45 protein-coding genes (2 of these 45 cut by a window edge) are annotated in these 57,671 nt (G+C 68.3%); 25 read left to right on the top strand and 20 right to left on the bottom strand.

Annotated elements, in window-relative coordinates:
* From DDE23_RS20005 to DDE23_RS19975, 7 genes are all read right to left on the bottom strand, one after another.
* A protein-coding gene (locus tag DDE23_RS20005) for an IclR family transcriptional regulator (protein WP_107754289.1) crosses the window boundary here: on the bottom strand, positions 1 to 692 show its 5' portion. 64 nt of this gene lie to the left of the window's left edge; the window shows 692 of its 756 coding nt (coding positions 1–692); it begins with the start codon at positions 690 to 692; its stop codon lies off the left edge, out of view.
* Entirely contained in the window at positions 692 to 2,719 is a 2,028-nt protein-coding gene (locus DDE23_RS20000) for an alpha-ketoacid dehydrogenase subunit alpha/beta (protein WP_238150068.1), read from the bottom strand. Before DDE23_RS20000 ends, DDE23_RS20005 begins: the two co-directional genes overlap by 1 nt.
* A gap of 150 nt (positions 2,720 to 2,869) precedes the next feature.
* Positions 2,870 to 4,114: an MFS transporter gene (locus DDE23_RS19995; protein WP_107754288.1), complete on the bottom strand. Its 1,245-nt coding sequence runs from the start codon at positions 4,112 to 4,114 to the stop codon at positions 2,870 to 2,872.
* A 129-nt stretch (positions 4,115 to 4,243) separates the two neighbouring features.
* Positions 4,244 to 6,109 (bottom strand): acetyl-CoA hydrolase/transferase C-terminal domain-containing protein, encoded by a 1,866-nt coding sequence (locus tag DDE23_RS19990; RefSeq protein WP_238150067.1) that lies wholly within the window; start codon positions 6,107 to 6,109, stop codon positions 4,244 to 4,246.
* Positions 6,102 to 8,171 carry a 3-hydroxyacyl-CoA dehydrogenase NAD-binding domain-containing protein gene (locus tag DDE23_RS19985; RefSeq protein ID WP_107754284.1) on the bottom strand — a complete coding sequence of 690 codons (2,070 nt, stop codon included), beginning with the start codon at positions 8,169 to 8,171 and terminating at the stop codon, positions 6,102 to 6,104. Before DDE23_RS19985 ends, DDE23_RS19990 begins: the two co-directional genes overlap by 8 nt.
* Positions 8,168 to 9,451 carry an acetyl-CoA C-acetyltransferase gene (locus tag DDE23_RS19980; protein ID WP_107754282.1) on the bottom strand — a complete coding sequence of 428 codons (1,284 nt, stop codon included), beginning with the start codon at positions 9,449 to 9,451 and terminating at the stop codon, positions 8,168 to 8,170. Before DDE23_RS19980 ends, DDE23_RS19985 begins: the two co-directional genes overlap by 4 nt.
* Positions 9,448 to 11,694, bottom strand: coding sequence for an acyl-CoA dehydrogenase (locus tag DDE23_RS19975; protein ID WP_107754280.1), 2,247 nt, complete (start codon positions 11,692 to 11,694; stop codon positions 9,448 to 9,450). Before DDE23_RS19975 ends, DDE23_RS19980 begins: the two co-directional genes overlap by 4 nt.
* Before the next feature lie 407 nt (positions 11,695 to 12,101).
* On the opposite strand from DDE23_RS19975, the gene DDE23_RS19970 reads away from it, so the two are divergent.
* The 9 genes from DDE23_RS19970 to DDE23_RS19930 all read left to right on the top strand — a co-directional run bounded on the left by DDE23_RS19970 (position 12,102) and on the right by DDE23_RS19930 (position 23,853).
* Positions 12,102 to 13,064 carry a LacI family DNA-binding transcriptional regulator gene (locus DDE23_RS19970; RefSeq protein WP_170121896.1) on the top strand — a complete coding sequence of 321 codons (963 nt, stop codon included), beginning with the start codon at positions 12,102 to 12,104 and terminating at the stop codon, positions 13,062 to 13,064.
* Positions 13,065 to 13,267: 203 nt separating this feature from the next.
* Positions 13,268 to 13,825 (top strand): isochorismatase family protein, encoded by a 558-nt coding sequence (locus DDE23_RS19965; protein ID WP_157958092.1) that lies wholly within the window; start codon positions 13,268 to 13,270, stop codon positions 13,823 to 13,825.
* Positions 13,826 to 13,850: 25 nt separating this feature from the next.
* Entirely contained in the window at positions 13,851 to 15,395 is a 1,545-nt protein-coding gene (locus tag DDE23_RS19960; protein ID WP_107754274.1) for an ABC transporter substrate-binding protein, read from the top strand.
* Position 15,396: 1 nt separating this feature from the next.
* On the top strand, positions 15,397 to 16,329 hold the full coding sequence (locus DDE23_RS19955) for an ABC transporter permease (protein WP_107754272.1): 933 nt from the start codon (positions 15,397 to 15,399) through the stop codon (positions 16,327 to 16,329).
* 9 nt (positions 16,330 to 16,338) lie between these two features.
* Positions 16,339 to 17,217 carry an ABC transporter permease gene (locus tag DDE23_RS19950; RefSeq protein WP_107754270.1) on the top strand — a complete coding sequence of 293 codons (879 nt, stop codon included), beginning with the start codon at positions 16,339 to 16,341 and terminating at the stop codon, positions 17,215 to 17,217.
* Positions 17,217 to 18,827, top strand: coding sequence for a dipeptide ABC transporter ATP-binding protein (locus DDE23_RS19945; RefSeq protein ID WP_107754268.1), 1,611 nt, complete (start codon positions 17,217 to 17,219; stop codon positions 18,825 to 18,827). Before DDE23_RS19950 ends, DDE23_RS19945 begins: the two co-directional genes overlap by 1 nt.
* Before the next feature lie 16 nt (positions 18,828 to 18,843).
* Complete coding sequence (locus DDE23_RS19940) at positions 18,844 to 20,934, top strand: hydantoinase/oxoprolinase family protein (RefSeq protein ID WP_107754266.1); 2,091 nt, start codon at positions 18,844 to 18,846, stop codon at positions 20,932 to 20,934.
* A gap of 1 nt (position 20,935) precedes the next feature.
* Complete coding sequence (locus DDE23_RS19935; protein WP_107754264.1) at positions 20,936 to 22,780, top strand: hydantoinase B/oxoprolinase family protein; 1,845 nt, start codon at positions 20,936 to 20,938, stop codon at positions 22,778 to 22,780.
* Positions 22,777 to 23,853 carry an alanine racemase gene (locus DDE23_RS19930; protein ID WP_107754262.1) on the top strand — a complete coding sequence of 359 codons (1,077 nt, stop codon included), beginning with the start codon at positions 22,777 to 22,779 and terminating at the stop codon, positions 23,851 to 23,853. The genes DDE23_RS19935 and DDE23_RS19930 overlap by 4 nt, the downstream gene beginning before the upstream one ends.
* A 180-nt stretch (positions 23,854 to 24,033) precedes the next feature.
* On the opposite strand, the gene DDE23_RS19925 is transcribed toward DDE23_RS19930, so the two are convergent.
* From DDE23_RS19925 to DDE23_RS19905, 5 genes are read right to left on the bottom strand one after another with little or no spacing between them, the layout of a single operon-like run.
* Entirely contained in the window at positions 24,034 to 24,765 is a 732-nt protein-coding gene (locus tag DDE23_RS19925) for an amino acid ABC transporter ATP-binding protein (RefSeq protein ID WP_107754260.1), read from the bottom strand.
* Positions 24,762 to 25,841 (bottom strand): amino acid ABC transporter permease, encoded by a 1,080-nt coding sequence (locus DDE23_RS19920; RefSeq protein ID WP_238150066.1) that lies wholly within the window; start codon positions 25,839 to 25,841, stop codon positions 24,762 to 24,764. Before DDE23_RS19920 ends, DDE23_RS19925 begins: the two co-directional genes overlap by 4 nt.
* Before the next feature lie 5 nt (positions 25,842 to 25,846).
* Positions 25,847 to 26,983 (bottom strand): amino acid ABC transporter permease, encoded by a 1,137-nt coding sequence (locus DDE23_RS19915; protein ID WP_238150065.1) that lies wholly within the window; start codon positions 26,981 to 26,983, stop codon positions 25,847 to 25,849.
* 3 nt (positions 26,984 to 26,986) lie between these two features.
* Positions 26,987 to 28,009 (bottom strand): amino acid ABC transporter substrate-binding protein, encoded by a 1,023-nt coding sequence (locus DDE23_RS19910; protein WP_107754257.1) that lies wholly within the window; start codon positions 28,007 to 28,009, stop codon positions 26,987 to 26,989.
* Between the two features lie 3 nt (positions 28,010 to 28,012).
* The gene (locus DDE23_RS19905; protein WP_107754255.1) at positions 28,013 to 29,200 is read right to left on the bottom strand and encodes a trans-sulfuration enzyme family protein; all 1,188 of its coding nucleotides are present in this window, start codon (positions 29,198 to 29,200) and stop codon (positions 28,013 to 28,015) included.
* Positions 29,201 to 29,300: 100 nt separating this feature from the next.
* Here DDE23_RS19905 and DDE23_RS19900 point away from each other — a divergent pair, with 100 nt between their 5' ends.
* Positions 29,301 to 30,197 (top strand): LysR substrate-binding domain-containing protein, encoded by an 897-nt coding sequence (locus DDE23_RS19900; protein WP_107754253.1) that lies wholly within the window; start codon positions 29,301 to 29,303, stop codon positions 30,195 to 30,197.
* 67 nt (positions 30,198 to 30,264) lie between these two features.
* On the opposite strand, the gene DDE23_RS19895 is transcribed toward DDE23_RS19900, so the two are convergent.
* Positions 30,265 to 31,701 (bottom strand): sulfatase family protein, encoded by a 1,437-nt coding sequence (locus tag DDE23_RS19895; protein WP_107754251.1) that lies wholly within the window; start codon positions 31,699 to 31,701, stop codon positions 30,265 to 30,267.
* Entirely contained in the window at positions 31,698 to 32,183 is a 486-nt protein-coding gene (locus DDE23_RS19890) for a MarR family winged helix-turn-helix transcriptional regulator (protein WP_107754249.1), read from the bottom strand. The genes DDE23_RS19895 and DDE23_RS19890 overlap by 4 nt, the downstream gene beginning before the upstream one ends.
* 114 nt (positions 32,184 to 32,297) lie before the next feature.
* Between DDE23_RS19890 and DDE23_RS19885 the strand changes: the two genes are divergently transcribed.
* The 11 genes from DDE23_RS19885 to cysG all read left to right on the top strand — a co-directional run bounded on the left by DDE23_RS19885 (position 32,298) and on the right by cysG (position 47,046).
* Positions 32,298 to 33,257 carry a tripartite tricarboxylate transporter substrate-binding protein gene (locus tag DDE23_RS19885; RefSeq protein ID WP_107754248.1) on the top strand — a complete coding sequence of 320 codons (960 nt, stop codon included), beginning with the start codon at positions 32,298 to 32,300 and terminating at the stop codon, positions 33,255 to 33,257.
* Between the two features lie 30 nt (positions 33,258 to 33,287).
* Positions 33,288 to 33,848, top strand: a complete 561-nt coding sequence (locus tag DDE23_RS19880) for a hypothetical protein (protein ID WP_107754246.1) — start codon at positions 33,288 to 33,290, stop codon at positions 33,846 to 33,848.
* On the top strand, positions 33,848 to 35,428 hold the full coding sequence (locus tag DDE23_RS19875; protein ID WP_107754244.1) for a tripartite tricarboxylate transporter permease: 1,581 nt from the start codon (positions 33,848 to 33,850) through the stop codon (positions 35,426 to 35,428). Before DDE23_RS19880 ends, DDE23_RS19875 begins: the two co-directional genes overlap by 1 nt.
* A 20-nt stretch (positions 35,429 to 35,448) precedes the next feature.
* The gene (locus DDE23_RS19870; RefSeq protein WP_107754242.1) at positions 35,449 to 36,873 is read left to right on the top strand and encodes an FAD-binding oxidoreductase; all 1,425 of its coding nucleotides are present in this window, start codon (positions 35,449 to 35,451) and stop codon (positions 36,871 to 36,873) included.
* A 210-nt stretch (positions 36,874 to 37,083) separates the two neighbouring features.
* Positions 37,084 to 37,668: an ANTAR domain-containing response regulator gene (locus DDE23_RS19865; protein ID WP_107754239.1), complete on the top strand. Its 585-nt coding sequence runs from the start codon at positions 37,084 to 37,086 to the stop codon at positions 37,666 to 37,668.
* Positions 37,665 to 38,777: a CmpA/NrtA family ABC transporter substrate-binding protein gene (locus tag DDE23_RS19860; RefSeq protein ID WP_107754237.1), complete on the top strand. Its 1,113-nt coding sequence runs from the start codon at positions 37,665 to 37,667 to the stop codon at positions 38,775 to 38,777. Before DDE23_RS19865 ends, DDE23_RS19860 begins: the two co-directional genes overlap by 4 nt.
* A gap of 244 nt (positions 38,778 to 39,021) precedes the next feature.
* On the top strand, positions 39,022 to 40,230 hold the full coding sequence (locus DDE23_RS19855) for an MFS transporter (protein WP_107754235.1): 1,209 nt from the start codon (positions 39,022 to 39,024) through the stop codon (positions 40,228 to 40,230).
* Between the two features lie 20 nt (positions 40,231 to 40,250).
* Positions 40,251 to 42,686 carry a nitrite reductase large subunit NirB gene (gene nirB / locus DDE23_RS19850; protein ID WP_107754233.1) on the top strand — a complete coding sequence of 812 codons (2,436 nt, stop codon included), beginning with the start codon at positions 40,251 to 40,253 and terminating at the stop codon, positions 42,684 to 42,686.
* A complete protein-coding gene (gene nirD / locus DDE23_RS19845; protein ID WP_107754231.1) occupies positions 42,683 to 43,018 on the top strand; it encodes a nitrite reductase small subunit NirD in 336 nt (111 codons plus the stop codon). Before nirB ends, nirD begins: the two co-directional genes overlap by 4 nt.
* Positions 43,015 to 45,630 carry a nitrate reductase gene (locus tag DDE23_RS19840; protein WP_107754229.1) on the top strand — a complete coding sequence of 872 codons (2,616 nt, stop codon included), beginning with the start codon at positions 43,015 to 43,017 and terminating at the stop codon, positions 45,628 to 45,630. Before nirD ends, DDE23_RS19840 begins: the two co-directional genes overlap by 4 nt.
* 9 nt (positions 45,631 to 45,639) lie before the next feature.
* A complete protein-coding gene (cysG, locus tag DDE23_RS19835; RefSeq protein WP_107754227.1) occupies positions 45,640 to 47,046 on the top strand; it encodes a siroheme synthase CysG in 1,407 nt (468 codons plus the stop codon).
* Positions 47,047 to 47,157: 111 nt separating this feature from the next.
* Here the strand turns inward: cysG and DDE23_RS19830 are convergent, their stop codons facing one another.
* The gene (locus tag DDE23_RS19830; protein ID WP_157958091.1) at positions 47,158 to 48,231 is read right to left on the bottom strand and encodes an ABC transporter substrate-binding protein; all 1,074 of its coding nucleotides are present in this window, start codon (positions 48,229 to 48,231) and stop codon (positions 47,158 to 47,160) included.
* A 280-nt stretch (positions 48,232 to 48,511) separates the two neighbouring features.
* Here DDE23_RS19830 and DDE23_RS19825 point away from each other — a divergent pair, with 280 nt between their 5' ends.
* Complete coding sequence (locus tag DDE23_RS19825; protein ID WP_107754223.1) at positions 48,512 to 49,264, top strand: FadR/GntR family transcriptional regulator; 753 nt, start codon at positions 48,512 to 48,514, stop codon at positions 49,262 to 49,264.
* A gap of 23 nt (positions 49,265 to 49,287) precedes the next feature.
* Here the strand turns inward: DDE23_RS19825 and DDE23_RS19820 are convergent, their stop codons facing one another.
* The 4 genes from DDE23_RS19820 to DDE23_RS19805 are packed head-to-tail and all read right to left on the bottom strand — an operon-like array spanning position 49,288 to position 53,607.
* A complete protein-coding gene (locus DDE23_RS19820; protein ID WP_107754221.1) occupies positions 49,288 to 49,671 on the bottom strand; it encodes a nuclear transport factor 2 family protein in 384 nt (127 codons plus the stop codon).
* Positions 49,668 to 50,696 (bottom strand): aldo/keto reductase, encoded by a 1,029-nt coding sequence (locus tag DDE23_RS19815; RefSeq protein ID WP_107754219.1) that lies wholly within the window; start codon positions 50,694 to 50,696, stop codon positions 49,668 to 49,670. Before DDE23_RS19815 ends, DDE23_RS19820 begins: the two co-directional genes overlap by 4 nt.
* 16 nt (positions 50,697 to 50,712) lie before the next feature.
* A complete protein-coding gene (locus DDE23_RS19810; protein ID WP_107754217.1) occupies positions 50,713 to 52,491 on the bottom strand; it encodes an ABC transporter permease in 1,779 nt (592 codons plus the stop codon).
* A gap of 9 nt (positions 52,492 to 52,500) precedes the next feature.
* Positions 52,501 to 53,607, bottom strand: a complete 1,107-nt coding sequence (locus DDE23_RS19805; RefSeq protein ID WP_170121894.1) for an ABC transporter ATP-binding protein — start codon at positions 53,605 to 53,607, stop codon at positions 52,501 to 52,503.
* A 307-nt stretch (positions 53,608 to 53,914) separates the two neighbouring features.
* On the opposite strand from DDE23_RS19805, the gene DDE23_RS19800 reads away from it, so the two are divergent.
* The 3 genes from DDE23_RS19800 to DDE23_RS19790 are packed head-to-tail and all read left to right on the top strand — an operon-like array spanning position 53,915 to position 57,292.
* Entirely contained in the window at positions 53,915 to 55,084 is a 1,170-nt protein-coding gene (locus DDE23_RS19800; RefSeq protein WP_107754213.1) for a serine hydrolase domain-containing protein, read from the top strand.
* A complete protein-coding gene (locus tag DDE23_RS19795; protein WP_107754211.1) occupies positions 55,084 to 55,701 on the top strand; it encodes a flavin reductase family protein in 618 nt (205 codons plus the stop codon). Before DDE23_RS19800 ends, DDE23_RS19795 begins: the two co-directional genes overlap by 1 nt.
* Before the next feature lie 7 nt (positions 55,702 to 55,708).
* Positions 55,709 to 57,292 (top strand): GMC family oxidoreductase, encoded by a 1,584-nt coding sequence (locus DDE23_RS19790; protein WP_170121893.1) that lies wholly within the window; start codon positions 55,709 to 55,711, stop codon positions 57,290 to 57,292.
* 37 nt (positions 57,293 to 57,329) lie between these two features.
* On the opposite strand, the gene DDE23_RS19785 is transcribed toward DDE23_RS19790, so the two are convergent.
* Positions 57,330 to 57,671: the 3' portion of an MBL fold metallo-hydrolase gene (locus DDE23_RS19785; protein ID WP_107754208.1), read on the bottom strand. It continues 540 nt past the right edge of the window; only the last 342 of its 882 coding nucleotides appear in the window; the start codon falls outside the window, past its right edge; its stop codon occupies positions 57,330 to 57,332.

The following is a 57,671-nucleotide window of genomic DNA, read 5'->3' as shown; positions in this document are numbered from 1 at the left end:
TCGGAGGGCGCGGACAAGGCCAGGGCATAGGGGGCGGTGCCTGCTTCCAGCGGCATCGCCATGCAGGAAATGCCGGGGGCGAATTCCTCGTTGTCATAGCCGATACCCTCGGCCCGGATCCGGGCGAACTCGGCCTGCAGGGATTTGAAATCGGTGATCGTGTTCTCGGTCAGCTTCGCAAGGGGCTGATGGTTGAGCAGATATTCCGCCATGCGCGCCGTGGCCGCATAGGCCAGAAGCACCTTGCCCGCCGCCCGTGCATGGGCATGCTCATACTGGCCATGCGGCATTTCGGCCGCGCGGATCGCATTGGCCCCGGCGGCGACCTCGATAATCACGATCTCGCCCCGCCACCAACCGACGACGTAGCAGGTCTCTCCGGTCTCATGGGCAAAGCCCCGCACCAGGGGCAGCATGTAATCCGGCGCCGAGAACTGCCGGCCGAAGGCCTCGGCCAGCGCGCCGACCCGCAGGCCAAGGCGGTAATTGCGCTGATCGTCGCGGGCGATGAAGCCGGTGTCCTCAAGGGTGTGGACCAGATGATAGGCCGTCTGCCGCTCGACCCCGATCGCCTCGGCGATCTCGCGCACGCTCAGGCCCTGATCGCTGCGGGCGATGGCGGTCAGGATATTGACCCCGCGCACCACGGAATTGATCTGAAGGCGTCCGCTCTTCTCTTTGCTTCCGGTCATCAGACATATGCCTCGCTTCGGGGTTGGGCGTTTGACAGCAACAATTCACGCGCTGCCTCGACGATCTTTGCCGCATCCGGCAAGAGCGCCGCTTGCAGGACCGGAGAGGCCGGCATCCGGACATCCGGCGTGGCGACCCTGCGGAACGACAGTGCCGCAGGACCCAGCCGCTCTGCCAGGCCGGTCACGATTTCCGCTCCGAACCCGCCGGTCAGATTGGCCTCATGAACCACCACGACCCGGCCGCCGGTCGCCGCAACCGTGGCACACACCCGGTCCCAATCCACGGGTGACAGCCAGCGCAGGTCCAGGACCGACACATCGGTTCCCTCCTCGTCCAGCGCTTCGGCGGCCGCCTCCACGGCGGGCATGACCGCGCCCCAGCCGAGCAACGTCAGGCTGGTGCCGCTGCGGCGCAGGGCCGCCCCGGCGGTGACCTGCCGCGCCGCATCGGGCCAGACGGGGCCGGGGCGCTGGTACAGCGCGCGGGATTCGATGATAACCGCCGGATCGTCGCCATGCATCGCCGCGCGCAGCATGTGATAGGCGTCATCGGCGGTCGAGGGGAGGCCGACCCGCAGCCCCGGCACATGGGCCAGCATTGCCTCCAGCGATTGCGAGTGCTGCGCGGTCGAGCCGGGCGTCGCCCCCTGCTGGACGCGGACGACCATCGGCGCCGTGCGGGTGCCACGCGTCAGATAGCGGATGTTCGCCGCCTGGTTGATGATCTGATCCATGGCCACCAGCAGGAAGTCGGCCCACATGATCTCGACCACCGGGCGCTTGCCTTCCAGCGCCAGCCCGACCGCCGAACCCAGGATGGCGGCTTCGGCAATCGGGGTATCGAAGACCCTGTCGGCGCCGAAATCCCTTTGCAGATAACGGGTTGCGCCAAAGATGCCGCCCGCGTGACCGACATCCTCGCCAAAGATCAGCACGTCGGCACGCTCTGCCAGCTCGCGCTTGAGCGCCTCGTTCACCGCCTGGATATAGGTGATCTCCTTCTCCGCGCCCCGTGGTTCCGCCTGGGCCTTCGCGGCCGGAACCGGGGCGACGACATGCTCTGCGGCGCTATCGGGATCAGGAAGAGGCATGGCGCGCACGGCATCCAGAACGGCGCTCCAGTCTCGGTCAAGTCGGTCCCGCAGGATTGCGAGCTCATCCGGGCTGCTCACCCCGAGCGTGCAGAGCCGGGCCTCCATCAAGGCCAGCGGGTCGCGGGTCAGGCTCTCCTGACGGTCGGACTTCGGCCGGTAATGTTCGATATCGCGGTTGTAATGCCCCCACAGCCGCGGGACGCGGCATTCGATCAGGGCAGGCCCCTTGCCGGCAAGCACCGCAGCGCGCGCCAGGGCAAAACTGTCCCTGACCGCCAGCGGATCGGTGCCGTCGATCGTGGCGGATTGCATGCCGTAGCCATTCGCGCGCCGGGCCAGGCGCTCCAGTCCGGTGATCGACGGCGTCGGGGTCATTTCCGACCAGCCATTGTTCTCGCAGACGAATATCACCGGCAGCTTGTAGGCGGCGGCAAAGACAAAGGCCTCATGCAGGGCGCCCTGGCTGGTGGCTCCATCGCCGAATGTCACGACGCAGACCCTGTTCGCTCCCTCCATTCTGGCCGCCAGCGCGATGCCGCAGGCGATCGGTCCCCCTGCGCCGACGATGGAGTTTTCACCGACAAACCGCTCATTCGGCGCCGTAATCAGGGCAGAGCCGCTCCGCCCGCCGTTCACGCCCGGCTGGCGGTGGCAGAGTTCGGCGAAGAATTCCCGCGCCGGAACGCCCGTTTCCAGCGCCCAGCCATGGCCGCGATAGGTGGCAATCACGCGATCATCCGCGCCCAACGCCGCCATGGCACCGACCGGGACCGCCTCCTGACCGGCGCAGAGATGCACGGATCCGGCGATCAGCGCTTCCTTGCTGGTGCTGTGATCGAGCGCGGACTGCTCGAACTGACGAATACGGTACATCCGCTCGTAGGAATGAAGCAGGAAATCAATGTCGGTATCGGTGAGAGAGGCGGGCAATTCTTTTCCCCCTGCGCCTTGCATCGTGTCGGGGGGACGTTAGGAAGCTGGGCCGAATTGGTCAATATAATTATGTAGTTATAACTATCTTATAAAACACGGCCGGAAGTGTCCGCATGTTTGCCGTCCCGCAGCGCCGATACCCCGCCGTCATCGCGCCTCAGGCGCCTCGTCCGAAGCGAAGGCGGCCGTCTCGGGCGTCGACATCCGGGCCATGGGCGCGGCCTGGAACACGGTCTTCAGCGAGGGAGCGATGGAGGACCGCTGGCGCAGGCGCCAGAGCGTGAAGAGGATCACGCCCAGATGGCAGAGCCCGGTGACGAGGAACATGGCCGAGGGGTCGAAAGCGCCCATCGCCAGCCCGGCAACAGTCGGCCCGATCACCGATCCGATACCCGAGACCAACAGCAGGCCGCCGCTGACCTGGATGAAGGTGCCGGGCGCGGCGTGGTCATTGGCATGGGCGACGATCACGGGATACATCACGAAAACGGTCGCCCCGAAACAGGCCGAAAGCCCCAGCAGGAACGCCGGGTCAGTGCTGCCGGTGACGATGAAGGCCAGATCAGTCGCCAGTGCCAGCACCGAAGCCCCCAGCAGCACCAGCCGCCGGTCGAACCGGTCAGAGGCCGCGCCGACCGGGATCTGCGACAGCGCTCCCGCCAGGATCGGGATGCTGGCGAAGAGGGCGATATCGGTCAGCGAGAAGCCGGCCCAATCGGCATAGACCGCGGCCAGCGTGCCGAAGGCCGAATTGGAGATGCCGACCATCAGCACCGCAAAGACCGCCACCGGCGAATTGCGCCAGAGCGCCGGCACGTCCAGCTTGACCACCGTCAGCGGCGTCGGGCTGGTGGTGGCGCCGACCGCGGTCGGCAGCAGGGCCAGGCAATAGACGATGGCCGCCAGCACGAAGAAGAAGATCCCCGAAGCCTCGCCCAGGGTCAGGATCATCTGCCCCGCCGTGGTCGCAGCCAGGTTGACCATGGTGTAGATGCCAAAGATCCGCCCGCGCGAGCCTGCGTCGGCTTTCTCGTTCAGCCAGCTCTCGGCGATCATGGCCGAGCCCGCGAAGCAGAAGCCCGAAAGCGCCCGGACCGGGATCCAGACCGCGGGCGAGATGATCAGCAGCGAGACGAGGATGGCGACCGCAGCCAGCGCGCACATGGCGCCGAAGGACCGGATATGCCCGACCCGCGCCACCAGCCAGGGCGTGAGCAGACAACCGGCGATATAGCCCACCGCCCAGCCGGTGCCGAGAAGGCCGAGGGAGGTGGCGCTGAAGCCCTCGGCGGTGCCGCGCACCGGCAGGATCAACCCGTTGATGCCCCCAGCGAAAAGCAGAAGGGCGGTGCCCGCGAAGAGGGCGGTGAGGGGAAGGATGTTTCGTGACACTAAAGGCTTTGTCGCGCGATCTTCGACTGTGATTTCGGATCCGGGCTCAAGGCGGCGGGGCGCCCGCCCGCTGCAGGTCAACGGCCGGGTGCGGGATTGGTTCCCTGCGGGATGCGGGGCGCCCTGCGGTCAGGGCGGCGAAGGTCGCCTTTCGCTGGCCTCCAGCGCCCCCAGCAGCGCCCAGCCTTCCAGCCGCTCGCCCAGCGTCGCGGCCGCATCCAACCCCATGCGCTGCATCGCGGCGACATGCCGGGCCCGCGCCCCGGCCCCGCCGCGGATTCCCTGCCAGATCAGCCCGGCCAGCGCCCTCTTGTCGCCCTGCGCCTGCGACAGCCGGTCCAGCGCCGGCAGCAATTGTTGCTCGACCGGGGTGAAATCGGTGCCGAAGGGGAAATCCGGCAGCGCCTTGGGGCGCAGCCAGCCCTCCAGCGCCTCGGGCGTGTTGCGCCGCCATTCCGGGGGCAGGGTGAAATCGCGCGCCAGCTTCCCGGCCTTCTGCGCCTTTGCCATCAGGCCGAGCTGAAAACGGCTGTCGGCGATCCGCAGCATGGCCATGACCACCTCCTCGTCCCGCTTGCCGCGCAGATCGGCCACGCCGTATTCGGTGACGACCAGATCGCGATAAGCGCGCGGCACGCTTTCATGCGGATGCTCCCAGAGGATGTTCGAGCGCAGCCTGCCCTTGCTCTGCCGTGTCGCGGGCAGGGTGATGATGGCCCGGGCGCCCTCCAGCGCGAAGGCCTGTTCGATGAAGTTGAACTGCCCGCCGATGCCGCTGACCTCCTGCCCCTCGGCCGTGGCATCGCTGACGATTCCGCCCAGCAGCGTGGCCTTCATCGCCGAATTGACGAAGCGCGCGTCGCGCCGGGCCGCGCGCTTGGCGGCCTCGTCGCCATAAAGCTGGTTGGTGAAGGAGACGGGCACCATCTGGATACGGGCGCGCTGCTCGGGGGGCAGGGCGTGGAGCCTTTCGTAGAAATTTCGACAATCCACGAAAAATCCCGCGTGGATCGCGGCGCCCTCGACCTCGCGGGTGATGATCCCGGCCTCGAAGAGGTGCAGGAGCCCGTCCACCAGCATCTCGGTCGCGCAATAGAGGCCTTGGCGGAACGGCCCGTCGCTGGCCAGTTCGCGGGGCAGGGGGGCGGCGAAGGGGCGGTCTTGCTGCAACGCAGCAAGGCGCCCCTCGTGCCGGGCGATCAGCGCATGGGCCACCGCGTCGCCGATGGCGCCGATGCCGATCTGCAGCGTGCCGCCGTCGCGGATCATCCCCGCGACCTGCAGGGCGATGGCGTGTTCGACCGCGCCGACCGGGCGCTTGACGACCGAGAAAAGCTCGAAATTCGGCGGATCCTGCAACAGGAAGGCCAGCGCCTCGCGCGGCAGGGTGGCGTCGGGTCCGGGCAGGGCCGGGAGGTTCGCGTTGGTCTCGCCCGCCATCAGGAAATCGAGCCGACCGGCGTGGCGGTCGCGCAGCAGGTCGGCGGTGATGTCGGTGTTGCAAGACAGGGTGAGCGTGCCCTCCGCATCCTCGCCCAGCAGCTGCAGCACCAGATTGGGCCGCCAGCGCCGCACCACCTCCAGCGCATGGGTGTAATTCGCGGCGATGTAATGGCGTTGCGCGGCCTCGACCCCCAGCCAGCGCCCGGCCAGCATGAAGAATTCCGCCACCTCGATATTCGCGGGCAGGGTGCCGTCGCGCAGCCGCTTGGCATAGTCGGGCACCGGATAGGCGCCGAACAGCCGCTCGCGCGCCGGGCCGAGGAAGCGCTTGGCCATGCCGCTGTCCGCCTCGGGCGGCTCAAGCGTCAGCGCGGTCAGGATCGAGAGCCGCACCTCGGGCCGCCGGGCCACGGCGCGGGTCAGCGCGTCCAGCAGCGTGACCGGCTTGCCCAGACCCAGCGGCAAGGCGAGCCGGATCTCGGGCCCGCAGCGGGCGATGAGGGCTTCGGCGATGTCCTCGGCCGGGGCGATGATCGGCGAGGTCTCAGCCAAGGCTGTCCCACCCGGCATCGGGGGTAAAGCGGCGACCCAACTGCTGTTCCAGCGCGCGCAGCCGCGCGGGCACGTCGCCCCGGACCCTGGCGTAATGCATCGGCCCGCCCCGGAACGGCGCCCAGCCCGCGCCGAAGATCAGCGCCGCGTCCAGCGTGTCGGCATCGGCCACCACGCCCTGACGCAGGCATTCCATCCCGGCGTTGCACATCGGCAGGATCAGCCGGTCGATGATCGCCGGATCCTCGTCCGCCTCGCCGGCCGTCTCGGGCGGGGATTCCCGCGCGTAATCATAAAGCCCCTTGCCGGCCTTCTTGCCGGTCTTGCCCTTCGCGACCTTTTCCCGCAGCCAGGCGGGCGGCTCGGGCAGGGGTTGCGCCACGCCCGAGGCCAGCGAGCGCGCCACGTCGAGGCAGATGTCGAGCCCCACCTGATCGACAAGCGTCACCGGCCCCATGGGCATCCCGAAAGCCAGCGCGGCGCGGTCGATGCGGGCCTTGTCCAGCCCCTCGTCCAGCATCAGCATCGCTTCCAGCATATAGGGCGCGAGGACCCGGTTCACCACGAAGCCGGGGTACTCGCGGACCCGCACCGGCAGGCGATCCAGCTCGCCGGCAAAGGCGCAGAGCCTGTCGAGCACCCCGGGCGCGAGCCCCTCGTGCGCCACCACCTCGATCAGCGGCATGCGCGAGACGGGGTTGAAGAAATGCAGCCCGGCAAAGCGCGCGGGATCAGGCGCGGCATCGACCAGATCGGTCAGGCGCAGGCTGGAGGTATTGCTGGCCAGGATCGCGCCCGGTTTCAGCACATCGACCAGCCCGGCATAGATCTTTTCCTTCAGCGCGGCACGCTCCGGCGCGGCCTCGATCACCAGATCGGCGCGGGCGCGGCCCAGCCCCTCGGGGTCGGGCATCAGCCGGTCGAGGGCATCGCGCGCCTCGATCCCCGAGAGGTGGCGGCGTTCGTAAAGCGTTGCGGCGCGGCTGACGGCCTTGCCCAGCGGCGGCAGCGCCACATCCTCCAGCGTCACGCGCTTGGCGCGCAGCGCGGCCCAGGCGGCGATTTCGGCGCCCATGGTCCCGGCGCCGATGACATGCACATGGGTGATGCCCGAGTCCCCCTTCGCCCCCGCCTTCAACTGGCGGCGCAGGAAGAAGACGCGGATCAGGGCCTGCGCCGTGGCGCTTTCCAGCAGCGTCGCGAACGAGGCGATCTCGGCCCGCTGCATCGCCTCCGGGTCACCGCCGTGGTCGTGCCAGAGGTCGATCAGCGCATAGGGGGCGGGATAATGGCGGCGGGGTGCGGTTTTCTCGGCCTCCTGCCGCATGCGGGTCGCGGCGAGGCTGCGGGCCGGGGCCAGCCGCAGCGCGCCCGCCTTCAGCCCGTCCTCGGCCGCGGGCAGCTGGCCGGTGCAGGCGGCCTCGATGGCGGCGTCGACATGGCGGGCGGGGACCAGCGCGTCCAGCAGGCCCAGCCGCTTGGCCTTGCGGTCGTGGATGGTCTTGCCGGTCAGCATGGCCTGCATCGCCTCAATCGGGTCGATGCGCTGGGTGAGCCGGAAGGTGCCGCCCAGCCCGGGGTGCAGGCCCAGCTGGACCTCGGGGAAACCCGCCTTCACCCCGTCGAGGCCGATGCGCCGGTCGCAGGCCAGCGCCAGTTCCAGCCCGCCGCCCAGGGTATGGCCATGGATCACGGCCACGGTCGGGATCTCCAGCGCGGCCAGCCGGTCCAGCACCGCATGGCCCTGGTTCAGCAGGCTCAGCGCCGCGTCGCGGTCGAGGCCCGCGAAGCCGTCGATGTCGGCACCCGCGGCGAAACCCGAGGGCTTGGCGGAGCGGATCACCAGCGCCCTGGCCCCGGCCAGATCGCCCAGCAGCTGGTCCAGCTCGCGCAGCACGGTTTCCGAAATGACGTTGGTCCCGGTCCCGGGGCAATCGAGCCAGAGGGTCACGACGCCCGCAGAATCGCTCCGCCGCCAGCAGGTCAGCCCGGCGGGCCGCGGGGCATCGGCGCCCGCCTCGGCGGCGGGATCGGCGGTCAGAGTGTCGATGGGATCGGTCATGCGGCCTCCAGCAGCATCGCGCCGCCCAGCCCGCCGCCGATGCATTCGGTGGCGATGCCGCGGCGCAGGTTGCGGGCCTTCAGCGCATTGGCGAGGTGCAGCACGATGCGGTTGCCGCTGGTGCCGACCGGATGGCCGAGGCTGATCGCCCCGCCATCGACATTGAGCCGGTCGCGGTCGATCCGCCCGAAGGCGGCATCATAGCCCAGCACCTCGCGGCAGAACGCGTCATCCTGCCACGCGGCGAGGCAGGAAAGGACCTGCGCAGCGAAGGCCTCGTTCAATTCCCACAGGTCGATGTCGCCGACCGACAGCCCGTGCCGCTGGGCCAGCGGCGTCGAGGCCAGGACCGGCCCCAGCCCCATGATCGCGGGATCCAGCGCCGCCCATTCGCTGTCCACGATCCGGGCCAGCGGCGTCAGGCCATGCGCCTCGACCGCGGTTTCCGAGGCCAGCAGCACCCAGGAGGCGCCGTCGGTGATCTGGCTGGAATTGCCCGCCGTCACCTTGCCGAAAGGCGGCTCGAAGACCGGCGAGAGCTTGGCGAGCTTGTCGAGCGAACTGTCGGGCCGGACGCCATCATCGGCCTCATGCACGCCGCCCTCGCGGTCGAAGGCGGGCATCACCTCGCCCTTCAGGGCGCCGCTCACCTGCGCCGCGGCAAGCCGCTTGTGGCTGTCCACGGCATAGGCATCGGCGCTGGCGCGGTCGATGTGGAAGCGATGTGCCAGAACTTCGGCCGTCTGGCCCATGTTCAGCGCCGTTATCGGGTCGGTCAGCCCGCGTTCCAGCCCGATGACGGGCGAGAAGAAATTGGGCCGCACCTCGCTCAGCGCCTTCATCTTGGCGAGGGGCGACTTCGCCCGTGCCAGTTCGCCGAACCATTCCGTCGCCTCGTGGCGATAGACCAGCGGCGCGTGGCTCAGCGCCTCGGCGCCGCCGGCCAGGATCATCTGATGGCTGCCGTCGCGGATGTAGCGATAGGCGGTGTCGATGCTCTGCATGCCCGAGCCGCAGTTGATCTGCACGGTGAAGGCCACGGTCTGCTCGCCGAGCCCAAGGCGCAACGCGGCGACGCGGGCCGGGTTCATCTCGTCCTGGATGACATTGACGCAGCCCAGGATCACCAGCTCGATGGCCTGCGGCGCGAAGGGCTGGCGCGCCAGCAGCGGGCGACCGCATTGCACGGCCAGATCCACGGGCGTGAAGGGCCCGGGCTTGCCGCGCGCCTTCAGGAAGGGGGTGCGGGCGCCGTCGACGATATAGACCGGGCGGCTCATTCCGCGGCCTCGCGATGCTGCGGCGGCTGCGGCGGGGTGAGGCCCGGATAGAGCCGCGCCAGCGTCTCGGGCGAGAAATCGTCCACCGCCACGACGCGGCGCACGGCCTCGTCGGCCTCGGTCAGGCGGGCGAGGTCGGCATCGGACAGCACCCCGGCATTGCGCGCGGCATCGGGGGTTTTCTTCAGGTCGCGCAGGCGCTTGCGCAGCGGCTCGGTATCCAGCACCAACCGATAGGCGTGTTCCAGCAGGCCCAGCCCGCTGTCGGCCGCGCCGGGATGCAGCCGGCCGACCAGCCGGTCGCGGGTCTCGGAGGGGTGATAGACCAGCATCGCCACCTTCTCGATCAGCGCATGCGAGGGGCCGCGGGCATGGGCCCGGGGCCGGGTGACGATCCGCAACAGCCAGCGCGCCCAGGGGGCGGGGAAATTGGCGATCACCGCATCCAGCGCCTCGCCGATGGCCTGGAACGAGGTCTCGGCCACATGGCGGAGCAGCGGCAGATCGGCCTCGGGGCGGCCGTCATCCTCCCAGCGCTTCAGCGCCGCGGCGACGAGGAACATCTGGGACAGCGCATCGCCCAGCCGGGCCGAGATCATCTCCTTGCGCTTCAGCGCGCCGCCCAGCGTGAGGAACGCGAGGTCAGCGGTGAGGGCGAAAGCCGCCGACCAGCGCGACAGCCGGCCATAGAGGTCGCGCGCCTTGCCCGCCTCGCGCGGGGCCGGGCCCTTGCCGGTCAGCGATCGGCCGAAGGCGCGGAAGGCGGTCTTGGTGGCATGGCCGGCATGGGCCCAGAAGAGCCGGTCGAAATCATCGAGCGCCTTCTCGCGGTCGGGCTCCTGCAGCGCATTCATTTCGTCCAGCAGATAGGGATGGGCGCGGATCGCCCCCTGACCGAAGATAATCAGGTTGCGGGTGACGATATTGGCGCCTTCGACGGTGATGCCGATGGGAATGGCGCGATAGGCGGGTTGCAGATAGTTCAGCGGCCCGTCGATCACCGCCTTGCCGGAATGCACGTCCATCGCATCGTTGACGCTGTGGCGCATCCGCTCGGTTGCGTGGTACTTCATGATCGCCGAGATCACCGCCAGCTTCTTGCCCTGATCGAGGATCGCGGTGGTCAGCCGTCGCCCGGCGTCGATGGCATAGGCGTTCGAGGCGATGCGCGCCAAGGGCTCCTGCACCCCGCCGAACAGGCCGATGGGCAGGTTGAACTGGGTGCGGATCCGGGCATAGGCGCCGGTGGTATGGGCCGAGAGCGCGGTCGCGGCGGCAGAGAGGGAGGGCAGCGAGATGCCCCGCCCGGCGGCCAGCGCGCTCATCAGCATCATCCAGCCGCGCCCGGCATAATCGGGGCCGCCGATGATGTTCTCCAGCGGGATGAAGACGTCATGCCCCTCGGTCGGGCCGTTCATGAACATGGTCCCCGAGGGCATGTGCCGCCGCCCCGTCTCGACCCCCGGCAGGTCGGTCGGAACCAGTGCGCAGGTGATGCCGGGTTCGGGATCGTCGCCCAGCAACCCCTCGGGGTCGCGCAGTTTGAAGGCGAGGCCCAGCACGGTGCAGACCGGCGCCAGGGTGATGTAGCGCTTGGCCCAGTTGAGGCGGATGCCCAGCACCTCCTCGCCCTGCCACGGACCACGGCAGACCACGCCCTCATCGACCATGGCCGAAGCGTCCGAGCCCGCCTGTTCGCTGGTCAGGCCGAAGGCGGGCAGCTCCTCGCCACTGGCGAGGCGCGGCAGCCAGTGCGCTTTCTGCGCCTCGGTGCCGAATTGCAGGATCAGCTCGCCCGGGCCCAGGGAATTGGGCACCATGACCGTCACCGCGCCGACCACCGAATGGCTGGAGATGTAGCGCACCACCTCGGAATGGGCATAGGCCGAAAAGCCGAGGCCGCCGTGCTCCTTGGGGATAATCATCCCGAAGAACCCGTGCCGACGCAGGAAGGCCCAGGCCTCGGGCGGCAGGTCGGCGTCAACGCGGTCGATCTGCCAGGTGTCGATGAGGTTGCAGAACTGCCGGCAGGGGCCGTCGACAAAGGCCTGTTCCTCGGGCGTGAGGCGGGGCGCGGGGACGCCGCGCAGCACCGACCAATCGGGATTGCCGGTGAAAAGCTCGGCCTCGAAATGCACCTCACCCGCCGCAATGGCTTCGGATTCGGTCTTGGACAGGCTGGGAAGCGCGGTCTGCGCCCAGTCAAAGATGCGTCGGCTGAGATGGTCGCGGCGAAAGCTCATGCGGAAGTCCTCCCGCTAAGGGAACCCGACCGTTTCCGTATGGTTCCACACCACCCGGCCCGACGTCGCCGCCCGGCGCCGGTCGGAAGGGGCTCTGTCAGATCGTCCATGCCTCGTTGTGGCGGCATCCCCGACGCGACCGGGGATCAGGGCCACAGATGAGTTATGGCGATGCCAAGGACCGACGGTGCCAAACGGACATGAGCAGCGTCTTGACGACGCCCGCCGCAGGTGGCTTCTCGTCCGGGGGCGATACAAGACTGGAAATCGACGGAGTCCCGAGCACTTAGGGGCCCTAAGTCACAGGCCGACGCACGAGGCCCCTCGATCCGTCGCAAGTCGGCGGCTATCATCCGGCAGGTACATAGGCGAGCTTGTTCACCATGAGGTCTGATCGAACACCGACGATGAAGGACGTTGCGCGGCGCGCCAATGTCTCGCTCGGCACCGTCTCGCGCATCGTCAACAGCAATGCCACCGTCGCGCCAGAGCTGCGCCGCCATGTCGAGGCGGTGATCCGAGAGCTGGGCTATCGCCCGAATGTCTCGGCCCGGACCATGCGCACGCGGCGCACCCATGCCATCGGCATCATCGTCACCGACCTGCGGCAGCCGGTCGCCGCGACGCTGGTGGCGCAGGCCTCGGAAATCGCCCGCCGCCATGGTTTCGCGCCCATCGTCGGGGATTTCCAGAACGACGCCGCGGCCGAGGAACGCCTGCTGAGCTTCATGGCCGAGCGCAGCGTGGACGGCCTCGTGCTGACCATCAGCTCGGACGAGGATGCGGCACTGCTCGACCGGCTCGAAGCGATGGGGATTCCCGTGGTGCTGTGGGAGCGCGACACCGGCGGGCGTTTCCCCTCGGTGCGCACCGATCATCGCGCCGGCGCGCGGATGGCGGCCGAGGCGTTGCGGCGGCGCGGGCGGAAGCGGGTGCTGCTGATTGCCGGACATGAACACACCTGGACCGGGCGCGAGCAGGTGGCCGGGATGCGCGACGGCCTTGGTTCCGGGGCGAGGCTCGAGGTCGTGCATACCGGGCGCTTCGACCCCGCCACCTTCCGCGCCGCGCTACAGGCCGAGGATCCGGTCGATGCGGTCGTGGCCAATGTCCATGACATTCCCGCGGTGCTGGGTGCGGTGGAGGAAGCCGGACTCGCCTGCCCGGGGGATCTTTCGGTGATCTCCATCGGGGACGATCCGTTCCTGTCCATCTGCCGGCCGGCCGTCTCGGCGGTGGTGCTGCCAAGCCGGCGCGTCGCGTCCGAAGCGGCCGAGCTTTTGCTGCAACGCCTTGATCCCAAAGCCCGTTCCGCCCCGGCCCCGGCATTCCCGCTGGCGCCCGGGTTCATTGATCGCAAATCCGTGTAAGAAAACACTGGACGGCTGATGAATCGTTTCATTAGAGTTGATGAAACGATTCATCGGGTGATTCCAACATGAGAGACGCGGGCGACAGGAGGGGCGAGGGGACAGGGCCGACACGGCGTGCGATGATCGCCGGCGCCTTGTCGCTGGGTTTCATTCACAGCCTTCCCCAAAGCGCGCGCAGTCAGCCCATCGAGGAGAGCCCCATGCCGATCGACCCCCGCCGCAGCGCGCTTGTCCTGCTGCATTACCAGACCGACATCCTCGCCCTCTTTGCCGAGGCGGGTATCGACGCCTATGTCCAGCGCATGGCCCGGCTTGCCGGGGCTGCGCGAGGGGCCGGGGTGCCGGTCTATCTGGTGCGGATCGGTTTCAGCCCCGATTACCGCGAGATCAGCGCGAACAACCAGAACGGCCAGATGATCCGCAGTTTCGGTCTGTTCACCAACGACGCGATCCCCGATGCCCTCCGGGGGAGCGGCGATACCGAGATCACCGCCCATCGCGTCAGCGCCTTCAAGGGCACCGATCTTGACCTCTCGCTCCGGGCGCGGGGCATCGACACGCTGATGATGGCCGGGATCACCACCTCGGGGGTAGTGTTCTCGACCCTGGCCGAGGCCAGCGACCTCGACTACCGGATCCTGCTGATCGCCGACGGCTGTTTCGAGCCGGACGCCGCGGCGCAGGAAGCCCTGCTGCGCGTGCCTTTTGCCACGCGGGCCGAGGTCACCACCACCGACGCACTGCTTGCCCAGCTCTGACCCCTTCGTCCGAAAGGAAACTGCCATGCTGTCCCGCCGACATTTCCTCGCTACAGCCGCCAGCCTGACCGCCAGCCTCGCCGGGGGCTTCGCCACCCGCGTCGATGCGCAGGGGCGCAAGGTTCTGGTGGCGACGATCCCGTCGAACCCCTCGACACTGGATCCGCTGAACCAGAGCAACCATGACGCGATGGCGGTCAGCCAGCTGATCTACCAGAACCTGCTGGAGGTGGATGTGGACGGCAATCTGGTGCCCCAGCTGGCCGTCGACCTGCCCGAGATCTCCGAGGATCGACTGACCTATACCTTCCGTCTGCGAGAGGGGGTGCGGTTCCACAACGGCGCGCCCTTCACCGCGGCGGATGTGAAATACTCCTATGATTACATGCTCGATCCGGCCAACGAGGCCCTGCGCCGGTCCTACTGGACGGCGATCGAGCGCGTCGAGGTCCTGTCCGATTACGAGGTCCGCTTCCACCTCTCGCGGCCCTACCGCCCGCTTCTTTCGTCGATGACCAAATACATGGGCATCTTCCCCCAGGGCTCGCGCGAGGCGGCGGCGGACGCGTTCCAGAGCGCCCCCGCGGGTCTGGGCACCGGGCCTGCGATCTTCTCCGAGGCACAGACCGGCGCCTATGTCGAACTGCTGCGCAATCCCGATTACTGGGGTGAGGCGCCCGATTGGGATGTCGTCCGCTTCGAGATCGCGGGCGAGGCGAACGCCCGTCTCGCCGCGCTGATGAGCGGCACGGCAGATGTGGTCGGCGGCCCTGCGGCGCGCGATTTCCTGCGCCTGACGGCCGAGGGCGGCGGCTTTTCGGGGGCGTCGAAGCCGGCGCTCGGGGCGGCGATGATGCTCATGCACAACTGCGCCAAAGCCCCGTTCGACGACCGGAACTTCCGCATCGCCGTGGCCCGCGCCTTTGACCGCGCCGCGATTGCCGAGCGGATCTATGGCGGATTGCTCGAGGAGACCTCGGTCCTTGTGCCGACGGCCTCGGCGCTGCATTCCGCCGAGGCCGATGCCCGGCTGTCGATGGATCTGGAGGCGGCCCGTGCCGCGCTCGCCGACAGCGCCCATGCCGGGAACGCCGCCTTCGAACTGACCTATCCGACCGACGCCTACCTGCTCGATGTGCGCGACACCGCGCTCTATATCCAGGCGGCCCTGGCCGAGGTGGGGATCACCGTCACACTGAAGCCGCTGGAGACAGGGCAGATGTTCGGCGACATCTTCGGCGGCAACCACCAGTCGGTGCTCTGGGCCGTGGTGGGGACGACCGATCCGACCTTCATCATGAACGCCCTGTTCATGCCGGGCCAGTCGCTCAATGTCGGCACCGGTTTCAGCTCGGAGGCGCTGACCGCGGCCATCGAAGAGAGTTTCGCGGCCCGCGACGAGGATCTTGCGCCGATCCTGGCCCGCGCACAGGCAATCCTTGCCGACGAGGCCCCGGCGGCCTTCATCGGTACGCCCAAGGCCTTCAATCTCTGGGGCGCCGACGTGACCGAGATGCCGGTGAACACCGGCATCACCCTGCGGCTTCGCGACGTGAAGCTCGCGGCCTGAGATGCCGGTTCTGACCCGCCTCGCCAGCGCCCTGATGGTGCTCTTCGTGGTCAGCGCGATGATCTTCGCGCTGACCCGGCTGGGCGGCGTTTCGCCCGCGCGGCTGGTGCTGGGCGCCGACGCGCCCGCCGAGAGCCTCGCCGCCTTCGAGGCCGAGCACGGCCTGGACCGGCCCATCGCCGTGCAATACCTGGCATGGCTGCGCGCGCTGCCGGCCGAGGGCTTCGCCCGCTCCTATGTCACCGGCCAATCGGTGAACCAGCGGCTGGCCGAGACGCTGCCGCTGACGCTGGAACTGGTGACGCTGGCCTTCGTGCTGGCGGTGGTGGGGTCGGTCGCGCTGGGATCGGCCTCGGCCTATGGCGAGAACCGCTGGCCCGATCATGCCGTGCGCATCCTCGCCATGGCGGCGCTGTCGGTGCCGGGGTTCTGGCTGGGCCTCCTGTTGATGCGGCTGGTGGGTGTGCAACTGGGCTGGCTGCCACCGGTGGGCGTGATCCCCTGGGCGCGCGGGGTCTGGCCGCATCTGTCCTCGCTCCTGCTGCCGGCGCTGGCGATTGCGATCTATTACATCGGCGCCATGTCCCGGCTGATGCGCGCCAGCCTGATTGACGTGCTGGGGCAGGATTACACCCGTACCGGCGTGGCGCTGGGACTGCCGGCGCGCACCCGCTATGTCTATACGCTGCGCAACGCCCTGCCGCCCTTCGTCTCGATGGCGGCCATGTCCTATGGCTACATGTTCGGCTGGGCCGTCATTGTCGAAATGGTGTTCAACCTGCCCGGCCTTGCCAATGCGCTGCTGACCGCGATCTTCCAGCGCGATTACCCGATGATCCAGGCCATCGTGCTGCTGATTACCCTCGTGTTCGTGCTGGCCTCGACCGCTGCCGATCTGATCCAGCGCGCGCTGAACCCGCGCCTCGCGACCTGAGGAGGGATCATGTCCGCGCTCTCCCGCTCTCCTGTCGCCCTTCTGGGCCTGGCGCTGGTCCTGGCCATGGGGCTGATCGCGCTGCTGGCTCCGGTACTGCCGCTGCCCTCGCCGACCGCGACCAGCATCCTCGACACCTATCTGCCGCCCTCGGCCGAGCATTGGTTCGGCACCGATGCGCTGGGGCGCGACGTGCTGGCGCGCACATTCTGGGGCGCGCGCTCGTCCCTGGCGATCGGCCTGGGGATCGTGGTGATCGGCATGGTGCTGGGCGTTTCGCTGGGCCTAGCCGCCGCCGAAGCCGCCGGCAGCCTGTTCGAGGAGCTGGCCATGCGTCTTGTCGATATCTTCGCCGCGATCCCGGTGCTGATCTGGGCCATCGCCGTGGTCGGCATCGTCGGCACCGGCGCCACGCAGATCGGCCCGGTGAGCCTGTCGAACGAGGCAAAACTGGTGCTGCTGGTGGGCGTCCTGTTCTTCCCCGGCATCGCGCGCATCACCTATGGCCTGGCACTGGCCGAGCTGAAGCAGGAATATGTCGATGCCCGCCGCCTGCCGGGTACCGGCAGCGCGGCGATCCTGTTCGGCGACGTGCTGCCCAACATCCTGTCGCCGCTTCTGGTGCAGGCCAGCGTGCTGGTGGGCATCGGCATCATCATCGAAGCCTCGCTGTCCTTCGTCGGCCTCGGTGTGCAACCACCGATGCCCAGCTGGGGCTCGATGCTGGCGGACAGCAAGCAGACGGTGTTCAGCGGCGAATACTGGCTGTCGCTGTTCCCGGGTCTGGCGATTTTCCTGTCCGTGATCGGCTTCAACCTCTTGGGCGACGGCCTGCGCGACCTGTTCGACCCGCGCCGCCGCACCCGCCTGCCGAAGGAAACCGCCTGATGGATGCGCTGTTGCAGATCGAGGATCTGGATGTCCGCTTTGGCACCTTTCACGCGGTGCGCGGCGTCTCGCTGCATCTGGCGCGCGGCGAGAAGCTGGCGATCATCGGCGAAAGCGGCTCGGGCAAGAGCGTGACCGCCCTGTCGGTGATGCGGTTGCTGGACGGCGCGGCGCGGACTGCGGGGCGGATCCTGCTGCAGGGCGAGGACGTGCTGTCGCTGTCCGCCTCGGCGCTGCGACAGATGCGCGGGCGGCGGGTGGCGATGGTTTTCCAGGATCCGATGACCTCGCTCAACCCGGTGTTTCCGGTCGGGCGGCAGATCGGCGATGTGCTGGCCGCGCATACCGACCTGTCCGGCGCGGCGCGGCGCGGTCGGGCCATCGATCTGCTGGCCCAGGTCGGCATCCGCGAGGCCGAGCGTTGCCTCACCCTCTATCCGCATGAACTGTCCGGGGGGATGCGGCAGCGGGTGATGATCGCGCTGGCGATCGCCTGCGATCCCGCCTTGCTTATCGCGGACGAGCCGACCACGGCGCTGGATGTGACCGTGCAGGAGCAGATCACGCGGTTGCTGGTCGATCTGTGCCGGGCGCGCGGCATCGGGCTGCTGTTCATCTCGCACAACCTTGATCTGGTCGGGGAATTCGCCGACCGCATCGCGGTGATGCACGAGGGCCGGATTGTCGAGATGGGCGAGGCGGCGCAGGTCATGGGGGCGCCGCGGGCCGAGTATACGCGGAAGCTCTTGGCGGCGATCCCCCGGATCGGCCTGCCGGGCGAGGGCCGGATACCCGACACGCCCGTGGTGCTTGAGACCCGCGCGGTCAGCCGCGCCTATCCGCGCGCGCGCTCGGCCGTGGCAAGGCTCTGGGACCGGCGGCAGGTGCAGGCGCTTCGTCCCTCGGACCTGCAGGTCCATGCCGGGCAGGTGCTGGGCATCGTCGGCGAGAGCGGCTCGGGCAAGTCGACGCTGGCGCGGCTGCTGATCGGGCTCGACCTGCCAACCAGCGGCACCGTGCTGTTGCAAGGCGCTCCGCTGAAGCCCCGCGACCGGGCCGGGCGCCGCGCGCTGTCGCGCCGGATCCAGCTGGTGTTTCAGGGCAGTCAGGCCTCGCTCAACCCGCGCAAGACCATCCGGCGGGCCCTGTCCGAGGCGATGCAGGCATTGCCCCGCGCCGAGCGGCGCAGCCCCGGGGCGCTGATGGAGCTTGTACGCCTCGATCCCGCGCTGCTGGATCGCTATCCGCACCAATTGTCGGGCGGCCAGCGTCAGCGCGTCGGCATCGCCCGGGCGCTGGCGACCAGCCCCGACATCCTGATCGCCGACGAGCCCACCTCCGCGCTGGACGTTTCGGTGCAGAAAGAGATCATCGAGCTTCTGCAAGCGCTGCAGCGCGATCTCGGCATGACGCTGATCGTCATCAGCCACGACCTCGGGCTGATCGGCACGATCTGCGACCGGGTCCTCGTGATGCGCGCGGGCGCCATCGTCGAGACCGGCGAGGCGCGGCAGGTCCTGACCCATCCCGCCACCGATTACACCCGCGCGCTGCTGGCTTCGCTGCCCAAGGGGCTGGCCGGCCGCGCCCGTTTCGCAAGCCCCGCCTGATCCACAGGAGAGACCCGTGACCATTACCTACCGACTGGGTGCCGACATCGGCGGCACCTTCACCGATGTTGTTCTGCGCGGTAACGATGAAACGATTCATCAGTGCAAGGTCTCGTCCACGCCGGCGGATTATTCGCTGGGCATCCTGAATGGCGCGCAGGAATTGCTGAGCCGCGTGGGTGCCGATCCGGCGCAGGTGTCCGAGATCATCCATGCCACGACCGTCGCCACCAACACCGTGCTGGAAGGCAAAGGCGCGAAAACGGCGCTGGTAACGACGCGCGGCTTTCGCGACGTGGTCGAGATCGGGCGGCTGCGCGTGCCGCAGCTTTATGACCTGAACTACGTCAAGCCGGTGCCGCTGGCCCTTCGACGTCACCGCTATGAGGTCAGCGAGCGCATGCTGGCCGACGGCTCGGTCCTGGTGCCGCTGGCCGAGGCGGAGCTGACGACAATCGCGGCCGAGATCCGCGCCGCCGGGATCGAGGCGGTGGCGATCAGCTTCCTGCATTCCTACGCCAACCCCGATCACGAAGCCCGCGCCTTCGCCCTGCTGGCCGAGGCGCTGGGGCCGGACATCTACCTCACCCGCTCGACCGAAGTCCTGCCCGAGATCCGCGAATACGAACGCACCAGCACTGTCGTGGTGAACGCCTATCTGGGGCCGGTGGTGAAGCGCTACCTGCTGTCGCTGGAACGCCGTCTGGCCAGCGCGGGGCTGGCGGCGCCCCTGTCCATCGTCCAATCCTCGGGCGGGGCGATGAGCGCGCGCGCTGCGGCCGAGATCCCGGCGGCGATCATCGAAAGCGGTCCGGCGGCCGGGGTGATCGCGGCGGCGAATCTCGGGCGCGCCGCGGGCTATGGCGAGATCATCACCTTTGACATGGGCGGGACCACGGCGAAGGCCGCGATGATCGAAGGCGGCGAGCCAACGCGCACCACAGAATACGAGGTGGGGGCGGGGATCAACCTCAGCTCCAAGCTGGTCAAGGGTGGCGGGCATTCGGTCAAGATGCCTTTCATCGACGTCTCCGAAATCGGCGCGGGCGGCGGCTCGATCGTGCGGCTCGACGCGGGCGGGGCGCTGCGGGTGGGCCCGGACAGTGCCGGATCCTCGCCGGGGCCCGCCTGCTATGACCTCGGCGGCGAGGATCCGACCTTCACCGACGCAGCGGTGGTGCTGGGGTATCTGAACCCCGAGCATCTGGCAGGCGGCGCCGTGGCGCTGAATGCCGCGAAGGCGCGCGACGCCTTGCAGGCGCGCGTGGCAGGTCCGGCCGGGCTGACGCTCGATCAGGCTGCGAGCGGCGTCTATGCCATTGCCGCGGCGACGATGATGCGGGCGGTCAAGGCGGTCTCGACCTATCGCGGCCGCGACCCGCGCGACTTTGCGCTCTTTGCCTTCGGCGGCAACGGTCCGCTGGTCGCGGTCCAGGTGGCGGAACTGCTGGACATGGGCCGCGTGGTGGTGCCCCCCAGCCCGGGCGTCTTTTCGGCCCTGGGCCTGCTGCATTCGCAGACCAGGCGCGAACTGACGCGCACTGTCTATCGGCCCTTGGCCGCGCTGACGCCCGAGGCGCTTCAGCACGGCCTCGACGCCCTGCGCGAGGGTGTCGCGCGGGCGCTGGCCGACGAGGGCTGCGCACCCGACGCCATGCGGTTCCAGATCGAGGCCGACCTGCGCTACGTCGGTCAGGCCTATGAGCTGACGGTTCCCGTCGCCGCCGAGCTGCCGGAGGGGATTCTGGACGCCCTCGGCGCGGCTTTCCATGGCGAACACGCCCGCACCTACGGCCATGCCTCGGACGAGGACGCGGTCGAACTGGTGAACCTGCGGCTGATCGGCCTGCGCGCCGACAGCGGCGACCGGACCTTCCGCGCCCCGCCGCTGGGCACGCCCGCGCGCGGCACGCATCATCGCAAGGTCCATTTCGCGGCGCTCGGTGCCCGCGTCGCCACACCGGTCCTGACCCGCGCCGATCTGGCCGGAGGCCGCCGTGCCGGGCCGCTCATCGTCGAGGAATACGACAGCACCACCGTCGTGCCGCCCGGCTGGGGCGCCGAACTCGACGCCTTTACCAACATCGTCATCACCAAGGAGGCCTGAGATGCCGCTCGCCCCCCGACCCGAGATCACCGCCACGCGCTCGGACCCCGTGACACTGGAAATCCTGAAGAACGCGCTGGAATCACTGGCCGACGAGATGGCGCTGATCATCCTGCGTTCGGCCTACAGCCCGATCGTGCGCGACTCGATGGATTACTCGACCGCGATCTTCGATGCCGAGGGGCGGCTGGTGGCGCAGGGTCTGACGAACCCGATTCACCTGGGGTCCTTCCCGCGCGTGATGACGCGGCTGCTGGAAACCTTCGGCGCGACGATTGCCGAGGGCGATGGCTTCCTCGTCAACGATCCCTATGCCGCAGGGGGCATGCATCTGCCGGACATCTTCTTCATCCGCCCGGTGTTTCAGGCCGGGCAGCGCGTGGGTTTCACCGCCTCGCTGGTGCATCACACCGATATCGGCGGCCTCGCCCCCGGTTCGATGGCGCTGAATGCCGAGGAGATCCATCAGGAGGGTTTGCGCATCCCGCTGGTGCGGCTGTTCGAGGCCGGGCGGCCCAACGCCGCGGTATTCGACATGCTGCGCGCCAATTCCCGGATGCCGGGCGAGGTGATGGGCGATCTGCGCGCGCAGATCTCGGCCTGCGATACCGTCGCGCGGTCCTTCGCGGCGCTGGTGGCCAAGCACGGCGCGGCCTTTCCGGCGCTGATCGACGAGTTGCACGATTACGCCGAGCGGCTGGTGCGCCAGCGCATCGCCGAGATCCCGGACGGGGTGATGCGCGCGGTCGACTACATCGACGGGCTCGGCGAATCCGGCGCGCGGATCGACTTTCATGTCGCGATCACAGTCAAGGGCAGCGAGATCACCTTCGACTGGGAGGGGACCTCGGATCAGGTTGCCGGTGCGATCAACTGTCCGATCACGACCACCTGGTCGCTCGCCTATGCCGCCTTGCGCAATGCCCTGGGTCCGGGGATCCCGAATTGCGAGGGCTACATGCGGCCGATCCATCTGCGTGCCCCCGAGGGATCGATCGTCAACCCGCGCGACGGCGCGGCCTGCGCGGCGCGCGGCGTGATCGCCTATCGGATGCTCGACACCTGTTTCGCCGCCTTCGGCCCGCTGATGCCGGGGCTGGTGCCCGCCGGCGGCGAGGGCGGGCCGACGGCGATCACCTTCTCGGGGCGGCAGGGCCCGCGTCAGGTGCAATGGCTGGTCACGGACGGCATCCTCGGCAGTTGGGGCGGGCGGCGCGACCATGACGGGGTCGAGGGCATCTCCAGCCCCGGCGCCAACCTCTCGAACCAACCGATCGAGTTGATGGAGGCCCGTCTGCCGCTGCGCGTGGAAAGCTATGGCTTCGCGCCGAATTCCGGTGGGGCCGGGCGCCGGCGCGGCGGGCTGGCGATGCAGCGCACCTATGTGATCGAGGCCGAGACTGCCTCCATGACCCTGCGTTCGGATCGGCGGCGCAATCTGCCGCTGGCGATGGACGGCGGATTGCCGGGTTCGCCCTCGGTGACGACGCTGCAGCATGCCGATGGCCGTTGCAGCCTGCTGCCGACCATGAACATGGGACCGCGCCCGCTGCAACGCGGCGACCGCGTGATGCATATCGCCGCGGGCGGCGCCGGTTATGGCGACCCGCTGACCCGTCCACCCGAGGCGGTGGCCGAGGATTGCCGCGATGGCCTTCTGGACGCCGGGCACGCCCGCACGGTCTATGGCGTGGTGCTGGCGGCCGATGGGGCGCCGGATCCGCTCGCGACCGACGCGCTGCGCCGGGACCTGTCGCGGCTGGAACCGGGAGAACTCGCGATGAGGCAGCAGGCCCATTTCCTGGAGACGATCGGCGCCGGTCCGGGGATCGGCGACCGCCCATGATCTCGCGCCCCAATCATGTCGAGCTCGACCCGGACGCGCTGCGCCACAACCTCGCGCTGCTGCGCGGGATGCTGCCCGGCGATCCGGTGATCTGGCAGGTCTGCAAGGGCGACGGCTACGGGCTGGGCACGGTCCGTGCGGCGCGGATGGGGGCGGCCTGCGGGCTCGGCCGGTTTTGCGTCGGTACGCCAGACGAGGCGCTGGAGCTGCGCGCCGCCTTGCCTGACGCCCGGATCCTGATGTTCCCCTCGGCGTTGCCGGCCGATCTGCCAGCGCTGGCCGCGGCAGGGATCCTGGTTTCCGTGCACAATCGGGCCAGTCTGGAGGCGATCCTGATGGCCGCCCCTGAGGCGGGTTTCTGGCTGAAGCTCGATTGCGGCCTGCATCGCTACGGCTTTGCCGAGCCTGAACTGGCGCCGGTCCTGTCGGCGCTCGACAAGGGGCACCTGCAGGGCATCGCCGGGGTCTATACCCATTTCAGTCAATCCTCGGCGCGCGGTTCGACCGAGGCCGCGCTGGCCGCCTTTGACCGGCAACTGACCTCGATCCGCGCGGCCTGCAGGCGGGCGATACCAGGCATGCTTGCGGCCAGCCCCCTGCTGCTGGCACGGCCCGATTTGCGCCATGAACAGGTCGATCCCGGCCGGGCGCTTTATGGCATGATGCAGCCGCCGGGCAGCGCCGCTTTCAGGCCCGTGGTCCGCGCGATCCGGTCCGTGCTGCTCGACAGCCGCGCTGTTCGGCGGGCGGGCGCGCTCGGCTACGGCGCCGTGGCGGGGCGCGCGCCATCGCGGGTCGGGACCATTCCCATCGGCCATTTCGACGGGCTCCCGGCTCGACCGCCGTTCGGACAGGTGCTGATCCGGGGGCAAGCGGCGCCGGTTGTCGCGCGAACGCTCTTGGCATCGATGGTCGATCTCAGTGACATTGCGGATGCCGGCGACGGTGATCCCGTGACGCTCGTCGGTCAGGACGGCGGGAGGGAGATCACGCTGCAGGACCTCGCCGGGGCGCTTGGCCTGTCGGTCACGGACCTGCATTTCGGCCTGGTGAGAGCCCTGCGGAAGGAGTGATCTCGGCCCTTGCAAGACGGGTCGGCCGCTCTCTCGCATCCGGCGCTGTTCCCTGTGCGCCGGATCGAGCGGAGATCGGAACCGGACGCTTCTGGTGACCGGCCTGTCCGCAGGGATGCCGCAGGCGGCGACCGTTCCCGCTTGTGGCGCGGACCCCGTGCCGGGCCGATGAAAACCCGGTCAGTGGACGATCTGTTCCAGAAACTCGCGGGTGCGCGCGTGGTGGGGATTGCCGAAGAAATCCTCGGGCGGGGCCTGTTCCACGATCTGCCCGGCGTCCATGAAGATCACCCGGTCCGCCACCCGGCGCGCAAACCCCATCTCGTGCGTGACGACGATCATGGTCATCCCGTCATCGGCAAGCGCGATCATGGTTTCCAGCACCTCCTTTATCATCTCGGGATCCAGCGCGCTGGTCGGCTCGTCGAACAGCATCACCTTGGGCTCCATGCACAGGGCGCGGGCGATGGCGACGCGCTGCTGCTGCCCGCCCGACAACTGCCCGGGGAACTTGGCCGATTGCTCGGGGATGCGGACCCGTTCCAGATAGCGGCGCGCGCGGGCCTCCGCCTCGGCCCGGCGGGTGCCGCGGGCCAGGATCTGCGGCAGGGCGCAATTCTCCAGCACGGTCAGGTGCGGGAACAGGTTGAAGTGCTGGAACACCATCCCCACCTCGCGCCGCACGGCGCTGAGGTTCTTCAGGTCATCGGTCAGCGGGGTGCCGTTCACCACGATGCTGCCCGACTGATGGTCCTCCAGCCGGTTGAGGCAGCGGATCAGCGTCGACTTGCCGGACCCCGAGGGCCCGCAGACCACGATCCGCTCGCCGGGCTCGACCGTCAGGTCGATGTCGCGCAGCGCGTGATAGCTGCCGTACCATTTGTTCAGTCCGGATACGGAGATGGCGGTCATGAATGGCTCCGGTTCTTGACGGTCTGTTCCAGCCAGCGCGAATAGAGCGAGATCGCGATGCAGATGAGGAAATACATCAGGGCGACGAACAGATAGGTTTCGGTATAGGGCGCCGGCCAGGCGGGATCGGCAGCCGCGGCGCGGCCCGCCCCCAGCATGTCGAAGACGCCGACGATCATCACCAGCGAGGTGTTCTTGACCATGATGATCGCGGTGTTGGTCAGGGGCGGGATCACCTTCTGGATCGCCTGCGGCAGGATGATGTGCCAGATCGTCTTCCAGAACGGGATGCCCAGGGCCTGCGCCGCCTCGCCCTGTCCTTTGTCCACGCCCTGCAGGCCGCCGCGGATCACCTCGGCCAGATAGACCGCGGCAAAGACGGTCAGCGCGGCCAGCGTCCGGCCCAGCTTGTCGATGGTCCAGCCCTCGGGCAGCAGGAGCGGCAGCAGGATCGAGGCCACGAAGAGCACGCCGACCAGCGGCAGGCCGCGCACCAGCTCGATCAGGCCGACCGAGACCAGCCGCGGCACCGGCAGGGCCGAGCGTCGCCCCAGCGCCAGCGCGACGGCGAAGGGAAAGCCGATCCCCAAAGACAGCACCGCAAGCAGCAGCGTGACGGGCAAGCCGCCCCATTGCGAGGTCGGCACCAGCGGCAGGCCGAGGAAGCCGCCCTGCATCAGCCCCAGCATGGCCAGCAGCGACAGGCCCCAGATCGCCAGCAATCGCGCGCCCCACAGCCGGGGCGAAAGCGAGGCCAGCACCATGGCCAGGATCAGCCCGATGACCAAGAGGGGGCGCCAGTGTTGGTCTGGCGGGTAGATGCCGAACAGGATCAGCCGCGCCTTGTCATGGACATAGGCCCAGCAGGCGCCGCCCTGACGGCAGGCATCGGGATCCTCGGTGCGCCAGACGGCATCGAGGATCGCCCAGTCCAGCGCCGGCAGCAGGGCAAGGATCAGGCCGAGGGCCAGGAGGGTCAGCAGGGCCGACAGCGCATCGCCGAACAGCAGCCGGACCAGCGGGGTCCGGGCCTTTGCCGGCGGGGTCTGGGCGGCAAGCGGGGGGTGTTCGGTCACGCTGGTCACCGGACCACCAGCGCCACGCGGGCGTTGTACCAGTTCATGAACAGCGACACCGAGACCGAGATCGACAGGAAGACAGCCAGCATGATGAGAATGCTTTCGATGGCCTGACCGCTCTGGTTGATGACCGTGCCGACCACCAGCCCCAGTTCGGGATAGCCGACGGCCAGCGCCAGCGTGGTATTCTTGACGGTCGACAGATATTGCGAGGTCAGGGGCGGGATGATGATGCGCAGCGCCTGCGGCACGATGACATGGCGCAGGATCTGGCGGCGGGTCAGGCCCAGGGCGCGCCCGGCCTCCCATTGCCCGCGCGAGATGGCTTCGATCCCGCCGCGGATGATCTCGCTGATGAAGGCGGCGGTATAAAGGACCAGACCGATCATCAGCGCGGCGAATTCCGGCGTCAGATGCAACCCGCCGCGAAAGTTGAGCCCGACCAGCAGCGGCATGTCCAGCGATGGCGCCGATCCGCGCAGGAGGCTCAGCGCCAGCCCCGCGGCCAGCGCCGCCCCCAGCGGCCAGAGGAGCCCGCCGCGGCCCAGAAACCGGCGACGGCCCAGGGCCGCGGCCACCCCGGCGGCCAGCGCCACCAGGACCAGAACCGCGATCCCTTCGAAGGCGAGCGCCGGCAGATGGATGCCGCGCTGCGAGAGATAGACGCCGGGCAGGGGGTTCAGCGCCTGCCGTGCCGGCGGAAAGGCCGTGGTGGCCAGCGCGTACCAGAACAGCAATTGCACGATCAGCGGCATGTTGCGCATCAGCGTGACATAGGCCCCCGCCAGCGCCGAGAGCAGCGGATTGCCCATGCCCCGGGCCAGCGCCACGGCAAAGCCCAGCAGGCTGGCCAGCAGGATGGTCAGCGCCGAGACGAAGACCGTGTTGCCGATGCCCACGACAAAGGCCCAGCCGTAGGTATCCGCCGAGTCATAGGCCAGCACGCTTTCCGAGATCGGGAACCGCGCCGGACGGCTTAGGAACTCGAACCCGGTCCTTATGCCCCGCGCCGCCAGATTGGTGAGCGTGTTGCCGACGATCCAGGCGACCAGCGCCGCCAGACCGCCCAGAAGGGCGATCTGGAACAGCCAGTTCCTGACCCGGGTGCTGTACCAGAGGGTGCGGAGCATCCGGTCCATGCCTCACTGGAAGGCCAGCGGGAACATCAACCCGCCGTCGCTGTAGAGCCGGTTCGAGCCCCGCTCCAGCCGCAGCGGGCTGTCCATGCCCAGATTGCGCTCGAACATCTCGCCGTAATTGCCCATCGCCCGGATGATCTGATAGGCGAAATCCTCGCCCAGCCCCAAGGCCTGCCCGTTGCCCGGATCGAGGCCCAGGAACCGGCGGATCCGCGGGTCGGTGGTCTCGGCGAAGCTGTCGATGTTGTCCTGGGTGATGCCGAATTGCTCGGCGGCGATCAGCGCCTGGATCGACCAGGTGACGATATCCAGCCATTGATCGTCCCCATGCCGCACCGCCGGGGTCAGCGCGTCCATGTAGCGCGTGGCGGGGAAGATCACGTAATCGTCCGGGTTCGGCGCCTCGGTCGCGCGGATCGAGGCCAGCCCGGCGGCGTCGGTGATGAGCGCATCGCAGCGCCCCGAGAAAAACGCCTGCCGCGTGGCCGCCGTGTTGTCGAAGACCACCACGTTCAGGCCCAGGTCGTGCTCGGTCGACACGTCGTTGACCACGACTTCGGTGGTCGAGCCGGTCTGCACGCAGACCGAGGCGCCGGCCATGTCCTGGACCCGCTCGATGCCCAGTTCACGCGGCATCATGAAGCCGGTGTATTCGTAGTAATTGGGCGTGGTGAAATTGAGCCCGTTGCCGTCGCGTTGCAGCGTCCATGTCAGGGTGCGGGGCAGGATGTCGATCTCGCCGGTCTGCAGCGCGGGGATACGCTGCTGGCCGGTCAGCGGCACGAATTCCACCGCGTCACGGTCGCCCAGCACGGCCACGGCGACCGCCCGGCAGGTCTCGACATCGAGGCCGCGCCAATAGCCGTTGCTGTCGGGCGCGCCGAAGCCGACCGCGCCCTGGCTGGAGCCGCAGATCAGCCGCCCCCGCTCGCGCACGGTTTCCAGCGTGGATTGCGCCTGTCCGGCGACCGGCAGCAGCGTCAGGGCCGCCGCGAGAAGGGGGAGGGAACGAAGTCCGGGATGCATGTCTTATCCTTCCTGTTGTACCGCTTGGGGATGGGGCTGAAGCGCCGCGAACAGCGCCTCGAGGTCGGCCCACAGATCGGCCGGGTCTTCGAGCCCGATGCAGATCCGCAGGATGGTCCGGTCGTTCCGGGGATGCGGGAAGATGCGGTTCGACTTCACGCTCATCGGCGCGATCAGGCTGCGCGTGCCACCCCAGCTCGATCCGATGCGGAATGTCTTCAGCCGGTTCAGCGCTGCCTCCAGACGGGGCTCGGCCGCCTCGTCCAGCACCACGCTGAAGAGCCCGCTCGCGCCCTTGAAATCGCGCTGCCACAGGGCGTGGCCGGGCGCGCCGGGCAGGGCCGGGTGCAGGATCTCGCCGGTGCCGGGCATCCCCTGCAGCCGCCGCGCGAAATCCAGTCCCACCCGGCCCACATGCGCCAGACGTACCGCCATCGTCTCCAGCCCGCGCAGCGCCAGCGCCGCGTCGTCGGGCGAGACCCCCAGACCCAGCATCCGCATCGTGTCGCGCAGGCGGCGGCGCAGGTCCAGATCCGACACGGTGATCGACCCCAGAAGCAGGTCGGAATGCCCGCCGACATATTTGCTCAGCGCCTGCATCGAGAAATCGACGCCATGCGCCAGCGGCTTGAACAGCAGCGGCGTGGCCCAGGTGTTGTCGATGCCGGTCAGCACGCCATGCCGCCGCGCCAGCGCCACGATGGCGGGCACGTCCTGCACCTCCATCGTGGTCGAGCCGGGGCTCTCCATCCAGATCAGCTTGACCGAGGGGTCGATCATCGCCTCCAGCCCCGCGCCATCGGCCGGATAGATCCGCCAGGCGACGCCGCGCGGCTCAAGGTAGTGGCGGCAGAGGCCGGTCAGCGGCGGATAGGCGGTGTCGGGGATCAGCACGCAATCGCCCGGCATCAGCACGGTCAGCAGCACCATCGCCAGCGCCGCCTGACCCGAGGGCACCAGAACCGTGCGCAGCCCGCCCTCCAGCGCGGTCAGCTGCGCCTCCAGCGTGCGGGTGGTCGGCGTGCCGTGCAGGCCATAGGAATAGCCGTCCAGATCGCGCTGGGTCCGGGCGGCATAGGCGGCCGCATCCTTGAAGAGGATGGTCGAGGCCCGATGCACCGGGACCGCGAGACTGTCGAAACCCTCGGTCGAGACCGCGGGGTGGATGATGCATCGCGTGGCGTCTTTCATGGGATGTCCTGTTCTGAATGGCTTGATCAAAGCGCGTTCAGACTAGTAATACTACTGATTGGACCGCATAGCTCTATGCGCAAACCTTATAGGATGGGCGATGAACTTCCGGCAGCTGGAGGCATTCCGCTCGGTGATGATCTCGGGTTCGACCGTGCGCGCGGCGGAATTGCTGCAGGTCACCCAGCCAGCGGTCAGCCGCACCATCGCCGAGCTGGAGGCGTCGCTGGGCTTTGCCCTGTTCGACCGGGTGCGCGGCCGGCTGGTGCCGACGCCCGAGGGGCAGCTGTTCTTTCGCGAGGTGAATGAAAGCTACAAGGGGCTGGACCGGCTGCGGTCCGCGGCGGCCTCGATCCGCGAATACGGCTCGGGCCTGCTGCGCGTCGCCAGCCTGTCGGTTCTGGGGCCGACGCTGGTGGCGCGCGCCATCCAGCATTTCCGCACGGAGCATCCCAAGATCCGCATCCTGCTGCAGGTCACCTCGTCGGCGCAGGTGCGCAATCTGGTAGCGGATGGTCAGATTGATGTCGGGCTGGCCGCGGACGAGATCGACCAGTCCGGCGTCGACACCCAGACCTTCCTCAGCGTGGCCGGGGTGATCGCTATGGCGCCGGATCATCCCCTGACGCGGAAGGAGGTGGTGACCCCTGCGGATCTGGTGGCCTGGCCGCTGATCGGTCTCTCGCCCGAGGACCGGGCCCGCCACCGGCTGGATGCCGCGCTGAGGGAGGCGGGGCACCGGGCCGATTACATCCTCGAGACGCCGTCATCGGCGACGATCTGCGCGCTGGCCCTGTCCGGCGACGCGGTGGGGTTCGTGAACCCGATCTCGGCCGAGGGGTACAGCGAGCGCGGGCTCGTCCTCAGGCCCTTCGCGCCCAAGGTGACCTTTCGCTCGCTGCTGGTGTTCCGCCCGGACACCCAGCGCGCCGGGCTGGTGCGGGATTTCACCGCCATCCTGTTCCGGCTGCGCAATCAGATGCAGCTGCCGCGCTGACGGGCGCCAAGGTGCCGATCAGTTCGCGGTCAGGCCGACACAGCGGCGGGCACCGCCGTCCGGGGCCTCAGTGCTTCGGCGGCGGGGTCGACGAAGGCGCGCCGATCGAGGCGGCAATGGCCGTCCCGCCGTAGCTTTCGATCATCGCATCCTGATCGGCGAAGGCCTGGGCATCGACCGCCTCGGGGTCGCAGATCGCGCGCAGGGCGGCCTGCATCGCGGCCAGCGCCCCGGCGCAGGCGGGATCGGCGGCGCGGTTCACCGCTTCTTCGGGATCGGCCGCAAGGTCGAAAAGCTCGGGCGGGAAGCCGACGTAATGGATCAGCTTCCACCGGCCCCTACGCAGCATGAAGGCGCCCGAGACCGCGCCGACTGCATGGTATTCGCTGAACACGGCGCGCTCGGGATCCGCTGGCCGCGCCGCAAGGTCATAGAGGGACTGGCCGGGCCGCTCGCCCTCCAAGGGAGCCTTGAAATGGTCGAGGATCGTCTCGGACACGTCAAGCAGACTGGCGGGTGTCGCACAGAGCGCGGGAACCGAGGCCCCCAGCGACGGTGCGGGGGCGACGATCAGCGGGATCTTCGCGCTTTCCTCGTACATCGTCATCTTGCCCCAGAGGTTGCGGGTGCCGAGGCTCTCGCCATGGTCGCTGGAATAGATGATCGTCGTGTTCTCGAACTGGCCGCTCGCCTTCAGCGCGGCGACGATGCGGCCCACGTTGTCGTCCATGTAGCTGGTCAGCCCGTAATAGGCGGCGATGGCGACGCGGCGCTCTTCCTCGTCCGTCCAGCCTTCCTCGCCGACCATCGCGGCGGCGGTCTTGTCGACCCACGGATGCCGCGGCAAGCCGCGCATCTTGTCGGCGGGCAGCTCGTCTGTCGGGTACATGTCATAGAATTCGGGCGGGGCGATCAGCGGGTGATGCGGCGCGACGAGGCCGACATAGAGGCACCAGGGCGCCTCGGCCCCCGCGGCCTCGGCCAGCCAGTCGCAGCTGCGCTGGGTCACGGCGGCATCGTATTTGGTGTAGCTGCTCTCGCCGGGGCCGACCACATCGCCCATCATGCGGACCTCGCGCTTGTAGACGCGCTGATCCTCGCGGCGGATCGAGCCCCAGACCATGCCCTTGCCGTCCACCACATGCATCGGGATGTGCTGCACGTCAAAGCCGGTGTCGTCGCCGGTCTGCCGGTAATGCAGCTTGCCGATGCTTTCCACGCGGATGCCCTTGTCCTGCAGCGCGTGCCCCCAGCCGCGCGGCTGGCCGGTATAGGGCATGGCATTGTCCCAGCGGCGGATCTGATGGACATAGCGGCCGGTGGCGAAGGCGGCCCGGGCGGGGACGCAGATCGGCGAGGGGGTATAGGCCTCGGTGAACCGTGTGCCGCGGTCGGCCAGCGCATCGAGGTTCGGGGTCCGCACGACAGGATGGCCGGCGCAGGACAGGGCCTGTGCCTGATGCTGGTCGGACAGGATCACCAGCAGGTTGGGGGTGCGGCTCATGCGTTGTCTTCCTCGTCAGTGTCGAAATCGTGCCGCTGCGCGGCCTCGGCCAGCGCCTTGATCGCCTCGAACATCACGTTGCGTTGGGTGTCGGTCAGGGCGCCCATCAGATGCGCCTGCCGCGCATCCAGCGCCGGGGCGATGCGGGCATAGGCGGCGTGGCCCTTGTCGGTCATGGCAAGAAGCTGCTGGCGGCGATCCGCCTCGTAGGGCGCGCTGGTGACATAGCCGTCGGCGATCAGCTGGCTGATCTCCTTGGAGAACTGGCTCTTGTCGATGCCCATCAGCTTGCGCAGCGCCGTGCTTGTGTGCGCCACATCGAGGCTTATCAGCCGCAGGACCCGCCATTGCGCGAGGCTCAGGTTCCCGCGTTTCGAGATCAGCGCCCGCGCCTGCGCGTTGAGCAGGCTGTGCAGCTGGAACACCAGCAGCGGCAGCGGCAGGCGCAGTTCGATCGCCGATTCTATGTCACTCTTGGCCATGACAATTCCTCTTCCCTTGGCTGACCTTCCCGGAATAAGGTGGACAAGTCAACAATATTAAGTTGACTTTTCTACCTTCATTTCGGACGGTGGACGCATCAGAGGAGGAGACTGATGATTCGTGCCATCCCGACCTGCGCGGCAGCCTTGCTGGCCGGCGCCTGCTTCACCCTTCCCGCCTTCGCCCAATCGGCGGGCTGGACTCCGCCGGGTCCGATCACGCTGATGATCGGCTTCGCTGCCGGCGGCGGCGCGGATACCCAGGCGCGGCTCGTCGCGCAGGGGATCGAGGATGCGACCGGCTGGACCGTCCTGCCGCAGCAGGTCACCGGCAACAGCGGCCTGACACTGGCCCAGCAGCTGCGCGACGCGCCCGCCGATGGCAGCGTGATCGGCATGATCGTCTCGGAAACGCTGGCCTATAACGCGGTCCGCGTCGGCAACCCGGACCTGCAGGCCTCGAACTTCACGCCCCTCGCCACCACGGCGGCGTTCCAGCTGGGCCTCGTCGCCATGGCGAACGGCGATTTCGCCAGCTGGGAAGCGGTCGAGGCCGCGCACGAGGCCGGCCGGCCGATCCGCCTTGGCACCGCGACCGAGCGGCAGGCGGACATGGCCTATCACCTTGGCCTCGGCTCGGGGATCGAGTTCAACATCGTGCAGGTGCAGGGCGGGTCCGAGATCATGAACGGGCTGCGCGCGGGCGATCTGGACCTCGGCTGGGTGGCCGGGGCACAGGCCAGCGCCGTTGCGGGCGGCGAGATGGTCAACGTCGCCAGCGGCATCCCGACTCCGCTGGCCGAAAGCCCCGATGCGCCGACGATCCGCGAGCTGGGCAGCAACTTCTATCTCGACGGCTATTTCATGTTCGTGGCGCCCGCCGGCATTCCCGACGAGGCCCGCGAGGCTCTGTCCGGGGCGATTGCCTCGGTCGTCCAGAACCCCCAAACCGAGGCCGGTGCGCTGATCGCGCGCAATTTCGGCGGCGCCTCGGTTCTGACCGGCGAGGCGCTTGACGCCTATCTGCAGGCAGCGGTCGAGGATTCCGTGCGGCTCATCGACACCGTGCGCTGACCGGTGCCGGTGGCGAGGGAGGAAGACGCCATGCCACGCCTGACCGCTGACCTTGTGCTGGGGCTCGCCGCCCTGGCCCTGGCGCTGGCTGCGCTGCTGTTCTGGGTGCCCGCCGATACCGGCAGCGGCATCGTGGAACGGATCCGCGGGCAGTACCGGATCGGGGATGCCATGGGACCGGCCGTCGCCTTCGGCATTCTCATTCTGGCGGGGATCGTGCTGGCCATCGAGGCCTGGCTCAAACCAGCCTCGGGGCCGGGGCCCAGCGGCTTGGGTTCTGCGCAGCTGGGCTTCCTCCTGCTCTTGTTCGTGATCTTCATGATCAGCCTGCTGGCCATGCGCTGGACGGGCCCGGCCCTGGCATCGCTGCTGACCGAGGGCGGCTACCGGTCTCTCAGGGCAAGCCTGCCGTGGAAATACCTCGGCTATGTCACCGGCGGCACGATCCTGGTCGGCAGCCTGATCGCCCTCGCGGAGCGACGGATCAGCGTCAGGGCCTTCGTCATCGGCTTTTTCGCCGCCCTGCTGCTGGCGATGTTCTACGACCTGCCGTTCAGGGACTTCCTGCTGCCGCCCAACGGGGACCTGTGATGGACTATATCCTGATGGGGATCGGCGCGGTGTTCGGCGGGCCCGAGCTGTTCGCGCTCGGGGGCATCGGCATCCCCGCCGCCCCGGCCATGCTGTTCCTCGGCCTGCTCACCGGCATCGCGGTCGGTGCCACGCCGGGGCTGGCGGGGCCGATGGCCATGGCGGTGTCGCTGCCGATCCTGATCTCGATCTTCGGGGTGCGCCCCGATGCGCTGCTGCCGGTCTTCGGCTTCCTGATCGGCATCATGAAGGGCGCGACGGTGGGCGGGGCGGTCCCAGCGGTGCTGTTCAACATCCCCGGCACGCCGGACGCCTTCATGACCACGCTTGACGGCTATCCGATGACCCGGCGCGGGATGCCGAAACGCGCGCTGAAGATCGCCCATCTGTCCTCGGTCAGCGGCGACACACTGTCGGACATCGCGCTCTTCGTCTGCGCGCCCTTCCTCGCCGTTCTGGTCGAGCGGTTCCTCGACCTGCCCGAAAAGACCGCGCTGATCCTGCTGTCGCTGACGTTCATCGCCGCTGTCATGGGCAGTTCGGTCGGCAAGGGGCTGATCGCCATCGGCCTGGGGATGCTGGCGGCGATGGTGGCGACGGGGCAGGACTTCCATCCCCGGCTGGCCCTGGGCGTCGATGCGTTGAGCCACGGCTTTCCGATGGTCTCGGCGGTCCTCGGCATCCTGATCCTGGGCGAGATCTTCTGGACGCTCGATGACCATTGGCGCGGGCGGGTGAGCCGGGACGCGACCGAGGCGACCGACGCCGGCCCTGACGGGCTGCGCAAGGGCGACGTGCGGCGGATCCTGCCGCATATCCTGCGCTCGTCGCTGATCGGCACCGTGATCGGCGCCTTGCCGGGCGTGGGGTCCACGCTGGCCGCGACGCTGGGCTACACCTGGGGCCGCCGGGTCCATGCCAAGCGCAAGACCCCCGAGCAGGCCGCGTTCGGCGAGGGCGCGCCCGAGGGCATCGCCGCGACCGAGGCCGCCAACAGCGCGGTCAGCGGCGCGAACCTGATCCCGGTGTTGTCGCTGGGCATTCCCGGCAACGCGGCGGCGGTGTTCCTGATCCTCGCCGCCGACAGCATCGGCGGCTTCAACCCGGGGCCGGGCGTCTTCACCTTCAGCCACCCGCAGATCAACCCGGAGCTGGTGGTGGCTTTCGGCATCTTCACCCTGATGGCGCTGGGGAACCTGCTGAACTGGACCATCGGCGGTGTGTTCATGCGGGCGATGGGCATCATGTCGCGCGTGCCGATCCGCTACCTGCTGCCGGTCGTGCTGTTGGTCACGCTGACCGCGATCTATGTGCAGGACCCGCGCCTCGGCGCGCTGTGGACCGCCTTCGGCTTCGGCGTGCTGGGCTATCTGTTCCGCTGCCTGCGCATCCCGCACCTGCCCTTTGTCATCGCCTTCATCCTCGCCGGCAGCCTCGAGAATGCCGCGCGGCAGGCGTTTTCTGCCACCGGTGGCGATCCGTTCTTCCTGTTCTCGTCCTGGGTCTCGACCGCCTTCATGCTGATGGCGATCGCCACGGTCTTCCTCGCTGGCCGTGCGCCGGGTGAGCGGCGCGGCTGACCCCCGATCCGGAGTTTCCGATGCACACGACCATCCTCGACGACCTGCGCCGCGCCCTCGGCCCTGAGGCCCTGCTGACCGATCCCGCGGATTGCGCGCGCTATCTTACGGATTGGACCGGCCAATTCAGAGGCACCGCCCTGGCCGTGGTCCGACCCGCCTCGACCGAGGCCGTGGCGGCGGTGGTGAAGCTCTGCGCGGCGTCGGGCGTGGCGATCACGCCGCAGGGGGGCAATACCGGCGTGGCGGGCGGCGGTGTGCCGCTGGGCAACCGGCCGCATATCCTGCTCTCGCTCGACCGGATGAAGGCGATCCGCCGGATCGACGCCGCCGCGCGCTCGGTCACGGTCGAAGCCGGCTGCGTGCTGCAACAGCTGCAAGAGGCCATCGCGCCCGAGGGCCTGATCTTCCCGCTGATGTTCGGCGCGCGCGGCTCCTGCACCATCGGCGGGAACCTGTCGACCAATGCCGGGGGCTCGAATGTCCTGCGCTACGGCAATACCCGCGCGCTCTGTCTGGGGATCGAGGCGGTGATGGCCGACGGCAGCGTGGTCAGTGACCTGTCCGGCCTGCGCAAGGACAACACCGGCTACGACCTGCGCGACCTGATGATCGGCGCCGAGGGGACTTTGGGTATCATCACGGCGGCCTGCCTGCGGCTTTACCCGGCCCCGGTCATCCGCGCCACTGCCTTTCTGGCGCTGCCCGACGTGGCCTCGGCCCTGAGCGTGCTGAACCGGTTGCAGGACGCGTCAGGCGGGTTGGTGGAGGCATTCGAATACATGCCGGCGCCGATGATGCGCCAGATCTGCGCCCATCACGGCAAGCGCCCCCCGATGGCCGAGCCGCCCGAAACCGGGATCCTGCTGGAACTCGCCTCGACCCGGGGCGACGATGCCGCGCCCGATCCCGAAGGCACGCCGAGGCTGCAGGCGCTGGTGACCGAGGTGCTGGCCGGTCTGATGGAGGAGGGGCTGGTCGCGGACGCGGTGATCTGCGCCTCCGAGGCGCAGCGCAATGCGCTCTGGCAGCTGCGCGAGGGTGCCGCCGAGGCGATCTATGCGCTGAAGGGCAGCTACATGTTCGACCTCTCGCTGCCGCTGGCCGCAGTGGCGGACTTCGTCGCCCAGACCGATGCCGAATCCCGCGCCCTGGGGTTCGAGGTCTATACCGTCGCGCATCTGGGCGACGGCAACCTGCATTACACGCTGGCGGCGGGGGCCGGTCGGGACTGGGCCGCGCTGCCCCACACGGCGCAGATCGACCGCATCCTGGATCGCGTCGCCGCTCTTGGCGGGTCGTTCAGCGCCGAACACGGCATCGGCCAGGCGAAACTGCCCTACATGCCGCGCTACCGCAGCAAGGCGCGGCTCGCGGCGATGCGGGCGATCAAGGGGGCGCTCGATCCTGACGATCTGTTCAACCCCGGCAAGACCATCCCCTGAAACCCTGCCCGCCAGCACACATGAACCGCCGCGCTGCCGTTGATAGCCCCGCGCCGCAACCCGGGTCTGGTGGAGGTGAAAGTCGATCCGCCCCAGACCTACGCCCGTCGGCCGCACAAATTTTCAGCACTTTCGTTGCGTCGCGCTTTCTGCGCCCATAGCCCCGGCACCGCGCATTGCGTTCCGTCCGCTTTGTGCGACACGAGAGCCATGACCCGGGGAATCGATATTCTTGTCGTTGAGTCCGACCCGACGCGGGCGCGGGCGGTGGCGGATGCGCTCAGCGCCGATGGCGGTTGCCGGGTGGTGATCCTGGCCGATGTCTCGTCGCTCGCGCGGCGCATCGCCGAGATGAACCCCGATGTGGTCCTGATCGACATGGAAAACCCTTCGCGCGACGTGATCGAGGATCTGTCGCTGGCCGCCGGGCCAAAGGATCGCGCCGTTGCGCTGTTCGCACCGGGCGGCGATACGGCGCTCATGCGGGCCGCCATCGAAGCGGGCGTGTCGGCCTATGTGGCCGAGGGGGTCCGTCCCGAGGTGCTGCGCCCGGTGATCGACCTTGCCATCGCCCAGTTCGGCCAGATGCAGCGCCTGCGGACCGAACTCGAGGCGACGCGACGCGCGCTCGAGGAGCGCAAGCTGATCGACCGCGCCAAGGGCATCCTGATGCGGGCGCGCGGCCTGTCCGAGGACGAGGCCTATGCCCTTTTGCGCAAGACGGCGATGGACCAGAAGAAACGGCTGGCCGAGGTCGCGGCGGCGCTGGTCACCGCGGCGGGTCTTCTGGGATGAGCGGGCTTGCGATCCGCGCGGCCTATGTGCCGCTGGTCGATGCGGCACCGCTGATCGTCGCACGCGAACTGGGCTTCGCCGCCGACGAAGGGCTGGCGCTGGACCTGGCGCAGGCGCGGTCCTGGGCCTCGTTGCGCGATCTGCTGGCGGCGGGCGCGGTCGATGCCGCGCATATGCTGGCGCCGATGGCGGTGGCCCGCGCCATGGGGCTGGGTCCGGCCCTGCCCCCGGTCGAGGTGCTGATGATCCTGTCGCAGGGCGGGCAGGCCGTGGGCGCGGCCGAGGCGCTGGCGCAGCGTGTAGCCGGTCTGACCGAACCGGCGCCGCTGGCCCGCGCCATCCGTGCCGCCGGGCCTGCCCGCCTGCGCGTCGGTGTGCCCTTTCCGTTTTCGACCCATGTCCTGCTGATGACCCGCTGGCTGGGCAATGATATCGACATCCGCACCGTCCCGCCGCCCTTGATGGCGCAGGCGCTGGAGGCCGGTGAGATCGACCTGTTCTGCGTGGGCGAACCTTGGGGCTCGGTGGCCGAGCGACAGGGCGTCGGTCGCATCCTGCTGCCCGGCCGGGCGATCTGGGCCTCGGCGGCAGAGAAGGTCCTCGCGGTCCGGTCGGGCTGGGCCGAATCCGCACCGGACACGGCGCGGGCCTTGATGCGGGCCGTGTGGCGGGCGGGGCGCTGGCTGGATCTGCCCGCGAACCGCAGCATGGCGGCCGAGATCCTGGCCCGGCCGGAATTCCTGTCACTCCCGCCCGAGGTGATCGACCGCGCGCTGACCGGCGGCATCGGCGGCGCCGGGCGCTTCGTCACCTTCCACGAGGGCGCGGCGACATTCCCGTGGAAAAGCCTCGGCGGGCTGATCGCCGCATTGCTCGCCCGCCGTCACGGCCTGCCCGAGGGCCCGGCGGTCACCGCCGGATCGGCGGTGTTCCGCACCGATCTCTATCGCCTGCACCTGCGCGAGGCGGGCGCCGATCTGCCGGGCGCCTCGCAGAAGATCGAAGGCACCCTGTCGCATCCCACTGCCGTCGCCTCGGAACGCGGGACAATGATTCTGGGGCCGGACCGGTTCTTCGACGGCTGGATTTTTGATCCCCTCGACGGCTGATCCCTGATTTCCGCCCAAAATTGCAGCAGAAACCCGCCCCGGTCCGCGCGGTTGCAGCACGATGTTGCGGCGCTGCGGCGATTGTGGTGACCTGACCTCAGGCCTGCAACGGCGCAGTCCTCCGGCATCTCGTTCGAATGCCACCCTCCGCGATGACGCGGACCCCCGACATTCGCAGGCGACACGCGACCGGTCTTGGTCTGCGTCTGCCGCCCCCCTGACGCCTTGCAGCCCGGAGCTTGCCATGGCCTCTGCCGCCGTTTCCCCCAATGCCACCCGCGCCCTCACCCTGTCGACCGGCGCTTTCACCGTCTGTTTCGCCGTCTGGACGATCTTTTCGATCATCGGTCTGCAGATCCGCGAAACCCTGTCGCTGACCGAGACCCAGTTCGGCCTGCTGGTCGGCATGCCGATCCTGACCGGATCGCTGGTCCGCGTCATCCTTGGCGTCTGGACCGACCGTCTGGGCGGCCGTCTGGTCTTTACCCTGACCATGCTGGCGGCCGCGGTCGCCACCTTCCTGCTGTCCTATGCCCAGACCTATGGTCAGTTCCTGATCGCCGCCCTTGGCGTCGGCATCGCGGGCGGGTCGTTCGCGGTCGGCGTCGCCTATGTGTCGCGCTTCTATCCCGCCGACCGTCAGGGCACCGCGCTTGGCATCTTCGGCGTGGGCAACGTCGGCTCGGCCCTGACCAAGTTTGCGGCGCCGTTCCTGATGCTGGCCTTGGGCTGGCAGGGCGCCGCGCAGGCCTATGCCGCCGTGCTGGCCCTGACCGCCGTCGCCTTCTGGCTGCTGTCCGACGATGATCCGGTCATCGCCGCGCGCGGCAAGACCCCGGAGCGCAGCTTTGCGGCCGAATTCGCGCCCCTGGCCGATATCCGGGTGCTTCGCTTCTCGCTCTATTACTTCTTTGTCTTCGGCGCCTTCGTCGCGCTGGCCCTGTGGCTGCCGCGCTATCTGATCGGCGTCTACGGGTTCGAGGTCGCCGTGGCCGGGATGGTCGGTGCCGCCTATTCGATCCCGGGGTCGATCTTCCGGGCCTGGGGCGGGGCCTTGTCCGACAGATACGGCGCGCGGGCGGTGCTGTACTGGACCTTTGCCGTCTCGACCCTTGCCACCCTGATCCTGGCCCTGCCCTTTGGCATGCCGCCCGCCGGTTTCATCGCCGTGGTCTTCGTGCTGGGGCTGTTCATGGCCATCGGCAAGGCCGCGGTATTCAAGCATATCCCGGTCTACTACCCGGAGAATGTGGGCGCGGTCGGCGGCATGGTCGGCATGATCGGCGGTCTTGGCGGGTTCGTGCTGCCTCTGGTCTTTGGCTGGCTGCGCGATGTCACCGGGCTGTGGTCGTCGTGCTTTGCCGCGCTGTTCGTGATCGCCGCGCTCTGCCTGATCTGGATGCATCTCGCCGTGCGCCGCATGACCGGCGCCCCCACCGGCCAACCCGCATGAAAGCGCGAGAGGACAGTGCCATGAAGAAACGACTCGTCATCGTCGGCGCCGGCATGGCCTCGGGCCGGTTGATCGAACACCTGCTGGACGCCGCCCCGGACCGATGGGATGTGACCCTGTTCAACGCCGAGCCGCGCGGCAACTACAACCGGCTCATGTTGTCGCCGGTCCTGTCGGGCGAAAAGGCCTACGAGGACATCATCACCCATGACGATGCCTTCTATGCAGACCGGGGCATCACCTGCCGCTTCGGCGAGCCGGTGGTCCGCATCGACCGTGCGGCGAAGGTCGTGGTCACGGCGCAGGGTGACACGCCCTATGACCGGCTGGTGATCGGCACGGGGTCGGCGCCCTTCATCATCCCGGTGGCGGGCAAGGCGCTGCCGGGCGTGGTCACCTATCGCGATCTGGAGGACACCAATGCGATGATCGCGGCCAGCCGCCCCGGCGCGAAAGCCGTCGTCATCGGCGGCGGGCTTCTGGGGCTGGAAGCCGCGGCGGGGATGGCCGCGCGCGGCGCGGATGTGACCGTCATCCACCTGATGAGCCATCTGATGGAACGCCAGCTGGATCCGGCGGCGGGCTACCTGTTGCAGAAGGATCTGGAACGGCGCGGCATCCGCGTGCATTGCAAGGGCGCCACCAAGGCGATCCTCGGCGAGGACAAGGTCGAGGCCGTGCTGCTGGAGGATGGCACCGTCTATGGCGCCGATCTGGTCTGCATGGCCGTGGGCATCCGCCCCGAGACCCGACTCGCCACCGATGCCCATCTGGAAGTGAACCGGGGTGTCGTCGTCGATCCGCAGATGCGCACGGCCGACCCGGATGTCTTCGCCCTCGGGGAATGCGTCGAGTTCGACGGCCAGTTGTTCGGCCTTGTGGCGCCCCTCTACGATCAGGCAAAGGTGCTGGCCTCGGTCCTGAATGGTGGCGATGCCGCCTTTCGTCCGGTGCAGACCGCGACCAAGCTCAAGGTCACGGGCGTGGACCTGTTCAGCGCCGGCGATTTCGCCGACAAGCCCGGCCGGGAGGAAATCGTGTTCCGCGATCCCGGACGCGGCATCTACAAGCGGCTCGTCCTCGAAGGCGACCGGCTGATCGGCGCGGTCATGTATGGCGATACCGCCGATGGCAACTGGTTCTTCCAGAAGATCAAGGACGGCGCCGACATCTCGGGCGAGCGCGAGACGCTGATCTTCGGCCCCGCCTTTGCCGGAGGTGTCGCCGCGGACCCTCTTGCAGCCGTTGCAGCCTTGCCGCCTGAGGCAGAGATCTGCGGATGCAACGGCGTATGCAAGGGCCAGATCGCCGCCGCCATCGACGGGGGCGCCACCACATTGCAACTGGTGCGGGCCAGGACCAAGGCCTCGGCCTCCTGCGGCACCTGCACCGGCTTGGTCGAGCAGGTGCTGGCGCTCAGCCTTGGCGAGGCCTTCCAGATGCCCACGGCCCAGCCGATGTGCGCTTGCACGGATCTGACCCATGAGGACGTCCGGCGCCTTATCAAGGCGCAAGAGCTGAAATCGATGCCCGCCGTCTTGCAGGAACTGGGCTGGCGCACGTCCTGCGGCTGCCCTTCCTGCCGTCCGGCGCTGAACTTCTATCTGCTGGCCGACTGGCCGCTGGACTATCGCGACGATGCGCAAAGCCGGTTCGTCAATGAACGCCTGCACGCCAATATCCAGAAGGACGGGACGTTCAGCGTGGTGCCCCGGATGTGGGGGGGTGTGACCAACGCCCGCGAACTCCGCGCCATCGCCGATGCCGCCGACAAGTACAACGTGCCGATGGTCAAGGTTACCGGCGGACAGCGCATCGATCTGCTGGGAGTCCGCAAGGATGACCTGCCGGCGATGTGGGCCGATCTGAACGCTGCCGGTCTGGTTTCGGGCCATGCCTATTCCAAGGGCCTGCGCACGGTGAAAACCTGTGTGGGGACCGAGTTCTGCCGGTTCGGCACCCAGGATTCGACCGGCCTGGGCGTCAGGCTGGAACAAAGGCTCTGGGGATCGTGGACGCCGCACAAGGTCAAGCTGGCCGTGTCGGGCTGTCCGCGCAACTGCGCCGAGGCGACCTGCAAGGATGTCGGCATCGTCTGCGTCGAGTCGGGATACCAGGTCGGCGTCGGCGGAGCCGCGGGGATGGACCTGCAGGAAACCCAGCGCCTCGTCGCGGTCGAGACCGAGGCCGAGGCAATGGATGTCACGGTGGCCTTCGTTCAGCTTTACCGCGAACATGCCAGATACCTGGACCGGCCCTACAAATGGATCAGGAAGGTCGGGCTCGACTGGATCAGGTCGCAGGTGCTGGATGCCGAGATCCGCGCCGCCTTGATCGCGCGTTTTGATCTGAGCCAGTCCATCTATCAGAAGGACCCCTGGGCCGAACACGCCAGGCCCGATGCGGCGCGGCGGTTCCGGCCCCTTGCCGACCTGTCGCTGGAGGCCGCCGAATGACGCGCTGGATCGACATTGCCGCGCTGGACGACATCCCGCCGCGCGGGGCGCGCACGGTGAAGACGGCGCAAGGCTGCGTCGCGGTCTTCCGCACCTTCGACGACCGGGTGTTCGCGCTCGACGACCGCTGCCCGCACAAGGGCGGGCCGCTGTCGGAGGGGATCGTGCATGGCCATGCCGTGACCTGCCCGCTGCATGCCTGGGTTTTCAGCCTCGAGACCGGCCGCGCGCTGGGAGAGGACGATGGGTCGGTGGCCACCTATCCCGCGCGGGTCGAGCAGGGCCGCGTCCTGATCGACGCGACCCGGCTGCAGACGTGGCGCGTCGCATGACCCGGTCCACCTGTCCCTATTGCGGGGTCGGCTGCGGGGTGATCCTGACGCCGGTGGCGAATGGCATCAGGGTCAAGGGCGACCCTGAACACCCGGCCAACCTCGGGCGGCTCTGTTCCAAGGGCACCGCTCTTGGCGAGACGGTCGGCCTGTCCGGCCGGCTGACCGCGCCGCTGGTCAAGGGGGTCGAAACGGACTGGGACGCCGCACTGGATCTGGTCGCCGCGCGGTTCCGCGACACGATTGCCGGGCATGGGCCGGATTCGGTCGCCTTCTATCTGTCCGGGCAGATGCTGACCGAGGATTATTACGTGGCGAACAAGCTGATGAAGGGCTTCATCGGCAGCGCCAATGTCGACACGAATTCGCGCCTGTGCATGGCCTCGACCGTCGCCGGCCACACCCGCGCCTTCGGTGCCGATACGGTGCCCGGCACCTACGAGGACCTGGACCAGGCCGATCTGGTGGTGCTGGTCGGCTCCAACCTTGCCTGGTGCCATCCGGTGCTGTGGCAGAGGGTCGAGGCGGCAAGGGCGGCGCGCGGCACGAAGATCGTCGTCATCGACCCGCGCCGGTCCGTCACCGCCGATGCCGCCGACCTGCATCTGCCGCTCTCGCCGGGCGCCGATGTGGCGCTGTTCAACCGGCTGCTGGTGGCGATTGCCGACCGGGGCCTGACGGATGCCGCTTACCTCGCCCGTATCGAGGGTGCCGATGCCGCCATCGCCGCCGCCCGCGCCGATCTGGCGGAAACCGGCGTTGCGCCGGCGCTTCTCGACCGGTTCATCGACCTCTGGTGCGCGACACCGCGGGTTGTCACCGTCTTCTCGCAGGGGGTGAACCAGTCGACCTCGGGCACCGACAAGGTCAATGCCATCCTCAACTGCCATCTGGCCACGGGCCGCATCGGCCGCCCTGGCATGGGGCCTTTCTCGGTCACCGGCCAGCCGAATGCGATGGGTGGGCGCGAGGTCGGCGGCCTCGCGAACCAGCTCGCCTGTCATCTGGCGCTGGAAAATCCCGATCACCGCCAGGCGGTCGGCCGGTTCTGGAACGCGACCCGGATGGCCGACCGCCCGGGATTGAAGGCCGTCGACCTGTTCCGCGCCGCAGGAGACGGGCGGATCAAGGCGCTGTGGATCATCCACACCAACCCCGCCGTGACCCTGCCCGAGGCCGATGCGGTGCGCGCCGCGATTGCCGGATGCGATTTCGTCGTGGTCAGCGACGTAACCGGTGCCACCGATACCGCGCGGCTGGCGCATGTCCTGCTGCCGGCCGCCGCCTGGGCCGAAAAGTCCGGCACCGTCACCAATTCCGACCGCACGATCAGTCGCCAGCGGCAGGTGATCGCCGCACCCGGTCAGGCCAGGCCCGATTGGTGGATGCTGGCGCAGGTCGCTCGGCGCATGGGGTTTTCCGGCTTCGACTGGTCCGGTCCCGCCGCGATCTTCCGCGAGCACGCTGCCCTCTCGGGCATCGCGGGCCGGTTCGGGCGGGATTTCGACATTTCGGGCAAAGCCCGGATCAGCGATGCCGGGTATGACGTGATGGATCCCTTCCGCTGGCCCTTCAGCGCCCATCGGCAGGGGGGCCGGTTCTTTGCCGACGGGCAGTTCTTCACACCCGACCGGCGCGGGCGGATGGTGGCAGTCACATCCCGCCCCCCGGCGGCCATGCCCTCGGAAAAGCGTCCGCTGCGGCTGAACACCGGACGCATCCGCGACCAGTGGCACACGATGACCCGCACCAACCGCGCCGCTCGGCTGAATCGTCATCTCGGCGAGCCGTTCATCGACCTGCACCCCGCCGATGCGCTGCAACTGGGCGTTGCGCCCTTCGGGCTGGCCGAGGTTACCTCGGACCATGGAAGCGCGATACTGCGCGTCGTCCTGAGCGACCGGGTCGGTCGCGGGCAGGCCTTCGCGCCGATGCACTGGTCCGGCGAGACCGCGCCCACCGGCCGTGTGGATGCGCTGGTGCCCGGCGCGCTCGACCCGATCTCGGGGCAGCCCGAACTCAAGGCGGCGACGGTCTCGGTCGCGCCATTCCCCGCCCGCTGGTTCGCTTTCGCCGCTGCGGCCCGCGACATCACGCCCGACAGCGCCTATTGGGCGCGGCGCGTCACCGAATCGGGTCATGCCGCCGAGCTTGCCGACCTGACCGCGCCCGCGGATATCGAGGCCTTCGCGCGGCGCCTGTTCGACCTGCCCGAGGCCCAGTTCATTCGGTCCGACGATCCCGCGCGCGGATTGGCCACGCTTGCCCTTGTCGACCGGGGCCGGATCGGCGCGCTGCTGTTTTCGGGCCCCGCGCCGGTCGCGCTGGCCCGTGACGCGATCATCGCCCGGATCGGCGCACCGGTCCTGCCCGGCAGCCTTGCCCCCCGCGCGCGCGCCGACCAGCCCGACAACGGCCCCCTCGTCTGCGCCTGCACCGGAGTCGGGCGCAACCGGATCGCGGCCGCGGCGCAGGCAGGCGCCTGCGATGTCGCCGCCATCGCCCGGGCCACCGGCGCGGGCAGCAATTGCGGCGCCTGCCGCCCCGAGATCGCGGCGCTGGTGGCCGCCATTTCCAGCCCGCCCCCCTCACCCGCCCTCGCCGCCGAATAGGACCGGATCATGCAGACCTTCCCGATGTTCCTGACCATGAACCAGCGCACCGTCATCATTGCCGGCGGCGGGGAACAGGCCGCGCAGAAAGCCCGGCTGATCGCCCGGACCACCGCCGGGATTGTGCTGGTCGCGCCGGACCTTGACCCCGAACTGGCAGGCCTGGTCGGCGCCGGCCGCGCCCGGCACCTGACCGACCCCGCCAAGGCCGACTGGGCCGGCGCCAGCCTGGTCTTTGTCGCGACAGGCGATGCCGCGCGCGACCGGGCGCTGCACCACCTGGCCAAGCAGCGCGGCGCCGCGCTGGTGAATGTCGTCGACCGCCCGGCGCTGTGCGACGCCTTCACCCCGGCCATCGTCGACCGTGACCCGGTCGTGGTCGCCATCGGCACCGAAGGCACCGCGCCGGTGCTGGGCCGCAACATCCGGGCGCGGATCGAAACGCTGCTGGAACCGCGGCTGGGCGATCTGGCGGCCCTGGCTGGGCGGCTGCGCGGAGCGGTGGAAGCGGGAATCCCCCATGAAGGGCGCCGGGCGTTCTGGGATTGGGTGTTTCGCACGGTCAGGCCGGCAGACGGCATCGACGCGGCGGCACAGCAGATCAAGACGGCCATCGCGGCCGGTGGCCCGCCGCCGCCCGCCGGTCGGATCAGCCTGATCGGTGCCGGACCGGGGGCGGCCGACCTGCTCACCTTGCGCGGATTGCGCCGTCTGCAGGAGGCGGATGTGATCTTCTACGACCGGCTGATCGATCCGGCCGTCCTCGATCTGGCCCGGCGCGATGCCGAACGGATCAGCGTCGGAAAGGAGGTCGGCGGCAATGCCTGGCCGCAGGACCGCATCAATGGCGTCATCGTCGCCGCCGCCCGTGCCGGCAAGCTGGTGGTCCGGCTGAAGTCCGGCGATCCCGGCGTCTTTGGCCGCGCGACCGAGGAAATCGCCGCCGCCCGCGCCGCCGGTATCGCGGTCGAGATCGTGCCGGGCGTCACCGCCGCTGCCGGTGCCGCGGCCTCGTTGACGCGATCCCTCACCGAGCGGGGCGAGACCGATACGCTGGTGCTGACCACCGGCCGCTGCCGTCCCGGAGATCCGTCGCCGGACTGGGCGGCGCATGTCTCGCCCGGGACGACCACCTGCTTCTACATGGCGGTCGGCGCGGCGCCGCAGATTCGCGACCGGCTGCTGGCGGCCGGCACGCCGCAGGATATTGAGGTGGATGTCATCGTCGCCGCGCAATCCGCAGAGGAGCGGCAGCTTGCCGGGCGGCTCGGTGACCTGCCCGATCTGGTCTCGGGCATCGGCAGCGGGGCGATCATCGTGTTGCGCTGGCCGAAGGCCGTATCGCGTCGCACCCGGGTGGCATCCGTCGCCGCCCGCAGCCACGCTCTGGCCCAGCACCGGCATTACGCGACATGAGACAAAAGACGATGCGCCATCCAGAGGAGGCGCATCGTGCGACTTGAGCAGGTCCCGGCCGGAACGCGGCCAGCTTTCAGCAGCCGGGCCTGACCCGCGCGCGCGACGGGCTCACTGATCGGCGATCATGGCGTCGATGATCCGCCGCGTTTCCGCCAGTTGGTCGAACTGCGCGACCGAGGAAACCGACACGATGGTCGAACCCGCTTCTTCGATCTGCCGCAGCAGCGCGGCGCCGACGGTCGAGTTCGGATTGGCCAGCTGGCCGATATGCTCCTCTTCCCCGATCATTTCGATGCCCCGCGTAGCGAACCAGGCGGCAAACAGGCGCGCGGCATTCGGGTGCGGCGCGAATTCCGGAACGAAGGTCTTCATGCCCAGGACCGGCGTGTAATCGGCGAAGGGACGAAACCGGATGGGCTCGCCGCGGGCGATGGCCAGATCGGTGGCGTAGGACATGCCGGTTCCCACCGCCGCCTCACCGCCAGAAACGGCCGCGCCAACCGCACCGCTTCCCGGCTTGAGGATCGGGGAATTGGCCAGCAACCCCTCGACGATCGCCACGGTCTCGTCCTCGCCGATGGCGTAGCTGAGGTAATCGACCGGCGCGATATGGTAGGAATTGAGCGCCAGCCTGCCGGCCCATTCCGGCGCGGTCAGATCGGACACGGTGACCGGCAGCTCGCTTTCCTCGACGAATTCAGGGTTCCAGATCAGCCCGTAAACGAGGTCGAACATGGAAAGGACGGTCCCCTCCATTTCGGGGGGCACGCCCGAGGCCGCGGCCTCGATGCCGGGAAGGTCGTCGCCAAAGATCCCGGCCCAGTCGACCGAGGCGATATAGCCCCGCTGCACCGAGGGCCAGAGATCGTCGACGCTGCCCTGCCCCACATCCCCGCTGAAGACGCCCGAGGCGCTTTCAGCGTTCAGCCGTGCCATCAGGGCGGTCGGGTGCGTCGGCGCCCATTCGATATTGATGTCCAGATCGTATTCCTCGAGGAACGCGTCGATCAGCCGGTTCCGGTTGGCGCTGTCGGTCGGGTGCAGCATCAACACCACCAGCTCGCCCTCCTCCCGGGCGCCTGCCACCAGTTCTTCGACCGTCTGGGCGAGTGTCCCGGTTGCAAGAAACGTTGCCAAGGCTGCGGTCCCGGTCAAACGGGCCATCGTCGAATGGAACGGCATGTCTTCCTCCCTTGTTGCGCATAGTGACAGTCTCAGCATGCGTCGACCCGAGGATGCAGCGCCCCAAACCGCGAGTCAACTAAATATTAGACCTTTAATGCAGGCTGGCCGTAAATGGCCGGATTTACCAAGAAATATCTTGTATTAACATGCTACTAAATGCGATGTATAAATGACATATGATTAGCAAGATGCGTGGCAGAAGTGTCAAGGATGGATGTTTAGTATCAACTGAGGTTTGCTATCGGTTGGCAAATGTACGACAACGGACGGAGGTCACATGGCGCAGTACCGGGAACAGATGGCAGCCTTGAAATCACCCGCCTCCAGCAGCCTCAAACTCGGCCCGGTGAAGATCCCCCGGGCCGCGGAAGTCCTGGCAAACCAGCTGCGCGAAGAGATCGTCGGCGGCCGGCTGTCCGATGGTGACATGCTGCCCAACGAACGCGAACTGACCGAATCCTCGGGGTTGTCGCGCTCGTCGGTACGGGATGCCCTGCGCATGCTGGAGCTAGAGGGGCTGATTGCCACCAAGCAGGGGCGCAACGGCGGCTCGCGGGTCTGCAAGCCGGGACGCGACACCATCGTCAAGACCGTCAGCCTGTTCATTTCCAGCCGGCGGACCCGGCGCGTTTCGCTGGTCGAGGCCCGGGGCGCCATCGAACCGACCGCCGCGATGCTGGCCGCCAAGCACCGCACCGACGAGGATCTGGCCCGGATCCAGGAGAAGCACGCGGCGATGGTCGCGGGCATCGATGATCTGGACAGGTTTCTGCGCGGCAACCTCGACTGGCACATGGCCATCGTTCACGCCAGCCACAACGACCTGCTGATCGCCTTCATGGAATCGATCTCGCACGCGGTCTATGACGTGACGAATGACGAGACCCTGAACCCGCCCGAGGTCCGACAGCAGGTGGTCCGGATCCACGGGCGCATCACCGATGCCATCGAAAAGCAGGATCCGGCCGAGGCGAAGCGCCTGATGGAACGGCACGTCACCGCCTATGCCGAGTTTCTCGGCATGAGTTGAGGCTGCCGGGCCGCTCGCGCGTCCTACGAGGCGACGGCGACCGGCAGCACCGCAAAGGACTTGGCGACGATCTTCCAGACCCCGCCGATGCGCAGCAGGTGCAGCACATCGCTGAAACGGGAACCGGGTTCCGCTGCCATTTCCAGCGCGACGGCCGCGCAATGGGGCCCGGCCATGTGGGCCGAGACCAGTCGATAATCCAGCGCCCGCCCCTGCGCCGCCTGCGAGGGGCGGCTCGCCACGAGGTCGATCCAGTCCCGGGCCTCGAAGCACCTGAGCGCATCGCCATCGACGAATTGCAGTTTGCACTCAGGCAGGAAGATCGCGCGCAGCCGGTCCGCGTCGCCCGCATGAAATGCGCGGGCATAGGCATCGGCCAGGGCAATCGGGGCGTCCATCTCGGTCATCGGGGCGTCCTTTCGGGATGCGGCACGGCGAGCACCTGCTTCATCCAGCGTGCCCCGTTGTGGAAATTGGTGACCGCGCTTCCCGGCGGGACCAGAGTGTCGAAGGCCTCCCGCAGGTCGGGGGGAAAGGGCAGGTCCAGAACGGGCAGCATATGCTCCAGCTGCTCGAGCGTCCGCGGGCCGAACAGCGGTGCCGCCACCGCCGGTTGGTCGCGCACCCAGGCCATGGCGAGCTGCGCGGCGCTCGTGCCGGCCTCTGCCGCCAGCCGGGCGACTTCCCGCCCGACTGCGATACCGGCGTCGTTCACCCGGTCCGAATAGACACCGCCCCGCGTGACCGCCCGCGAATCCGCCGGAAGGTCATCGGCCGACGCATAGCGCCCGGCCAGCACGCCCTGGGCCAGCGGAGCGTAGGGGACCAGGGACAGGCCCTGCGCCAGGCAGAGCGGCACCAGTTCATTCTCGACCCGCCGGTCAAGCAGGTTATAGGGCGGCTGTTCGACGATCGGCCGCGCCCATCCCCGCCGGTCGGCCAGGGCGACGGCCTCCATCACCTTCCAGGCCGGAAAGGACGACGTGCCGATGTATCGAACCTTGCCCGCGGCCACCAGATCATCCAGCGCCCGCAAGGTCTCGTCCGCGGGGATGGTGAAGTCGGGGCGGTGCAGTTGCAGAAGGTCGATATGGTCGACCTTCATGCGGGCCAGGCTGCGGTCGCATTCGCGCAGGATGTGATAGCGCGAGTTGCCGCTGTCGTTGGGTCCCTGCCCCACCGGGAAATGCACCTTCGTGGCGATCACCACATCATCGCGCCGGCCCCATTCGGCGATGGCCTTGCCGACGAATTCCTCGCTGCGGCCCTCGTTGTAGGAATTGGCAACGTCGAACAGGTTGATCCCGGCGTCGAGCGCCCGGAGCATGATGCGGATCGAGGTCGCCTCGTCTGTCGGCCCGCCGAAATTGAAGGTGCCGAGCGCGAGCGGCGCCACCATGAAGCCGCTGCGGCCAAGGGAACGATAGTTCATCGTGCAAATCCTCGCATCATTCGGCCGGGGCCAGGGCGGGATCGCTGGCCCGCGACTTGCGGTGGCGGCCGCTTTCCAGCCGCGCGGCGTAAAGCTGAACCGGCACCACAACCGACAGCAATCCCAACACCAGGATGACGGCAAGCGCCGAGGCGGTCGGGATCTCGGGCGTCGTCCACAGGAGATAGAGCTGCGACGCGGCGACGACGTTGGACGAGGTGATCAGGAACAGCGGAAAGGTGATGTCGCGCGCGCTGTGCCCTGCGACCCAGAGCCAGCCGTTGAGGATGTGGGGCAGCAGCAGCGGAAAGATGATCCGCCGCAACATGGTGAACCATCCGGCGCCACAGACGAAGGAGGCGTTTTCCAGCTCGCTGTGGATCTGAAGCAGGGCTGCATTCATGGTGCGTGTGCCAAAGGCGATATAGGCGGTCACATGCGCGAGCACGATGATCCAGACCGTGCCGTATAGCGGCGTCCGCAGGTAGATCAGCAGGACGGCGATGGCCAGGACCACCGGCGGGATGGCGATCGGCAGGAACGAGATGACCTCGAGCGCCTTGCCCAGCCGCCCCTTGGACCGGACGGAGATCCAGGCGATCATCACCGAAAGAACCATGACGATGGTGGCCGAGAACAGCACCAGGATGATCGTGTTCACCAGGGCGCGGATGATGAAGGACTGCCCGAACACATCGGCATAGTTCTGCAGGGTCATCCGCCCGAAAGCCTCGGCCGAGGGCACGGCATAGAATGGCTGGAAGCTGGTCCAGAGCAGCACGAGGAAGGGCAGCATCATGATGAGGAAATAGACGGACACGAACCCGATGGCCGGCAGGCGCCATCCGCCAAGCGGGCGTTTGGACGGCCGGAAAGCCTTGCCCGAGACCACGCGGAACCGTTCGCTCATGCGCACGGTCCGGAAGTAGACCAGCATCAGGACGGCCGCCAGCAGCAGAAAGAAGGTGCCGAAGGTGGCGGTCAGCGAGTAGTCGGGCCGCGAAATGTCGGAATTGGCCAACAGGAAGATCTGCGTCGACAAGACCGGCGCCCTTGCCGTCAGGCCGATCACCAGCGGCAGGTCGAAGGCCTGAACCATCGCCATGAACAGAAGGATGCCCACGGACAGCAGACCGGGAACCAGAAGCGGCAGGGTCACCGTTCGGAAGACGCCGAAGCCGCTTGCGCCATGGACCGAGCCGGCGCTTTCCAGATGCGGATCCATGTTGCGCAGCAAGCCGGCAATCATGGTGAAGGCGGTCGGCACGATGGCCAGCCCGGTGATGAGGATCATCGCCTTCATCGAATAGACCGTGATGACCGCGCCCCTGAGGTCGAACAGCCAGCGCAGCAGGACGTTGAAGATCCCGTTGCCCGGATTGCCCAGCAGAATCCATCCGAAGGCCATGACCACCGGCGGCACCGCCATCCAGGAAAACATCATGGTGCGGATCAGCGCCTTGAACGGCAGATCCGTACGCTCGACCAGCCAGGCGATGGTAAAGGCCACGCCGACCCCGATGCAGACCGTGCCGGCGGCGTATTTCAGGGTATTCGCGATCAGCGTGGGAAGGCGCGCGTTGTTCAGCGCGCTGCGATAATTCTCCAGCGTATAGACATCCGTGTTGAACGGAAGCTCTCCGGGCGGCGCCAGGCTGGTCCGGAACAGCAGGACCAGGGGCGCGACCACCAGAACAAGCAGCAGCGCCAGCAACAGGATCGAAACGATCGTCACGACCGGAACCGCGCGGATCCGTTGCAGCATGCCGGCGGACTGACTTTCAGGGTTTCTCATCTCTGGCTCCTATCCCTGCAGGACGACGCAAAGATCGACAGGCAGTTGCACCGTCACATCCTCGCCCGTGCGGTGGGTCTTGTAGGAATTGACGAAGACCCTCAGGCTTTCGCCGCCGACCGCCACCTGCATGTCCAGAAACTCGCCGATGAAGCTGATCTGCCGTATCGTGCCGGCAAAGCAATTGGCCCCGTTCGGCTCGGCCGGATTGATGGCAATTCCATGCGGGCGGACCATCACACCGACCGTTTGCCCCTTTTCGACCGAGCCGGTCACCGGGCAGGTCACCATGCCAAAGGCAAGCTGGACGGTGCAGCGCTGCCCCGAGACATCGACGACCCGACCCTTGAGGATGTTCGAGCTGCCGACGAACTCGGCCGCAAACGTCGTGCGCGGCGTGTTATAGATCTGGTCCGGCGTTCCGAGCTGCTCCAGACGGCCCTTGTTCAGCAAGGCGATGCGATCGGACATCGACAGAGCCTCGGTCTGGTCGTGGGTCACATAGATCGTCGTCGTACCGACGGACTTGACCAGATCGCGCAGTTCCACCCGCATCGCGTCGCGCAGCTTGGCATCCAGATTCGAGAGGGGCTCGTCGAGAAGCATGATCGACGGCTCGTTCACCAGCGAGCGCGCCAATGCGACCCGCTGCTGCTGCCCGCCCGAGAGATACGGCGCCGGCCGGTCGGCAAAGTCATGAAGACCCACCCGTTCGAGGGCGCCCATCACCTTCTGTCGCACCTCGCTTCGGGGGCAGCCGCCATGCCCGTGGACCAGCGGAAACGCCACGTTCTCGAAGACGGTCATGTGCGGCCAGATCGCATAGGACTGGAATACCATGCCGAGCTTGCGCTTGTTCGACGGCACGATGGTATTCGTCGCGCTGCAGAACACCGTGCGCCCGGCCATGGTGATCCGACCCCTTGTCGGATGTTCGAGCCCGGCGATGCTTTGCAGCGTGGTCGTCTTGCCGCATCCTGACGGGCCGAGCAGCGTGAAGAATTCCCCCTCTTTGATGTTGAGCGAGAAATCGGTCAACGCCGGTTCGGGCACGGCCCCCTGCGCCCGCCCTGACGTGGGCGGGTATGTCTTGTTCAAGTTCTCCAGTTCCAGCATCGCTCGCTCCCCGTCCTTGCCGCAACCCATCCGCGCCCTGCGCGGATGCCCCCCTGACCGCAGGCACGCAGGTCACCCCGCGCGGTCCATGGCTCGATTCCAGTAAACATGGCGTCAGCGATGCGGTCAACATAAAAGGTCCAATGTTTTATTATTTCAGGGCGTCAGCGCTGCCGCACATGATCTATCTATTTGTTAGTAAATCAGTAATTACCAAATGATAGGCGCGAAAAATTTCCCCATTGATCTCAAACACCGTTGCTGACAACATAACATCAACCTAATTTCCCTGAAGGAGGAGCACGCCATGACCGGTTTCGGCACCACCCTGCGCGCCGCGCAGTTGGAGCGGCTTGGCGCTTCGATCACCCGAGATATCGACGACGCGCTCTATGACGGGATGGCGGTCGGAATCCGGGTGGCGGGGCGCACGGCCTTCCAGGCCAGCTACGGCTTTGCCGACCGGCGCAGCGGGCGCAGGCTGGGCGCGACGGATGTGTTCGCGGTCCTGTCCTTCACCAAGGCCTTCACGGCGCTCGGTATTTTTCAGGCCATCGAGCGCGGCGCCCTCTCGCTCGGCACCCGGGTCGCCGAGGTCCTTCCCGGCTTCGGCGCCAACGGGAAGCAGAAGGTGACGATTGCACAGCTTCTGGCCCATACCGGCGGGATGCCCTTCACCCTGCCCGGACTGTCGGCCGAGATGCAGGGCAACCTGCGGGCGACCGTCGAGCTGGCCTGCCAGATCGCCCCGGTCAACCCGCCGGGCGAGGTCGTCTCCTACAGCGCGCAAGTCTCCTACGACGTGCTGGGGCGGGTGATCGAAGTGCTTGATCCGCAGGGACGGCCCTATCGTCAGATCATTGCCGAGGACATTTTCCAGCCCCTCGGCATGGCCAACAGCGCCATCGGCGCCGCGCCGGTCCTTGCGTCGTTGCGCGTGCCGATCGTCGCCCGCAACGAGACGCCGATGAACCTGGGGCTCATGGCCCGCGACGCCGCCATGACCGAGGCCAGCGAATTGCCCGGCGGCGGTGGCTATGCCTCGCTCGACGACATGCTGCGCTTCGTCGCCATGCTGGAGGCGGGCGGCACCCTGGATGGGGCGCCTGTGGTCTCGCCTGCGGCGCTGGCCCTGGCGACGACAAACCACACCGGGCTCAGGCCCAACAATACCTTAGCGGCGCAGCGGGAAATGCGCGGTCTGGCGCCCTATCCCGCCTATCTGGGGCTAGGCTTCTTCCTGCGCGGGGAAGGGCTGTTTCCGATGCCCTTCGGCCATCTCGCCTCGGCCGCCACCTTCGGCTGCATCGGGGCCGGGTCGATGGTCTTCTGGTGCGACCCGGAGCGCCGGCTGTCGGCGGTCTTTCTGTCGTCCGGGCTGATGGATCAGGTGGACAGCCACCTGCGCTTTCAGCGGCTTTCGGACATGGTGCACGCGGCGCTCTCGCCAAGCGGCACGGTCGGGGAGGCCCGGTGATGGAGATCGATCCCAGCACCAAAACGATGGCGGAAAACTACAAGATCATGACCGGCCTGGTCGTTCCGCGCCCGATCGCCTGGATCAGCACGCTGAACGAAGCCGGATCGACCAATCTGTCGCCGTTTTCTGCCTTCACCTTCTGCTCGCACAAGCCGCCGATGGTGGCGGTGTCGATCGGCCGCAAGGCCGGATCGGTGCTGAAGGACAGCGGGAACAACATCCTGCGCACCGGCGAGTTTGTGGTGAACATCGTCAACAGCGCGGCGCTGGCGGTGATGCATCACAGCTCTGCGGTCGTGCCCCCGGATGTCAGCGAGGCCGAGGCGCTGAACCTGCAGCAATTGCCCAGCGTCACCATCGCGCCGCCGCGCATCGCCGTGGCGCCGGCAAGCCTGGAATGCCGGCTTCATCTGGCAATCCCGCTGGGTGAAGAGCGCAACATGCTGATTATCGGCGAGGTCCTGCGCTTCCACGTGCGCGACGATCTGGTCAACAACGGCAAGATCGAAACCGTCGCACTCGATCCGGTCGCCCGGCTGGGCGGGCCGAATTACGCCGGGCTGGGTCCGGTGGTCCGCATGCCTCAGGCAGCGTTGGATGCCAGCGGGCTCTGATCCGGCCATGCAGGCTGACTTCGTGATCGTGGGCGGCGGCAGTGCGGGGTGCGTTCTGGCGAACCGATTGTCCGAGGGCGGGCGGTATTCCGTGGTCCTCATCGAGGCCGGACCCGGACGCCGCCCCCTGATGGCCCGTGTCCCGCTGGGGGTCGGGCGATTGTGGAACGATCCGCGCTATGGCTGGGATTTCCGCTCGGCCCCCGAGCCCGGGCTTGACGGACGGCGGCTGACCTTGCCTCGGGGCCGTTTGCTGGGGGGCAGCGGCGCGGTCAACGCCATGAATTTCGTGCGGGGCGCCGCGGCCGATTTCGACGCCTGGCACGCCCTGGGGCTGCAAGGCTGGTCCGCGCAGGACATGGCCGAAGCCTTTCGGGCCGTTGAACGGGTCGAGCCGGCCCTGGCCGACGAGGCGCGGGGAAGCGCGGGCCCGATGGGTGTGACCGAGACACCGGTTCAGGACGCCCTGATCGACGACTGGATCGCCGCGCTCGAAGCGCAGGGGCATCCCCGCCTTTGCGACTACAATGCCGCGCTCGGGCCGGGGGTGGGGCGTGCCCAGTTCAACATCGCGCGCGGGCGCCGGAGCGATCCGCGCGCCGCCTATCTGGACCCGGTCCTGGATCGGCGCAACCTGACCGTGCTGAGCGACCATCTGGTCGACTCCCTCTCGATCAGCGAGGGCCGGGCCCGCCATGTCGTCGCGCGCCACAAGGGCGGGGTGCGTCGCATCACGGCGCGGTGCGAGGTCATTCTGGCCGCTGGCGCCTTCGGCTCGCCGCATCTGCTTCAGGTCTCGGGCATCGGTCCCGGCGCGGTTCTTCAGGCCGCCGGGATCCCGCCCATCGTCCCGATGGAGGCAGTGGGCCGGAACCTGTGGGAACATCCCCGGGTCGCCCTCGACTACCGCCGCCCCGCTTCCTACATGCACCGGTTGCTGCGCTGGGACCGGCTGGCGCTGCGTTTCGCTCAGGCGCTGTTGCTGCGCTCTGGTCCCGCGACCTGGCCCCTGGCCGCCGCGCATCTGTTCCTGCGCTCAGCACCCGACCGCCGCGCCCCGGATTTCCAGGTGCTGTTGCGGCTCTTCGATCCGAGTTTGCAACCCTGGCTGATGCACGCGCCGGCAGAGGATCGCTGGGGTATGGTCGTTTGCCTCGTCCAGCCCGAAAGCCGGGGGCATGTGCGCGCCCTCTCGCCCGACATCCGCCGAGCGCCCGAAATCCTGACCGGCGTCCTGAGTCAGGGCTCGGACATGGCCCGGATGGTCGCTGCCTGCCAGGGATTGCGGCGCGCCATGCGTGGCCCGGGGCTGGCCGGCTGGACCAAGGACGAGCTGACGCCCGGCCCCGGTGTCCAGACGCCCGAGCAATGGGAGCAGTTCGTGCGCGCATCGGGCGATACGATCTTTCATCCCGGCGGCACCTGCGCCATGGGTGCCGTCGTGGATCAGGACCTGTCGGTGCATGGCGTGCGGGGCTTGCGCGTTGTCGATGCCTCGGTCATGCCCCTGCCGGTTTCGGGGAACATTCACGCCGCCGTGCTGGCCGTCGCCGAGAGAGGGTCGGCCCTGATCCGGGCAGCGGCCGGTTAACCAGGCCCTCCGCTGCCCCCGCCCCGCGTCGCTGTGCTCAGGGATCGAACCGCCAGTCTTCCGGCACATAGTCGAAGCCCCCGCCCGCGCGGCGACCGACATGGCCCAGGGTGGGAAACGGCAGATGCGTGGCCGACATGAGCCATTTCTCTGTGGCGATCATGTCGAGACCCCGCTTGCGGGAGGCAATCGCGCCCTCGGGGTCGACATCGAAGGCGAAGTTCTGATCCAGCAGGTGAAAGCTGTAGACCGGCGAATAGACCAGATCCGCAGCCAGAAAGAGCTGCTCGTTGCCGGATTCGATCATGAATCCCGAATGGCCCGGCGTGTGTCCGGCCAGCGGGACGGCAGTGATGCCGGGCAGCACCGGGCCTTCGCG

It is taken from the genome of Pararhodobacter aggregans, assembly GCF_003075525.1.
Taxonomy (GTDB): domain Bacteria; phylum Pseudomonadota; class Alphaproteobacteria; order Rhodobacterales; family Rhodobacteraceae; genus Pararhodobacter; species Pararhodobacter aggregans.
The sequence above is the reverse complement of the archived record's forward strand: the minus strand, read 5'-3'. Positions and strand labels throughout refer to the sequence as shown.

Excerpts from the sequence above, each read along its gene's own strand:
- DDE23_RS19985 (WP_107754284.1), bottom strand. The coding sequence starts at position 8,171 with ATGACCGATCCCATCGACACTCTGACCGCCGATCCCGCCGCCGAGGCG.
- DDE23_RS19980 (WP_107754282.1), bottom strand. The coding sequence starts at position 9,451 with ATGAGCCGCCCGGTCTATATCGTCGACGGCGCCCGCACCCCCTTCCTG.
- DDE23_RS19975 (WP_107754280.1), bottom strand. The coding sequence starts at position 11,694 with ATGAGCTTTCGCCGCGACCATCTCAGCCGACGCATCTTTGACTGGGCG.
- DDE23_RS19970 (WP_170121896.1), top strand. The coding sequence starts at position 12,102 with ATGAAGGACGTTGCGCGGCGCGCCAATGTCTCGCTCGGCACCGTCTCG.
- DDE23_RS19965 (WP_157958092.1), top strand. The coding sequence starts at position 13,268 with ATGCCGATCGACCCCCGCCGCAGCGCGCTTGTCCTGCTGCATTACCAG.
- DDE23_RS19960 (WP_107754274.1), top strand. The coding sequence starts at position 13,851 with ATGCTGTCCCGCCGACATTTCCTCGCTACAGCCGCCAGCCTGACCGCC.
- DDE23_RS19955 (WP_107754272.1), top strand. The coding sequence starts at position 15,397 with ATGCCGGTTCTGACCCGCCTCGCCAGCGCCCTGATGGTGCTCTTCGTG.
- DDE23_RS19950 (WP_107754270.1), top strand. The coding sequence starts at position 16,339 with ATGTCCGCGCTCTCCCGCTCTCCTGTCGCCCTTCTGGGCCTGGCGCTG.
- DDE23_RS19945 (WP_107754268.1), top strand. The coding sequence starts at position 17,217 with ATGGATGCGCTGTTGCAGATCGAGGATCTGGATGTCCGCTTTGGCACC.
- DDE23_RS19935 (WP_107754264.1), top strand. The coding sequence starts at position 20,936 with ATGCCGCTCGCCCCCCGACCCGAGATCACCGCCACGCGCTCGGACCCC.
- DDE23_RS19930 (WP_107754262.1), top strand. The coding sequence starts at position 22,777 with ATGATCTCGCGCCCCAATCATGTCGAGCTCGACCCGGACGCGCTGCGC.
- DDE23_RS19925 (WP_107754260.1), bottom strand. The coding sequence starts at position 24,765 with ATGACCGCCATCTCCGTATCCGGACTGAACAAATGGTACGGCAGCTAT.
- DDE23_RS19915 (WP_238150065.1), bottom strand. The coding sequence starts at position 26,983 with ATGGACCGGATGCTCCGCACCCTCTGGTACAGCACCCGGGTCAGGAAC.
- DDE23_RS19910 (WP_107754257.1), bottom strand. The coding sequence starts at position 28,009 with ATGCATCCCGGACTTCGTTCCCTCCCCCTTCTCGCGGCGGCCCTGACG.
- DDE23_RS19905 (WP_107754255.1), bottom strand. The coding sequence starts at position 29,200 with ATGAAAGACGCCACGCGATGCATCATCCACCCCGCGGTCTCGACCGAG.
- DDE23_RS19900 (WP_107754253.1), top strand. The coding sequence starts at position 29,301 with ATGAACTTCCGGCAGCTGGAGGCATTCCGCTCGGTGATGATCTCGGGT.
- DDE23_RS19895 (WP_107754251.1), bottom strand. The coding sequence starts at position 31,701 with ATGAGCCGCACCCCCAACCTGCTGGTGATCCTGTCCGACCAGCATCAG.
- DDE23_RS19890 (WP_107754249.1), bottom strand. The coding sequence starts at position 32,183 with ATGGCCAAGAGTGACATAGAATCGGCGATCGAACTGCGCCTGCCGCTG.
- DDE23_RS19885 (WP_107754248.1), top strand. The coding sequence starts at position 32,298 with ATGATTCGTGCCATCCCGACCTGCGCGGCAGCCTTGCTGGCCGGCGCC.
- DDE23_RS19880 (WP_107754246.1), top strand. The coding sequence starts at position 33,288 with ATGCCACGCCTGACCGCTGACCTTGTGCTGGGGCTCGCCGCCCTGGCC.
- DDE23_RS19875 (WP_107754244.1), top strand. The coding sequence starts at position 33,848 with ATGGACTATATCCTGATGGGGATCGGCGCGGTGTTCGGCGGGCCCGAG.
- DDE23_RS19870 (WP_107754242.1), top strand. The coding sequence starts at position 35,449 with ATGCACACGACCATCCTCGACGACCTGCGCCGCGCCCTCGGCCCTGAG.
- DDE23_RS19865 (WP_107754239.1), top strand. The coding sequence starts at position 37,084 with ATGACCCGGGGAATCGATATTCTTGTCGTTGAGTCCGACCCGACGCGG.
- DDE23_RS19860 (WP_107754237.1), top strand. The coding sequence starts at position 37,665 with ATGAGCGGGCTTGCGATCCGCGCGGCCTATGTGCCGCTGGTCGATGCG.
- DDE23_RS19855 (WP_107754235.1), top strand. The coding sequence starts at position 39,022 with ATGGCCTCTGCCGCCGTTTCCCCCAATGCCACCCGCGCCCTCACCCTG.
- nirB (WP_107754233.1), top strand. The coding sequence starts at position 40,251 with ATGAAGAAACGACTCGTCATCGTCGGCGCCGGCATGGCCTCGGGCCGG.
- nirD (WP_107754231.1), top strand. The coding sequence starts at position 42,683 with ATGACGCGCTGGATCGACATTGCCGCGCTGGACGACATCCCGCCGCGC.
- DDE23_RS19840 (WP_107754229.1), top strand. The coding sequence starts at position 43,015 with ATGACCCGGTCCACCTGTCCCTATTGCGGGGTCGGCTGCGGGGTGATC.
- cysG (WP_107754227.1), top strand. The coding sequence starts at position 45,640 with ATGCAGACCTTCCCGATGTTCCTGACCATGAACCAGCGCACCGTCATC.
- DDE23_RS19830 (WP_157958091.1), bottom strand. The coding sequence starts at position 48,231 with ATGCCGTTCCATTCGACGATGGCCCGTTTGACCGGGACCGCAGCCTTG.
- DDE23_RS19825 (WP_107754223.1), top strand. The coding sequence starts at position 48,512 with ATGGCGCAGTACCGGGAACAGATGGCAGCCTTGAAATCACCCGCCTCC.
- DDE23_RS19820 (WP_107754221.1), bottom strand. The coding sequence starts at position 49,671 with ATGACCGAGATGGACGCCCCGATTGCCCTGGCCGATGCCTATGCCCGC.
- DDE23_RS19815 (WP_107754219.1), bottom strand. The coding sequence starts at position 50,696 with ATGAACTATCGTTCCCTTGGCCGCAGCGGCTTCATGGTGGCGCCGCTC.
- DDE23_RS19810 (WP_107754217.1), bottom strand. The coding sequence starts at position 52,491 with ATGAGAAACCCTGAAAGTCAGTCCGCCGGCATGCTGCAACGGATCCGC.
- DDE23_RS19805 (WP_170121894.1), bottom strand. The coding sequence starts at position 53,607 with ATGCTGGAACTGGAGAACTTGAACAAGACATACCCGCCCACGTCAGGG.
- DDE23_RS19800 (WP_107754213.1), top strand. The coding sequence starts at position 53,915 with ATGACCGGTTTCGGCACCACCCTGCGCGCCGCGCAGTTGGAGCGGCTT.
- DDE23_RS19795 (WP_107754211.1), top strand. The coding sequence starts at position 55,084 with ATGGAGATCGATCCCAGCACCAAAACGATGGCGGAAAACTACAAGATC.
- DDE23_RS19790 (WP_170121893.1), top strand. The coding sequence starts at position 55,709 with ATGCAGGCTGACTTCGTGATCGTGGGCGGCGGCAGTGCGGGGTGCGTT.